55 protein-coding genes and 1 pseudogene (1 of these 56 cut by a window edge) are annotated in these 55,756 nt (G+C 69.1%); 23 read left to right on the top strand and 33 right to left on the bottom strand.

Translation table 11 applies throughout. The annotated features are described in order from the left end of the window. Positions 1–58: 58 nt before the first annotated feature. Complete coding sequence (gene fbaA / locus ACZ7SW_RS01325) at positions 59–1,090, bottom strand: class II fructose-bisphosphate aldolase (RefSeq protein ID WP_470228445.1); 1,032 nt, start codon at positions 1,088–1,090, stop codon at positions 59–61. Between the two features lie 104 nt (positions 1,091–1,194). Further along, positions 1,195–2,016 (bottom strand): LLM class F420-dependent oxidoreductase, encoded by an 822-nt coding sequence (locus tag ACZ7SW_RS01330; protein ID WP_470228446.1) that lies wholly within the window; start codon positions 2,014–2,016, stop codon positions 1,195–1,197. A 62-nt stretch (positions 2,017–2,078) separates the two neighbouring features. Here ACZ7SW_RS01330 and ACZ7SW_RS01335 point away from each other — a divergent pair, with 62 nt between their 5' ends. From ACZ7SW_RS01335 to ACZ7SW_RS01345, 3 genes are all read left to right on the top strand, one after another. Further along, positions 2,079–2,993: an aldo/keto reductase gene (locus ACZ7SW_RS01335; RefSeq protein WP_470228447.1), complete on the top strand. Its 915-nt coding sequence runs from the start codon at positions 2,079–2,081 to the stop codon at positions 2,991–2,993. Between the two features lie 81 nt (positions 2,994–3,074). Then, positions 3,075–3,965, top strand: coding sequence for an SDR family oxidoreductase (locus tag ACZ7SW_RS01340; protein ID WP_470228448.1), 891 nt, complete (start codon positions 3,075–3,077; stop codon positions 3,963–3,965). A gap of 8 nt (positions 3,966–3,973) precedes the next feature. After that, the gene (locus tag ACZ7SW_RS01345) at positions 3,974–4,447 is read left to right on the top strand and encodes a pyridoxamine 5'-phosphate oxidase family protein (RefSeq protein WP_470228449.1); all 474 of its coding nucleotides are present in this window, start codon (positions 3,974–3,976) and stop codon (positions 4,445–4,447) included. Here the strand turns inward: ACZ7SW_RS01345 and ACZ7SW_RS01350 are convergent. Beyond that, complete coding sequence (locus ACZ7SW_RS01350; protein ID WP_470228450.1) at positions 4,444–5,493, bottom strand: zinc-binding dehydrogenase; 1,050 nt, start codon at positions 5,491–5,493, stop codon at positions 4,444–4,446. The genes ACZ7SW_RS01345 and ACZ7SW_RS01350 overlap by 4 nt on opposite strands. Before the next feature lie 68 nt (positions 5,494–5,561). Here ACZ7SW_RS01350 and ACZ7SW_RS01355 point away from each other — a divergent pair, with 68 nt between their 5' ends. From ACZ7SW_RS01355 to ACZ7SW_RS01370, 4 genes are all read left to right on the top strand, one after another. Further along, on the top strand, positions 5,562–6,329 hold the full coding sequence (locus tag ACZ7SW_RS01355; protein ID WP_470228451.1) for a helix-turn-helix transcriptional regulator: 768 nt from the start codon (positions 5,562–5,564) through the stop codon (positions 6,327–6,329). A gap of 75 nt (positions 6,330–6,404) precedes the next feature. Beyond that, positions 6,405–7,874, top strand: a complete 1,470-nt coding sequence (locus tag ACZ7SW_RS01360; protein WP_470228452.1) for a flavin-containing monooxygenase — start codon at positions 6,405–6,407, stop codon at positions 7,872–7,874. Beyond that, positions 7,871–8,731: a metal-dependent hydrolase gene (locus ACZ7SW_RS01365; RefSeq protein ID WP_470228453.1), complete on the top strand. Its 861-nt coding sequence runs from the start codon at positions 7,871–7,873 to the stop codon at positions 8,729–8,731. Before ACZ7SW_RS01360 ends, ACZ7SW_RS01365 begins: the two co-directional genes overlap by 4 nt. Continuing rightward, on the top strand, positions 8,728–9,726 hold the full coding sequence (locus tag ACZ7SW_RS01370; RefSeq protein ID WP_470228454.1) for a PDR/VanB family oxidoreductase: 999 nt from the start codon (positions 8,728–8,730) through the stop codon (positions 9,724–9,726). The genes ACZ7SW_RS01365 and ACZ7SW_RS01370 overlap by 4 nt, the downstream gene beginning before the upstream one ends. Here ACZ7SW_RS01370 and ACZ7SW_RS01375 read toward each other — a convergent pair. Beyond that, entirely contained in the window at positions 9,723–10,007 is a 285-nt protein-coding gene (locus tag ACZ7SW_RS01375) for a YciI family protein (RefSeq protein ID WP_470228455.1), read from the bottom strand. The genes ACZ7SW_RS01370 and ACZ7SW_RS01375 overlap by 4 nt on opposite strands. A gap of 195 nt (positions 10,008–10,202) precedes the next feature. On the opposite strand from ACZ7SW_RS01375, the gene ACZ7SW_RS01380 reads away from it, so the two are divergent. The 4 genes from ACZ7SW_RS01380 to ACZ7SW_RS01395 all read left to right on the top strand — a co-directional run bounded on the left by ACZ7SW_RS01380 (position 10,203) and on the right by ACZ7SW_RS01395 (position 13,482). Further along, on the top strand, positions 10,203–10,778 hold the full coding sequence (locus tag ACZ7SW_RS01380) for a SigE family RNA polymerase sigma factor (protein WP_378303647.1): 576 nt from the start codon (positions 10,203–10,205) through the stop codon (positions 10,776–10,778). A 52-nt stretch (positions 10,779–10,830) separates the two neighbouring features. Beyond that, positions 10,831–12,021, top strand: a complete 1,191-nt coding sequence (gene nagA, locus ACZ7SW_RS01385) for an N-acetylglucosamine-6-phosphate deacetylase (RefSeq protein WP_470228456.1) — start codon at positions 10,831–10,833, stop codon at positions 12,019–12,021. Positions 12,022–12,053: 32 nt separating this feature from the next. Continuing rightward, positions 12,054–12,647 carry a hypothetical protein gene (locus ACZ7SW_RS01390; RefSeq protein WP_470228457.1) on the top strand — a complete coding sequence of 198 codons (594 nt, stop codon included), beginning with the start codon at positions 12,054–12,056 and terminating at the stop codon, positions 12,645–12,647. Between the two features lie 130 nt (positions 12,648–12,777). Next, on the top strand, positions 12,778–13,482 hold the full coding sequence (locus ACZ7SW_RS01395) for a DedA family protein (RefSeq protein WP_470228458.1): 705 nt from the start codon (positions 12,778–12,780) through the stop codon (positions 13,480–13,482). A 63-nt stretch (positions 13,483–13,545) separates the two neighbouring features. Here ACZ7SW_RS01395 and ACZ7SW_RS01400 read toward each other — a convergent pair whose 3' ends face one another. The 3 genes from ACZ7SW_RS01400 to ACZ7SW_RS01410 form a co-directional block, all read right to left on the bottom strand. Continuing rightward, positions 13,546–14,940 (bottom strand): FAD-binding oxidoreductase, encoded by a 1,395-nt coding sequence (locus ACZ7SW_RS01400; protein WP_470228459.1) that lies wholly within the window; start codon positions 14,938–14,940, stop codon positions 13,546–13,548. A 50-nt stretch (positions 14,941–14,990) separates the two neighbouring features. Next, the gene (locus ACZ7SW_RS01405) at positions 14,991–15,587 is read right to left on the bottom strand and encodes a class I SAM-dependent methyltransferase (protein WP_470228460.1); all 597 of its coding nucleotides are present in this window, start codon (positions 15,585–15,587) and stop codon (positions 14,991–14,993) included. Between the two features lie 76 nt (positions 15,588–15,663). Further along, positions 15,664–16,545, bottom strand: a complete 882-nt coding sequence (locus ACZ7SW_RS01410) for an SDR family oxidoreductase (protein ID WP_470228461.1) — start codon at positions 16,543–16,545, stop codon at positions 15,664–15,666. Positions 16,546–16,632: 87 nt separating this feature from the next. On the opposite strand from ACZ7SW_RS01410, the gene ACZ7SW_RS01415 reads away from it, so the two are divergent. Then, positions 16,633–17,211, top strand: coding sequence for a TetR/AcrR family transcriptional regulator (locus ACZ7SW_RS01415; RefSeq protein WP_470228462.1), 579 nt, complete (start codon positions 16,633–16,635; stop codon positions 17,209–17,211). Between the two features lie 1,031 nt (positions 17,212–18,242). Here ACZ7SW_RS01415 and ACZ7SW_RS01420 read toward each other — a convergent pair. After that, entirely contained in the window at positions 18,243–19,757 is a 1,515-nt protein-coding gene (locus tag ACZ7SW_RS01420) for an MFS transporter (protein WP_470228463.1), read from the bottom strand. 89 nt (positions 19,758–19,846) lie between these two features. Between ACZ7SW_RS01420 and ACZ7SW_RS01425 the strand changes: the two genes are divergently transcribed. After that, a complete protein-coding gene (locus ACZ7SW_RS01425; RefSeq protein ID WP_470228464.1) occupies positions 19,847–20,419 on the top strand; it encodes a TetR/AcrR family transcriptional regulator in 573 nt (190 codons plus the stop codon). A 183-nt stretch (positions 20,420–20,602) separates the two neighbouring features. On the opposite strand, the gene ACZ7SW_RS01430 is transcribed toward ACZ7SW_RS01425, so the two are convergent. After that, positions 20,603–21,028: a PPOX class F420-dependent oxidoreductase gene (locus ACZ7SW_RS01430; RefSeq protein WP_470228465.1), complete on the bottom strand. Its 426-nt coding sequence runs from the start codon at positions 21,026–21,028 to the stop codon at positions 20,603–20,605. Positions 21,029–21,279: 251 nt separating this feature from the next. Between ACZ7SW_RS01430 and ACZ7SW_RS01435 the strand changes: the two genes are divergently transcribed. The 4 genes from ACZ7SW_RS01435 (at position 21,280) to ACZ7SW_RS01450 (ending at position 26,083) form a co-directional block, all read left to right on the top strand. Next, positions 21,280–21,807, top strand: a complete 528-nt coding sequence (locus ACZ7SW_RS01435; protein ID WP_470228466.1) for a MarR family winged helix-turn-helix transcriptional regulator — start codon at positions 21,280–21,282, stop codon at positions 21,805–21,807. Continuing rightward, entirely contained in the window at positions 21,804–24,419 is a 2,616-nt protein-coding gene (locus ACZ7SW_RS01440; protein WP_470228467.1) for an MFS transporter, read from the top strand. The genes ACZ7SW_RS01435 and ACZ7SW_RS01440 overlap by 4 nt, the downstream gene beginning before the upstream one ends. Continuing rightward, positions 24,416–25,240: a YceI family protein gene (locus ACZ7SW_RS01445; RefSeq protein WP_354740776.1), complete on the top strand. Its 825-nt coding sequence runs from the start codon at positions 24,416–24,418 to the stop codon at positions 25,238–25,240. Before ACZ7SW_RS01440 ends, ACZ7SW_RS01445 begins: the two co-directional genes overlap by 4 nt. Positions 25,241–25,405: 165 nt before the next feature. Further along, the gene (locus ACZ7SW_RS01450; RefSeq protein WP_470228468.1) at positions 25,406–26,083 is read left to right on the top strand and encodes a DedA family protein; all 678 of its coding nucleotides are present in this window, start codon (positions 25,406–25,408) and stop codon (positions 26,081–26,083) included. Positions 26,084–26,087: 4 nt separating this feature from the next. Here the strand turns inward: ACZ7SW_RS01450 and ACZ7SW_RS01455 are convergent, their stop codons facing one another. From ACZ7SW_RS01455 to ACZ7SW_RS01490, 8 genes are all read right to left on the bottom strand, one after another. After that, entirely contained in the window at positions 26,088–26,498 is a 411-nt protein-coding gene (locus ACZ7SW_RS01455; RefSeq protein ID WP_101436894.1) for a VOC family protein, read from the bottom strand. Between the two features lie 132 nt (positions 26,499–26,630). Beyond that, a complete protein-coding gene (locus ACZ7SW_RS01460) occupies positions 26,631–27,374 on the bottom strand; it encodes an SDR family oxidoreductase (protein ID WP_470228469.1) in 744 nt (247 codons plus the stop codon). 10 nt (positions 27,375–27,384) lie between these two features. Beyond that, positions 27,385–27,906: a hypothetical protein gene (locus tag ACZ7SW_RS01465; protein WP_470228470.1), complete on the bottom strand. Its 522-nt coding sequence runs from the start codon at positions 27,904–27,906 to the stop codon at positions 27,385–27,387. A 7-nt stretch (positions 27,907–27,913) separates the two neighbouring features. Then, the gene (locus ACZ7SW_RS01470; RefSeq protein WP_116201184.1) at positions 27,914–28,549 is read right to left on the bottom strand and encodes a nucleoside/nucleotide kinase family protein; all 636 of its coding nucleotides are present in this window, start codon (positions 28,547–28,549) and stop codon (positions 27,914–27,916) included. Then, entirely contained in the window at positions 28,546–29,409 is an 864-nt protein-coding gene (locus ACZ7SW_RS01475) for a PfkB family carbohydrate kinase (protein WP_470229219.1), read from the bottom strand. Before ACZ7SW_RS01475 ends, ACZ7SW_RS01470 begins: the two co-directional genes overlap by 4 nt. A gap of 7 nt (positions 29,410–29,416) precedes the next feature. Beyond that, positions 29,417–30,238 carry an ATP-binding cassette domain-containing protein gene (locus ACZ7SW_RS01480; RefSeq protein ID WP_470228471.1) on the bottom strand — a complete coding sequence of 274 codons (822 nt, stop codon included), beginning with the start codon at positions 30,236–30,238 and terminating at the stop codon, positions 29,417–29,419. Continuing rightward, positions 30,235–31,224, bottom strand: a complete 990-nt coding sequence (locus ACZ7SW_RS01485; RefSeq protein WP_470228472.1) for an ABC transporter permease — start codon at positions 31,222–31,224, stop codon at positions 30,235–30,237. Before ACZ7SW_RS01485 ends, ACZ7SW_RS01480 begins: the two co-directional genes overlap by 4 nt. Then, positions 31,221–32,240 (bottom strand): substrate-binding domain-containing protein, encoded by a 1,020-nt coding sequence (locus ACZ7SW_RS01490; RefSeq protein WP_470228473.1) that lies wholly within the window; start codon positions 32,238–32,240, stop codon positions 31,221–31,223. The genes ACZ7SW_RS01485 and ACZ7SW_RS01490 overlap by 4 nt, the downstream gene beginning before the upstream one ends. 130 nt (positions 32,241–32,370) lie before the next feature. Here ACZ7SW_RS01490 and ACZ7SW_RS01495 point away from each other — a divergent pair, with 130 nt between their 5' ends. Beyond that, positions 32,371–33,390, top strand: a complete 1,020-nt coding sequence (locus ACZ7SW_RS01495) for a LacI family DNA-binding transcriptional regulator (RefSeq protein WP_452073657.1) — start codon at positions 32,371–32,373, stop codon at positions 33,388–33,390. A gap of 147 nt (positions 33,391–33,537) precedes the next feature. Continuing rightward, positions 33,538–34,404, top strand: coding sequence for a LacI family DNA-binding transcriptional regulator (locus tag ACZ7SW_RS01500; RefSeq protein ID WP_470228474.1), 867 nt, complete (start codon positions 33,538–33,540; stop codon positions 34,402–34,404). Positions 34,405–34,407: 3 nt separating this feature from the next. Here the strand turns inward: ACZ7SW_RS01500 and ACZ7SW_RS01505 are convergent, their stop codons facing one another. From ACZ7SW_RS01505 to ACZ7SW_RS01560, 12 genes are all read right to left on the bottom strand, one after another. Further along, the gene (locus tag ACZ7SW_RS01505; protein WP_470229220.1) at positions 34,408–35,364 is read right to left on the bottom strand and encodes a glycoside hydrolase family 76 protein; all 957 of its coding nucleotides are present in this window, start codon (positions 35,362–35,364) and stop codon (positions 34,408–34,410) included. Between the two features lie 640 nt (positions 35,365–36,004). Continuing rightward, positions 36,005–36,664 (bottom strand): TrmH family RNA methyltransferase, encoded by a 660-nt coding sequence (locus ACZ7SW_RS01510; protein ID WP_470228475.1) that lies wholly within the window; start codon positions 36,662–36,664, stop codon positions 36,005–36,007. 16 nt (positions 36,665–36,680) lie between these two features. Further along, positions 36,681–37,079, bottom strand: coding sequence for a DUF2784 domain-containing protein (locus ACZ7SW_RS01515; protein WP_470228476.1), 399 nt, complete (start codon positions 37,077–37,079; stop codon positions 36,681–36,683). A gap of 300 nt (positions 37,080–37,379) precedes the next feature. After that, positions 37,380–37,637, bottom strand: a complete 258-nt coding sequence (locus ACZ7SW_RS01520) for a hypothetical protein (protein WP_470228477.1) — start codon at positions 37,635–37,637, stop codon at positions 37,380–37,382. A gap of 48 nt (positions 37,638–37,685) precedes the next feature. Beyond that, positions 37,686–37,988, bottom strand: coding sequence for a hypothetical protein (locus ACZ7SW_RS01525; RefSeq protein ID WP_470228478.1), 303 nt, complete (start codon positions 37,986–37,988; stop codon positions 37,686–37,688). Further along, positions 37,985–38,347: an Asp23/Gls24 family envelope stress response protein gene (locus tag ACZ7SW_RS01530; protein ID WP_470228479.1), complete on the bottom strand. Its 363-nt coding sequence runs from the start codon at positions 38,345–38,347 to the stop codon at positions 37,985–37,987. Before ACZ7SW_RS01530 ends, ACZ7SW_RS01525 begins: the two co-directional genes overlap by 4 nt. Continuing rightward, on the bottom strand, positions 38,344–38,901 hold the full coding sequence (locus ACZ7SW_RS01535) for an Asp23/Gls24 family envelope stress response protein (RefSeq protein WP_470228480.1): 558 nt from the start codon (positions 38,899–38,901) through the stop codon (positions 38,344–38,346). Before ACZ7SW_RS01535 ends, ACZ7SW_RS01530 begins: the two co-directional genes overlap by 4 nt. After that, positions 38,892–39,446 carry an RNA polymerase sigma factor gene (locus ACZ7SW_RS01540; RefSeq protein ID WP_470228481.1) on the bottom strand — a complete coding sequence of 185 codons (555 nt, stop codon included), beginning with the start codon at positions 39,444–39,446 and terminating at the stop codon, positions 38,892–38,894. Before ACZ7SW_RS01540 ends, ACZ7SW_RS01535 begins: the two co-directional genes overlap by 10 nt. Before the next feature lie 92 nt (positions 39,447–39,538). Then, positions 39,539–40,102, bottom strand: coding sequence for an orotate phosphoribosyltransferase (gene pyrE, locus ACZ7SW_RS01545; protein ID WP_470228482.1), 564 nt, complete (start codon positions 40,100–40,102; stop codon positions 39,539–39,541). A gap of 40 nt (positions 40,103–40,142) precedes the next feature. Continuing rightward, positions 40,143–42,581 carry an ABC transporter permease gene (locus ACZ7SW_RS01550; protein WP_470228483.1) on the bottom strand — a complete coding sequence of 813 codons (2,439 nt, stop codon included), beginning with the start codon at positions 42,579–42,581 and terminating at the stop codon, positions 40,143–40,145. After that, a complete protein-coding gene (locus ACZ7SW_RS01555; protein ID WP_470228484.1) occupies positions 42,581–43,327 on the bottom strand; it encodes an ABC transporter ATP-binding protein in 747 nt (248 codons plus the stop codon). The genes ACZ7SW_RS01550 and ACZ7SW_RS01555 overlap by 1 nt, the downstream gene beginning before the upstream one ends. Before the next feature lie 78 nt (positions 43,328–43,405). Next, the gene (locus tag ACZ7SW_RS01560; RefSeq protein WP_470228485.1) at positions 43,406–44,173 is read right to left on the bottom strand and encodes an SDR family NAD(P)-dependent oxidoreductase; all 768 of its coding nucleotides are present in this window, start codon (positions 44,171–44,173) and stop codon (positions 43,406–43,408) included. Positions 44,174–44,234: 61 nt separating this feature from the next. Between ACZ7SW_RS01560 and ACZ7SW_RS01565 the strand changes: the two genes are divergently transcribed. Further along, positions 44,235–45,104 carry a hypothetical protein gene (locus tag ACZ7SW_RS01565; RefSeq protein WP_470228486.1) on the top strand — a complete coding sequence of 290 codons (870 nt, stop codon included), beginning with the start codon at positions 44,235–44,237 and terminating at the stop codon, positions 45,102–45,104. 240 nt (positions 45,105–45,344) lie between these two features. Next, entirely contained in the window at positions 45,345–48,542 is a 3,198-nt protein-coding gene (locus tag ACZ7SW_RS01570) for an arabinosyltransferase domain-containing protein (protein WP_470228487.1), read from the top strand. A gap of 198 nt (positions 48,543–48,740) precedes the next feature. Here the strand turns inward: ACZ7SW_RS01570 and ACZ7SW_RS01575 are convergent, their stop codons facing one another. Beyond that, on the bottom strand, positions 48,741–49,880 hold the full coding sequence (locus ACZ7SW_RS01575) for a glycoside hydrolase family 88/105 protein (RefSeq protein ID WP_470228488.1): 1,140 nt from the start codon (positions 49,878–49,880) through the stop codon (positions 48,741–48,743). Positions 49,881–50,161: 281 nt separating this feature from the next. On the opposite strand from ACZ7SW_RS01575, the pseudogene ACZ7SW_RS01580 reads away from it, so the two are divergent. After that, positions 50,162–50,851: pseudogene (locus ACZ7SW_RS01580) on the top strand (hypothetical protein); the annotation flags it as partial. A 283-nt stretch (positions 50,852–51,134) separates the two neighbouring features. After that, complete coding sequence (locus tag ACZ7SW_RS01585; protein ID WP_470228489.1) at positions 51,135–51,611, top strand: hypothetical protein; 477 nt, start codon at positions 51,135–51,137, stop codon at positions 51,609–51,611. A gap of 46 nt (positions 51,612–51,657) precedes the next feature. On the opposite strand, the gene clpB is transcribed toward ACZ7SW_RS01585, so the two are convergent. The 3 genes from clpB to ACZ7SW_RS01600 all read right to left on the bottom strand — a co-directional run. Then, complete coding sequence (clpB, locus tag ACZ7SW_RS01590) at positions 51,658–54,252, bottom strand: ATP-dependent chaperone ClpB (RefSeq protein WP_470228490.1); 2,595 nt, start codon at positions 54,250–54,252, stop codon at positions 51,658–51,660. Positions 54,253–54,345: 93 nt separating this feature from the next. Continuing rightward, a complete protein-coding gene (locus ACZ7SW_RS01595) occupies positions 54,346–55,533 on the bottom strand; it encodes an MFS transporter (protein WP_470228491.1) in 1,188 nt (395 codons plus the stop codon). Positions 55,534–55,671: 138 nt separating this feature from the next. After that, on the bottom strand, positions 55,672–55,756 hold the 3' portion of the coding sequence (locus ACZ7SW_RS01600) for an MFS transporter (RefSeq protein ID WP_470229221.1). The gene runs 2,036 nt beyond the window's last position; only the last 85 of its 2,121 coding nucleotides appear in the window; its start codon lies beyond the right edge, outside the window — the gene reads right to left on this strand; its stop codon occupies positions 55,672–55,674.

Consider the following 55,756-nt stretch of genomic DNA (forward strand, 5'->3'; position numbering starts at 1 on the left):
AAGCAGGGAGGCCGCCCCGACCAAAAGATCGAGACGGCCTCCTCACCAGAAAACCCCGTCAGCCCAGCTTCTGGCCGGCCGAGCCCAGCGCCTGCGAAGCCTCGACCACCCGGGTCGCCATGCCCGCTTCGGCGGCCTTCAGGTAGCTGCGCGGGTCGTAGACCTTCTTGTTCCCGACCTCGCCGTCGATCTTCAGCACACCGTCGTAGTTCTTGAAGAAGTGGTCCGCGATCGGGCGGGTGAACGCGTACTGCGTGTCGGTGTCCACGTTCATCTTCACCACGCCGTAGGACACCGCCTCGCGGATTTCCTCCGGCAGGGAGCCCGAGCCGCCGTGGAAGACCAGTTCGAAGGGCTTCGAGCCGGCGTCCAGGCCGAGCTTCTTCGCCGCTGCTTCCTGGCCGCCCTTGAGGACGTCCGGGCGGAGCTTCACGTTGCCCGGCTTGTACACGCCGTGCACGTTGCCGAACGTCGCGGCCAGCAGGTAGCGGCCCTTCTCGCCGGCGCCGAGCGCGTCGATCGTCTTCAGGAAGTCGCCCTCGGCGGTGTACAGCTTTTCGTTGATCTCCGCCTCGACGCCGTCTTCCTCGCCGCCGACGACGCCGATCTCGACCTCGAGGATGATGTTCGCCGCCGCGGCCTTGGCGAGCAGTTCCTGCGCGATCTCCAGGTTCTCGTCCAGGTCGATCGCCGAACCGTCCCACATGTGGGACTGGAACAGCGGCAGCCCGCCGGCGCGGACGCGTTCGGCGGAGATCTCGATCAGCGGGCGGACGAAGCCGTCCAGCTTGTCCTTCGGGCAGTGGTCGGTGTGCAGCGCGACGTTGACGTCGTACTTCGCCGCGACCACCTGAGCGAACTCGGCCAGCGCGGTCGCGCCGACAACCATGTCCTTCACCTTCTGCCCGGACGCGAACTCCGCGCCGCCGGTGGAGAACTGGATGATCCCGTCGCTCTCCGCCTCGGCGAACCCGCGGATCGCGGCGTTCACGGTTTCCGACGAGGTCACGTTGATGGCCGGGTAGGCGAACTCGTTCGCCTTCGCCCGGTCGAGCATCTCCGCGTACACCTCGGGGGTGGCGATGGGCATCGGTTCCTCCTCGAGACGACTGGCTTCTACAGCGGCATCGTACGAGGTGGACCGGCCGCGCCGACCGGTCCTACCTCACACGAGACGAAACCGACTGGAGCGATTCAGAGCAGCTCCGCCGCGATTGCCCGGTAGGCAGGGAACGGATCGTCGTCCAGCGACTGCACGCTGATGTGCTCCGCCCCCGCGTCGAGGTGCGCCTGCAGGCCCTTGGCCAGCGCTTTCCCGTCGCCGTGGACGGCGAGCGCGTCGATCAGGCGGTCGCTGCCCTGCCCGGCGATGTCCTCCTCGGAGAACCCGTACTTACGCAGGTTCGCGGTGTAGTTGGACAGGCCGAGATAGAACTGCACGGTCTTGCGACCGGTCTCCCGCGCTCGCTCCGGATCGGTGTCGAAGACGACCTTCTGCTCGGGTGCGAGCACGGCGGCGGACCCGAGGATTTCCCGTGCGGCCCGGGTGTGCTCCGGAGTGGTCAGATACGGGTGCGCGGCGGCGGTGCGGTCGCGAGCGAGTTCGAGCACCTTCGGGCCGAGCGCGGCCAGCGCGCGCGACTCCTTGGGCACCCCGGCCGCGTCGAGCGCGTCCAGGTACTCGACCAGCGCCGCGTACGGCTTCTTGTACTCCTGCGTGTGCTCGCGGTGGCCCGCGCCGACGCCGAGCAGGAACCGTCCGGGGTACTTGCCCTCGATGCGGTGGAACGCCCGCGCGACGTCCTCGGGCGCGTCGGCCCAGATGTTGACGATTCCGGTGGCGACCTTGATCCGCTCGGTCGCGGCCAGCAGTTCGTCGACGATCGCCAGGTCGCCGCCGGGGGAACCGCCGAGCCAGATCGTGCCGTAGCCCAGTTTCTCCACCTCGGCGGCGAACTCGCCGTCCACCGCGGTCGACATCCGCCATACGCCTAGCTTGCCCAGTTCGATAGCCATGTCCCGCCCAACGCGCGAGAACCCGGTTTTCCTCCCGTCCCGGCCGGATTAGGTTCGAAAGCATGACCAAGCTCGGCTCCACGGAACTGGACATCCACGGCCTCAACCTCGGCTGCAACGTCTTCGGCCACACAGCGGACGAACCCACGTCATTCGCTGTTCTCGACGCGTACACCGCGGCCGGCGGCAACTTCCTCGACACAGCCAACACCTATGGCGGCGGGGGCGGTTCCGAAACGATCATCGGCGACTGGCTCGCCAAGCGCGGCCGCCGCGACGACGTCGTGATCGCCACCAAGGTCGGCGCGGGGGAGCAGCGGCCCGGCCTCGCCGCGAAGAACATCGCCGAAGCGGTCGAGGAATCGTTGCGCCGCCTGCGAACCGACCACATCGACCTGTACTACGCGCACAAGGACGATCTCGACACCCCACTGGAAGAAACCCTCGCCGCGTTCGACCAGCTCGTGCGCGACGGCAAGGTCCGCTACATCGCGGCGTCCAACTACGAACCGGACCGGCTCGCAGCCGCACTGTCCATTTCGGACCAGAACAACCTCGCCCGATACGTTGCCCTGCAACCGCATTACAACCTGGTCGAGCGCGATTACGAGCGTGAGCTGGCCCCGCTCGTCGCCCGCGAGAATCTGGTGACGCTCCCGTATTTCGGGCTGGCCATGGGATTCCTCACCGGCAAGTACCGCTCGAAGGACGAGCCGGGCGACTCGCCGCGAGCCCCGCGCGCGCTGAAATACCTCGACGCCCGGGGCGAACGAGTGCTCGCCGCGCTGGACGAAGTGGCTGCCGCGCATCACGCGTCGGTCGCCAGCGTCGCGCTCGCGTGGCTCCGTCAGCAGCCGACCGTCGCCGCGCCGATCGCCAGCGCGCGCACCCCGGAGCAGCTCGTTGACCTGCTGGCTTCAGTCGAGCTGACCCTGACCGACGCCGAACTCACCGCTTTGGGCGAAGCGTCGAACTGATACTTACCGAACAGTAGCTTACTGCGGGTAGGTTGTTGTACGGTGCCCTCCGGACAGGCAAAACCGGCTCAGGAGGGCACCGTGGCTCAGAAGCAGGTCGACGGCAAGGTCGTGCTCATCACCGGAGCCGCTCGCGGGATCGGAGCCGGCCTGGCCGAGCGGCTCGCCGCGCGCGGGGCGAAGGTCGCGCTCGTCGGGCTCGAAGCCGCCGAGCAGGAGGCGGTCGCCAAGCGGATCGGGCCGAGCGCGAAGTCCTGGGAAGCCGACGTGACCAGCTGGGACGACCTCGAGCGCGTCACCGAGGGCGTGGTCGAGCACTTCGGCGGCATCGACATCGTCATCGCCAACGCGGGCATCGCGACCGCCGGATTCGTGCGCTCGGTGGACCGCGCCGCGTTCGAGCGGGTGATCGAGGTCGATCTGCTCGGCGTCTGGCGCACGTTCCGCGTCACGCTCCCGCACGTCATCGAACGCCGCGGCTACCTGCTCGGCATCTCCTCGCTCGCCGCGATCACGCACGCGCCCGGCATGGCGAACTACGCCGCCGCGAAGGCGGGCGTCGAGGCGTTCTGCAACAGCCTCCGCGCGGAGGTCGCGCACCTCGGCGTGAAGGTCGGCGTCGCGCACCCGACCTGGATCCGCACCGACCTGGTCGAAAGCGCCGACGCGCACCCGGTCTTCGGCAAACTGCGTTCCGGGATGCCGGGCCTGCTCGGCAAGACCTACCCGCTGGACGTCGCGCTCGACGACCTGGAGGCCGGGATTCTGCGCCGCGCCAGGACGATCCACGTGCCACGCTGGGTCGGCGGCCTGAAGCTGCTGCGCTCGTTCCTGCCCCCGATCGTCGAACTGGGCGCGCGGACCCGCGTGCCGGCAGCGGACCGGGCCGCGCTGAAGGACGTCGAGGAGCGCGGTGCGTTCGAGTCGTCGGTCAACGGCCACGGCGGGCGCGCGGCCACGAAGCGCAGCTGAGGAGCGCCATGTCCCGTCGCGACCAGATCCGGATGACTCCGGACGAGGCGCAGGCCTACCTGGCCGAGCAGAAGGTCATCAACGTGGCCTCGGTCGGCCCGAACGGCAGGCCGCACCTCACCGCCCTCTGGTACTACCCGCACGAGGGCGGGGTCGCGACGTGGACGTATGGCACCTCTCAGAAGGCGAAGAACCTGCGACGGCTGCCCGAAGCGACCGTGCTGATCGAAAGCGGCGATGCGTACGACCAGCTGCGCGGGCTTTCCTTCGAGGCCGACGTCGAGTTCGTCGAGGACACCGACCAGGTCACGGCGATGGGGATCGCGCTGATGATGCGCTACTCCGGGGCCGAGCCGGGCGCGCCGGTGCCCGACGAGCTGCGGACCTTCATCGAACGGCAGGCGCCGAAGCGGGTCGGGCTGATCCTGCGTCCGACGAAGATCGCGAGCTGGGACCACTCGAAACTCGGCGGCACCTACTAAGGAACGAGCACCACGAAGCTCAGTCCTGAAGTATGTTCCGCCAGGTCAAGCGCGGTTTCCGGGTCGTCGAGGCTCGCCTTCAACAACTCCACCGCGGAGAGGTCCAGTACGCCCGAGCGGACCATGTTCCACACCCTCGTCACCGTCTCGTCGTCGCTCATCCAGGAACCGCGCAGGGTGAGCCTGCGGTGCATGAAGTCGCCGTACGGAATGGTGAGGTCCTGGCGTACGCCGCCGACGAGCACCAGGGTGCCGCGCACGCGCAGGCTGTCGTAGGCGGCCATCGTCGCGTCCGCCGTGGGCGTGGCGCCGAGAGTGTCGAGGGCGATGTCGACCGGTCCGATCGCCGCCGCGTCCGCCGCGCGATCACCGGTCAGCTGGTGGGTGCGCACGCGCGGGCCGAGTTCGGCCAGCCGGTCGAGCGCCACCTTGTTGCGGCCCACCGCGGTCACCGTCGCCGCGCCTTCGGCCAGCGCCAGCAGCACCGCCGCGCCGCCCATCTGACCGGTCGCGCCGATCACCGCGACGTCGCGTCCGGCCAGCGGACCCGCCGAGCGCAGTCCCGCAGCGGCAACGCAGAGCCAGGGCAAAAACGCCAGCCGCGCCGGGTCCGGGTAATTCTCCGCACCGGGCAGTTTGACCATCGTTTCCTTGGCGCACAATGCTTTCTCCGCGAAGGTGCCATCCCGCCACACCTCGCGCAGGCGGTTCGTGCGCTCGTTGCCGCCGGAACCGCCAAGGCCGACCCAGCCGACCAGGATCTCGTCGCCGTCGCCCGCGTTGAGCAGCGCCGTGTCCAGCACGAGGTCACCCGGCGCGACATGGAAGACGTCCGGCGCGACGTCAGTCACGCGGCCGATGCACGAGGGGCCGAGGATCAGCGGGGTCAGCAGGCCGCCGCGACCGCCCGTCACGACCGCTTTCGTGTAAGCCGGGAGGTGCGCGGCGAGCACCTCCACGATCACGCCGCCGCCCTGGAGAACGGGTTCCGGGACCTCGGAGAGGCGCAGGTCGTCGTCTTGTGAAGCAACAGTCCAAGCTCGCATGGGACAAGCCTCGCGCGGCGTTAAGCTGGTATCCAGAATCGCGTTATTCTGGTACTGGAGGTTCTAGGGTGAGCGTCGAACTGGGCACCTTCCTGCGCAGCCGCCGCGAGCGGATCGCCCCGGCCGACGCGGGCCTGCCGGTCACCGGACGCCGCCGCACGCCCGGATTGCGCCGCGAGGAGCTGGCCCTGCTGGCCGGGATCAGTGCCACCTGGCTCACCTATCTCGAGCAGGGCCGCGACGTCCGCCCGTCCGACCAGGTGCTCGACGCTCTCGCCCGCGCACTGCGGCTGACCAGCGCCGAACAGGACCACCTGCGCCGCCTCGCCGACGGCGGAAAGACCCCCGAGGACGCGCCCGAAGAGGCTGCGCCCGAGGTCGCGGGCGTCCCGGCGATGCTGGGCGACAACCCCGCGTACGTCACCGGAATCTGTTACGACCTGCTCGCGTACAACGACGCCGCCGCGGAGCTGTTCCGGAACATCGAGCCGGGCGCCAACGTCGTCCGCTGGATGTTCACCGAGCCCGCCGCCCGCGAGGTCCTGGTCGACTGGGAGCAGGAGGCGCGCAACATCCTGGCCCGGCTGCGGGCGATCACCGGGCGGCATCCCGAGCACCCGCGCGTGACCCGGCTCGTGGCCGAACTGACCGAGGCGAGTCCCGAGGTGCGCGAGTGGTGGCCGCACTACGAAATCCAGTTCAGCCACGCAGGTCACAAGCGCTTTCGACACCCCCGGCTTGGCGTGGTCACCGCGACGCACGCCGCGTTCCACGTGGCCGAGCGGCCGGAGCAGACGCTGGTGGTCTACCGGCTGCCGAGTGGTACTGACGAGTAGGAAGTACTTTTAAGTAACTGTTACCTGAGGTAACATCAACGCTGCCAGACCCCCAGCGCAGCGGAGGCCGACAAGATGACCGAGCGGTTCAAGGTCGTGATCGTGGGCACCGGGTTTTCCGGGCTCGGCCAGGCGATCCAGCTCGAAAAAGCGGGCATCCGGGATTACGTGATCCTGGAGAAGGCCGACGAGGTCGGCGGAACCTGGCGGGACAACTCGTACCCGGGCTGCGCGTGCGACGTGCAGTCGCACATGTACTCGTTCTCCTACGCGCAGAACCCGGACTGGAGCCGGTCGTTCTCGCCGCAGCCGGAGATCTTCGACTATCTCAAGGGCGTGGCCGACAAGTACCGGCTTCGCGAGAAGATCCGGTTCGGCGTCGAGATCACCGGCGCGAACTGGGACGAGGGCGAACGCCGCTGGACGGTGGAGACCAAGGGCGGCACCGAGTTTTCCGCGCAGTTCCTCGTCGCCGGCGTTGGCGGGCTGCACATCCCGCAGATCCCGAAACTGCCGGGGATCTCCAAGTTCAAGGGCCAGACCTGGCATTCGGCACAGTGGAACCACGAGTTCGACCTGGCGGGCAAGCGGGTCGCGGTGGTCGGCACCGGCGCGAGCGCGGTGCAGTTCGTGCCGAAGATCGCGCCCGAGGTCGGCGAACTGACGCTGTTCCAGCGCACGCCGCCGTGGATCATGCCGAAGCCCGACCACGCGATGCCGGGCTGGGCCAGGCAGTTGTTCAAGCGCGTGCCGGGCACGCAACGGCTGTACCGCAACGCGTTGTACTGGATGCTCGAATCCCGTGCGATCGGGTTCAACGGGCATCCGAAACTCATGCAGGCCGCCGAGATTCTCGCGCGCAGGCACATCGCGAAGGGCATCAAAAACCCAGCGCTGCGCCGGAAAGTCACGCCCGACTACACGATGGGCTGCAAACGCGTCCTGCTGTCGAATGACTATTTCCCGGCACTGGACCGGCCGAACGTCGACGTCGTCACCGACGGTATCGCCGAGGTGCGCGCGCACAGCATCGTCGACACCGCCGGGGTCGAGCACGAGGTCGACGCGATCATCTACGGCACCGGCTTCAAGGTGACCGACGCGCTGGAATACCTCGACATCACCGGCATCGGCGGCCGCGATCTGGCGAAAACCTGGGCCACCGAAGGGATCCAGACACACAAGGGCATCACCGTGTCCGGGTTCCCGAACCTCTTCTTCCTGCTCGGCCCGAACACCGCGCTCGGCCACAACTCCGTGGTGTTCATGATCGAATCGCAGTCCCGCTACGTGGTCGACGCGATCCGGCTGGCCGATTCCCGCGGCGCGGCGGCGCTGGACGTGCGGCCGTCGGTGCAGGACGAGTTCCAGGAACAGATCCAGGACAAGCTCGTCAAGGGCGTGTGGACCCAGGGCGGCTGCAAGAGCTGGTACCTCGACGCGAAGGGCGTCAACCGGACGATCTGGCCGGGCTTCACCTGGCGCTACTGGCTGGAGACCCGCCGCGTCGAGCCGAGCGACTACGAACTGAGCGGCCGGTCATGAGTGCCGACCACGAACAGATCGTGCTCCACGCGCGCGACGTGGAGTTCGACTGGTCGAAGCTGCCGATGCACTGGATTCCCGGGCAGCCGCAAGCCACGCACAGCATCAACGTGCTGCATCTGGCGCTGCCCGAAGGCGAACGCTGGTTCGTCGAGGTGTTCAAGCAGGCCGTCCCGCTGATCCGCGACGAGCGGCTCAAGGAGGACGTGCTCGGGTTCATCGGCCAGGAAGCGATGCACGCGCAGGCGCACGACGGCGCGGCCGAACACCTGGAATCTGCCGGGGTTTCCGTACGGCCCTACATCGCGCAGATGGAGTGGATGTTCCGGCGGCTGCTCGGCGACCGGCCCGGAGCGAGCCGGGAGTGGCTGATCGAACGGCTCGCGCTGGTCGCGGCGATCGAGCACTACACCGCGTTTCTCGGCCAGTGGATCCTCGACGCGAAGGACCTCGACGCGGCCGGCGCCGACGAGACGATGCTGGATCTCCTTCGCTGGCACGGCGCCGAGGAGGTCGAGCACCGGTCGGTGGCCTACGACCTGTTCTGCCATCTCGACGGCCGCTACGGTCGGCGAGTGCGTTCGATGATCGTGGTGACGCCGGTACTGGCGTGGGTTTTCCTTCGGGGTACGCGATTCCTGATGAAGAACGACCCGACGCGCCCCGGCCGTGCGAACTGGCGGGCCTACCGCCGCGCCGCCCGCCTCGGGTTGCTGCCGGGACCGCGCGAACTGCTGCGCGAGATCCGGCCGTATTTCCGGAAGTCCTATCACCCCACCGAAACCGGCGACACCGAGCAGGCGGTGGCGTACTTGGCGAGTTCGCCCGCGGCCAAGGCCGCCGACGCTCCGCGATGACCGCACCGCAGTTCCCGCCCCGGCTCGACGGCAGCGGCAGGCGCGACCGGCTGATGTCCACTTTGGTCGCGGTCGGCGCGGCTTACCGGCGGCTGGCGGAGATTTCCGGCCGACGGCGTCCGCCGGTACGGGAGGTCGACCGTCGGCTGCCGTTGGTCGTCGAAGCCGTGCGCACCGAGGCCGACGGCGTGGTGAGCCTGCGCCTCGTACGACCCGATTCGACGCCGCTGCCCGAGTGGCGGCCAGGCGCGCATATCGACCTGATACTGCCTTCGGGAATGGTGCGGCAGTACTCGCTGTGCGGCTCGCCTTCCGACCTGTCGCACTACCGGATTGCCGTGCGGCGCATCGGTTCCGCGTCCGCCGAGGTGCACGCGCTCACCGCCGGAACTCGCGTCACGGTGCGCGGGCCGCGTAACGCTTTCCCATTCGTCACCGCGCCCGCGTATCACTTCATCGCGGGCGGAATCGGGATCACGCCGATCCTGCCGATGGTGCATCGCGCGGAGGCGAGCGGCGCGGACTGGCGACTGGTCTACACCGGCCGCGACCGGGAGTCGATGCCGTTCCTCGACGAACTCCCCGCCGAGCGGGTGCGGATCCGGCCGGACAAGGAGTTCGGCATCCCGGCGTCCGGCGCGGAGCTGCTGGAGGAGATGCCCGCCGATGCCTCGGTGTACTGCTGCGGCCCGGTGCCGATGATCACCGGCGTCCGCGTCGACCTGGCCCGCACAAGTACCGCCGCGGTCTACTTCGAACGGTTCTCGCCGCCGCCGATCGTGGACGGCGAACCGTTCCGCGTGGTCCTGCGCCGCAGCGGGCTGACCCTCGACGTGCCTGCCGACCGCTCCACGCTCGACGTCGTCCGCGAGGTGCTGCCCGACGTGCCGTACTCGTGTCGCCAGGGCTTCTGCGGCACCTGTGAGGTAGCGGCCGAAGACGGCGGGCGCGTGCGGATCTGCGTCGACCGCGGGCCCGCCGTCCTGGAGCTTTAGCCCTGCTCAGGGACCCAATCGCCGAGCACCGGCTTGAACTCGCGGACGGTGCGCTCGGCCACCACGCCCTCGAGCGCGTACGGGTCGTTGTCGATCAGCTCGGCCAGCGCCGCCTCGTCCTCGGCCTGCCACAGCACCAGGCCGCCGGAGTTGTCGGCGAGCGGCCCGGCCACCGCGACCCGGCCCGCCGCGACGTGCTCTTTCAGGTAGTCCCGGTGCCGCGGCCGGACGTCGGCCAGCTTCTCCTGGACGTAACGGATTTCGACGAGGTACCAGGCCATGCGCTTACTCCCGGGGTGAGCACGACAGTGACGCCGCAGACGCTACCGGTGACCGCCGGGCGGACGCACCATGCGAGCGGTGGCAGCGAAAGGCCAACCCGATAGGCTAGGCGCGGGCGGAACCTGTGTGCACGCTGTGTCTATCGCGCACCAACGGGCCTGCTGAGCGGACACGTCGAGGACAGGCGGGGATACATGCTGGAGGGGAACGCGGAACGCAGCGTCGAGGCGACCCTCGGCCACCTGCGGACCATGGACGGACCGGTCCCGGCGCAGCCGCCGGCCGCCCCGTTGAACCTGGAAGACCTCTACCGGCAGCACCGGATGCGGCTCGTACGGCTCGCCATCCTGCTGGTCGACGAACCGGCCACGGCCGAGGACGTCGTGCAGGAGGCTTTCACCGGGCTGCACCGCAACTGGGGCAGGCTGCGCGACGCCGCGGCGGCGGTCGGCTACCTGCGCACCGCGGTGGTCAACGGCTCGCGCAGCGTGCTGCGGCGGCGCAAGACCGCGCGCGAGTACGTGCCCCCGCACGCGGTGAACGCCAGGTCCGCGGAAAGTCTCGCGATGCTCTCCAGCGAGCATCAGGCCGTGGTCAACGCGCTGTCGAAGCTTCCCCCGCGCCAGCGCGAGGTGCTCGTGCTGCGCTACTACGGAGGGCTGAGCGAAGCGGAGATTTCGGAAGCCGCGGGCATTTCGAAAGGCACCGTGAAGTCAACCGCCAGCCGTGCGCTAGAGGCGTTGCAGAAGGCAATGCAGCCGCCCCAGTGACCTGGGCGGACCAATCTCGCGCTGGTCGGCCCTCTCTGGTCCAGACCAATATATGCTGGACCGCGTGAAGCACCCCGGAGACTTCGTCATCACGGGCGGCCGCGTCGTGGCCCCGGACCGCGTACTCGACGACGGCTGGCTCGCCGTGTCCGGCGGACAGATCGCCGCGGTAGGCACCGGAACGCCCCCGAGCAGCCCGGACGCCGCGACGGTGGACGTCGCCGGGGCGCTGGTCGTACCCGGTTTCATCGACACCCATTGCCACGGCGGCGGCGGTGCCTCGTTCTCGACGCTCGACCCGGACGAGATCCGCACCGCCGTCCGCGCGCACCGGCGGCACGGCACCACGACCATGCTCGCGAGCCTGGTCTCCGACCCGGTCGACCTGCTCACCGAGCAGATCGCCGCGCTGCGCGAACTCGTGCAGGAGGGCGACCTCGCGGGCATCCACCTGGAGGGCCCGTTCATCTCGCGCGCCCGCTGCGGCGCGCACGATCCGGACACCCTGCGTGAACCGGACACCGGCACCGTCGAGAAGCTGCTGCGCGCCGGCCACGGCTCCATCCGGATGGTCACGCTCGCGCCGGAGCTGAACGGCGGCGTCAAGGCGGTCCGGCAGCTCGCCGAATCGGGCGTGATCGCCGCGATCGGCCACACCGACGGGGTCGCTGACCAGCTGGTTCCGGCCATCGACGCCGGTGCGACGGTCGCCACCCACCTGTTCAACGGCATGCGCCCGCTGCACCACCGCGAGCCGGGCCCGGTCGGCGTGCTGCTCGACGACGAGCGCGTGACGGTCGAATTGATCTGCGACCTGGTCCACCTGCACCCGACGGTCGTGCGGCTGGCCGCGCAGCACGCGGGCCGCGGCCGGACGGTGCTGATCACCGACGCCATGTCGGCCACCGACGCCGCCGACGGCCGCTACACCCTCGGCAGGCTGGAGGTCGACGTCCACGACGGCGTCGCCACCCTGGACAACGGTTCTCTCGCCGGAAGCACGCTGACCATGGACAACGCCTTCCGCAACCTGGTGAAGGGTGCGAAACTCGACGTACTGGACGCCGTCCGGGCGACGTCGGCGCGACCGGCCGAATTGCTCGGCATCGCCGACCGCACCGGCGCACTGCGCCCCGGCCTCACCGCGGACGCCGTGATCCTGGACGACGACCTGCGCCCGTCCCGGGTACTGCACCGGGGCGAGTGGGTGGCCGAGGCGGGCCGGGCTACCTTGAGTACGTGACGAGCTAGCACTTCGACAGGCGGACGGAGCGGATGAGCGAGCCGAAAGACCCGGAACGGTTACTGGCCGACGCGCTGCGTGCACAAGCCGTCTTCGCTCCGCACGTCGTGGCGAACCCGGTCGAAGAGCAGGCGGACGCCGGCTCCGGGACCGGCTCGCAGGGCGCGGTCCAGCCCGGCGCTTCCGGCACGGGCTCGTTCAGCGCGGCCGGCGGGCCCGGGATTTCCGGACCGGGCGTCTCCGGAACCGGCTCCTTCGGGGCCTCTCCCGCCGCTGGCACCGGCTCGTTCGGGGCCGCTCCGGCTTCCGGAACCGGCTCGTTCGGGGCCTCGGCCCAGACCGGCGCTCCGGCGCAGACCGGCCCGACCACCGAGCTTCCGCCCAACTACGGACTGTTGTCCGGTGCGGGCGCCGACTCGCTCGCCCGCGAACGCGCCGCCCTCGACGACCACACCTCGCCCGGCACGACCGGCTCGATCCCGCCGGTCGGGGCCGACGACGCGACGGTCCGCCGTCCCGTCCAGGCGGCGCAGAGCGGCCCCCTGCCCGCGCACTGGGTCCTGTTGCTGGCCGTGCTGCTGGGACTGGCCGCCGGGTCCGTCATCGGCCTGCTGACGCTGATCTGAGCCCCGGTCTGCCCGGACGGCCACTCCGGCAGGCACTCCCGGGCCGAGTTCTTAACCCCGATCCCACACCGATGACCTGCGATTCCTTGCCCGATGAGGCCACCGTGAGTCACCCTGTACCGTTTTCGGTGTGATTCTCGCCCAGAACACAGTGACCACCATGTCCCTGCTGCCGTCGTGGCTGGACCCGCAGCATCTGCTGAACGGGCTGACGGCGCCCGTGATCGCCGTGCTGTGCTTGATCATCTTCATCGAGAGCAGCGTCTTCCCGGTGCTGCCCGGCGACTCGCTGCTGTTCACCGCGGGCCTGTTCATCGCGAACGGCACGCTGAAGGCACCGCTGTGGCTGGTGTGCGTGCTGGTCACGGTCGCCGCGCTGCTGGGCAACGTCGTGGGGTACTACCTCGGCTACTTCGCCGGGCCGAAGCTGTTCAGCAGGCCGGACTCGAAGTTCTTCAAGCAGGAGTACGTCGACAAGACGCACGGCTTCCTGGAGAAGCACGGGCCGAAGGCAGTCGTGCTGGCCCGGTTCGTGCCGTTCGTGCGGACGTTCATCACCTGGATCGCCGGCATCGGCCGGATGGACCCGAAGCGCTACTTCACCTACACGGTCATCGGCGGCATCCTCTGGGCCGCGGGCATCACCGTGCTGGGGTCGCTGCTGGGCAACATCGGCTTCATCCGGGACAACGTCGACGCGATCTTCGTCCTCATCGTGCTGGTGTCGGTGGTGCCGATCGCCATCGAGTACCTGAAGAGCCGCCGCGAGAAGAAGGCCCGCCTGGCCGACGATTCGGCCGACGTCACGCAGCAGATCCCGCGCGTGCGCGACTGACTTTCCGTTTTTCAGCCGAAGCGGCGTCCGGACTTTTCCGGACGCCGCTTCGTCGTACCGGGGTCAGTCGGTCATCGAGAACATCGAACCCGGGTTGAAGAGGTTCTCCGGGTCGAGGGCCTGTTTGATCTGCCGGTGCACGCGAATCCCGACCGGGCCGATCTCGCGGGCGAGCCATTCGCGCTTGATCTTGCCGACGCCGTGCTCGCCGGTCACCGTGCCGCCGAGCGACAGGCCGACCTCGAGGATCTCGTCGAACGCCTGCTGGGCGCGCGCGAACTCGTCCTCGGAATCGGGCGCGTACACGATGGTCGGGTGCATGTTCCCGTCCCCGGCGTGGCCGACGACGGCGATCTTGAGCCCGACCTTCTCGCTGATCCGTTCGCAGCCGCGGATCAGTTCGGCGATCCGGGTGCGGGGCACGCTGACGTCGTCGGTGAGCCAGACGCCGTAGGTCTCCAGCGCGGTCAGCACGACGCGGCGGGCCTGCAGCAGCATCTTGCCCTCTTCGAGGTCGTCCGTGGCGTAGACGAGATCGGCACCGCAATCGGTGCAGATCTGTTCGAGCAAAGCCAGCTCGCGCCGGGCGGCCTCGCCTCCGGCATCGGACTGGCCGAGCAGCAGCGCCTGACAGTCCGAGCCCGCGCCGAGGTCGGTGTTGAGGTAGGTCTCGGAAGCCTTGATCGACGCCGCGTCCATGATCTCCAGCAGCGACGGCACCAGCCCCTCGCGCACCGCCCGCGCGACCGCTTCGCCGGCCGCCTCGGTGGTGTTGAACCCGGCGACAAAAGTGGCCGGGGCCTGCGGAAGCGGCCGCAGCGAGACGGTCGCCTGGGTGATGACGCCGAGCGTGCCCTCGCTGCCGATGAACAACTTGGTGAGGTCGTACCCGGCGACGCCCTTCACCGTGCGGCGGCCGGTTTTCAGCAGCGATCCGTCGGCGAGCACGACTTCGAGGCCGAGCACCGAATCGGTGGTCACGCCGTATTTCACGCAGCACAGGCCACCGGCGTTGGTGGAGAGGTTTCCGCCGATGGTGCACCAGTCGTAGCTGGACGGGTCAGGCGGATAGAACAGGCCGTGCTTTTCGACGGCGGACCGGAAGTCGAGGTTGACGACACCCGGCTGCACGACGGCGAGCCGGTTGCCCGCGTCGACCTCGACGATCTCGTTCAGTTTCATCAGCGAAAGCACGACACAGCCGTCGATCGCGTTGGCCGCGCCGGAAAGCCCGCTGCCCGCCCCGCGCGGCACGATGGGGACTCTCGCTTCAGCACAGGCACGGACAGTCGCCTGCACTCCCGCGGTATCCGCCGGAAGCACTACCGCCAACGGTTTTCCCGAGGGAGCGAGCGGCATCATGTCGCGCGCGTAGGCGTCGGTGACGTCAGCGTCGGTGAGCACCGCGGCCGGGCCGAGGTCGTCCCGAAGCCGCTGGAGGAGGGCGTCGTTGCTCATCCCCGCATGGTAAACCGGGATGTTCGCAGTGCGGAATATTAATTCCGATATTAGCTGGTCCGCTGGGCGCGCAGCACGACGTCGCGGGTGTGCGCCGTGCCCGGCGGGGCAGGGGACACCCGCGGCCGGCTCTCGTTGACCAGGACGGTCCACTCCTCGCCGAGAGCCCGCACGATGTCGTCGGGTTGGCAGTAGCCAGAGTGCTCCGGTCCCAGGTCGCGCGGATCGTGACTGCCGAAGAGAAAAGTCCCGCCGGGCGCGACCGCGTCGAGCAGCTTCCGCAACACCCCGTCGTCGTGGCGGAGCGGGAAGTACTGAACGCTGACCAGGTCGAACGCCCTCGCCGGAACCGGACTCGCGGCCAGATCCGAACGCACCCAAGCGATCCCGGCGTTGGCGGCGGCCGCCCGCTGCAACGCGGTGCGCGAGATGTCGAGCGCCGTCACCTGCCAGCCGCGCGCGGCCAGCCACCGCGCGTCGCCGCCTTCGCCGCACCCGACGTCCAACGCCTGCCCCGGCGCAAGCCCCTCGACCTCGGTGACGAGCACGCCGTTGGGCTCGCCGCTGAACACCTGCTCCCGGCTGCGGTAGAGGTCTTCCCAGAACTGCGCGTCGTGTGGTGCTTCGGATTCCCCGGACGGAGCCATTTTCGTTACCACCTCCGCCGTTCACGATTCTCCTGACCGCGCCGGACGACAAGGTTCTTTGCCGGAAGCGCAAAACTCAGTTCCGGATGTTCTCCAGGTCTGACAGCAGACCCGGGTGTTTCGGCGCCCAGCCGAGCGCTTGCTGGGTGTGTGCGCTGGAGGAAGGCTGATCAGTCGCGAATATCGGACCGAGCGGGCCGTACGTGTCCTCCGGCACCGATTCGACGGGGAGCCCCAGCCGCCGTCCGATCACTGCCGCGATGTCAGCGACCTGAACGGCTTCGTCGGCGACAGCGTGCCAGGCCGTACCGGGTTCCGCCTTTTCCAAAGCGAGCCGGAAGAGAACCGCCGCGTCGAGCGCGTGCACCGCCGGCCAGCGCTGCGTGCCGTCGCCTGGATAACCGGACACTCCCGTTTGCCGGGCGATGTTGGTCAACAGCCCGGCGAACCCGCCTTCGCCGTTGTTGTGCACCGTGCGCGGCAGGCGCACCGCGGACGTCCGGACCCCGCGATCCGCGAACCCCAAAACCTCGGCGACCGTGCGCCCCCGCCCGCCGACCGGCCCGTCGGTCGAAACCGGATCAGCCTCAGTCGACGCGCGGCCCGGCACATACGGAGTCCCCGAAACCGCGACCAACGGCCGGTCGCTTCCGACGAGCGCCTCAGCCTGCACCTTGAGCGCCGCCGTTTCCTCGGCGACCGCGTTCGCGAGGGCTTCGGCGCTGCTGAACGCATTGGCGAAGGCGAGGTGGATCACCCCGTCGGCTTTGCCCGCGGTCTCGCGAATGACGTCCAGATCAGCCAGCGCGCCCCGCACCGGCTCGGCACCGGCTTTCCCGGCCGCCGCGACGGAGGCGGCGGACCGAGCGAGCGCGAGAACGGAATGGCCGCTGTTCAGCAGTTCGGCGACGACAGCGGAGCCGACCAAACCGGTCGCGCCGGTAACGAACACGCGCATGGATCTCTCCCTACAGTGATGGGACTCTTGTCCCGTCACACGCTACCAGAGTGACGGGACAAAGGTCTCATCGCCTAGGATGACTTCATGGCCCGATGGGAACCCGGAGCGCGCGAACGGCTGGTCGTAGCGGCCGTCGACCTGTTCGCCGAACAGGGCTACGACGCCACGACGGTCGCGCAGATCGCTGAGCGCGCCGGAGTCACCAAGAGCACGTTCTTCCGGCATTTCCCGGACAAGCGAGAGCTGCTGGTGGCCGGGCAGGAAACGCTGAGCAGACTGCTCGCGGAGGGAATCGCCGACGCCCCCGCCGACGCCACCCCACTGGAAGCAGTCGCGGGAGGCCTGCGCCGCGCCGCGACCGCGATGGGCCCGATGAACCGGGAACTCGCCCCTCGGCTGAAGGCCGCCGTCGCGGCCAGCACGGAGCTGCAGGAGCGGGATGCGCTGAAGAGCGTCGGCCTCGCTGCCGCGATGACCGCCGCCCTGACCGCCCGAGGCCTGCCCGAGGCGACGGCGGCGCTCGCGAGCGAGCTGGGGGTGCTGGCGTTTAAGCGGGGCTATTTCGAGTGGTCGGAGAGCGATCGCGGGGATGACGCTGATCCGGCGGAGTATCTGGTGGCCGCACTGGACGAACTTCGAGCGGCGAGCGCTTCGCTGGGCTGAACCGGCGGGATCCCCTTAGACCGGACGGTATTCCGCCAGCTGGGGGCGCTGGCTTTCCAGGGGTTATTCCGAGCGGCCCGGGACCGCCTATGGAGACGACGCGGTGGCGGAGCTTCGAGCCCCCCTCACTGGGCTGGCCAAGGCGAGCCCACTTCGACCCAGCAGCTGCCCCCGGCATGCCGCGAATCGGACGGCACCCGCACGGCCAAACCTCGGACCGCGAGCACCTCGCTGGCCCGACCGGACAGACAGCCGGATCCACCCCGCCCCAAGCGGCCACTCCCGGACGCCTCGGCACCGCACCCGTACCGGCCGAACGGCGGCGGACAGCCGCCTGGCATCAAGCAACGCCGTTGCCCAGCAAAGCGCTGAACGAGCTTCGGGCGGCGACCGCCTCGCCGAGCGAACCGGCGGCCATTTCCGCACGCCTCGGGACATCCGCACTGGCCAAGCGGCGGGCGCTTCGCTAAGCCGACCAGGCGGGAGCCGAACCTGCTCGCCCCAGCAGCCACCCCCGCACCTCGGCCGAAACAGCATCCGCGCCGGACCAATCTCGGACGGCGAGCGCTTCGCCGAGCAACCAGCGACCATTCCCGCACACCTCGGGACAGATGGCCACCACACCGGCCGAGCGGCGGGCACCTCGCTCGACCGCCCCGGCAGGAGCCGAACCCACCCACCTCAGCAGCCACACCCACCCACCGCGGGCAAGACGGCACCCACACCGGCAGAGCAGCGGGCACCTTGCTCGGCCGACCCGGCAGGAGCCGAACCCACCCCGTCCCAGCGGCCCTTTCCGCACGCCTCGGGACATCCGCACTGGCCAAGCGGCGGGCGCTTCGCTGGGCCGACCCGGCATGAACCGAACCCACCCACCTCAGCAGCACTCCCACACACCGCGGGCAGACGGCACCCGCACTGGCCAAACCGGCGGACAGCCGTCCGGTCGCGAGGATTTCCCTTGCCCCGCAAACGGAACTGCGCCGCCCGTCAGGCAGGCGGAGATCGTCCGCCTGCCTGACGGGACCGAATCACGCGGACATCGCGGGCTCCTCCGGCTGAGTTTCCTGCGGGCGGTTTCGCCTGCGGCCCAACAGGAAGTACGCCTGCAGTGCCGTGTACACGAGGATCGCGGCACCGACCCACGCGCTCGTGTGCAACGCCGTCACGAAGGACTCTCGGGCGGTGCTCAGCAGCTCCGCACCTTCGGCGGCGGGCAGGCCGTGCGCGGTGGCTACCGCGCCGCCCAGGGTGTCGTGGGCCGTTGCGGGTGCGGTGGCGGGCAGGCCTGACTGGTAGACCGCCGTGGCGAGGCTGCCCAGCAGGGCGGTGCCCAGTGCGCCGCCCAGTTCGTAGCCCGTTTCCGAGATCGCCGACGCGGCACCGGCGCGGTTGACCGGGGCGGCGGAGATCACGAGGTCGTTCGTCAGGGTTTCGGACAACGCCACCCCGCCGCCGACCAGAACGAACGCCACCACGACCGCGGCCAGTCCGGCGTCGGCTCCGATGGTCGTCAGCACCAGGAAGCCGGCCGCGCCGAGCAGCAGGCCGAGGCTGACCAGGACCGGCACCCGGACCCGGCGGGCGAGCCAGGCGGCCGCCAAGGCGCCGACGACACCCGCGACCGTCGCGGGCAGCATCCACAAGGCGGCGATCAGCGGGGTCAGCCCGAGCACCAGCTGCAGGTACTGCGGCAGCAGGAACAGCAGCCCGACCAGGGCGAACACGCCGAGCAGGTTCGTGATCACCGAACCGGCGAACTTGCGGTTGGCGAACAGTCCGAGGTCCAGCATCGGCTGGTCAAGCCGCCGCTGCCGGCGCACGAACGCCACGCCCAGCGCGAGCCCGACCACCATCGCGGCACCGGCCGACCAGGTGATCCCCGACGTCGCGGCGATCTTCACGCCGTACACGACCGGCAGCATCGTGCCCAGCGACAGCAGCGCCGACCACGGGTCGAACCGGCCCGGGTTCGGGTCGCGGAACTCCGGCAGCAGCAACGGGCCCGCGACGAGCAGCAGCACCATCACCGGCACGTTGATCAGGAAGACCGAACCCCACCAGAAGTGCTCGAGCAGCCAGCCGCCGACGACCGGGCCGACCGCCATGCCGCCGGAGAACGCCGCGCTCCAGATCGCGACCGCGGTGCGCCGCGTACGGTCCTCGGTGAAGATGCTGCGGATCAGCGACAGCGTGGACGGCATCAGCGTCGCACCGCCGACGCCCAGCAGCGCTCGCGCGACGATCAGCATCAGCGGCGACGTGGCGAACGCCGCCAGCACCGAGGCCGCGCCGAACGCCACCCCGCCGATGAGCAGCAGTTTCCGCCTGCCGATCCGGTCGCCCAGCGTCCCCATGAAGACCAGCAATCCGGCCAGGACGAACGAGTAGACGTCGACGATCCACAGCTGTTCCGCGCCCGTGGGCCCGAGATCCTCGCTGAGGTAGGGCAGGGCAAAACCCAGAACTGTCGCATCCACGCTGATCAAGAGGACCGGCAGCACCAAGACTGCCAAAGCCCACCACTGGCCTCCGCGCCGCACCATGGCGCACTCTTCCTTTCTTATACCGTCCAGACGGTACAGTTTCGTTCCTGAGGTAGAAGGTAAACCGTCTGGACGGTATAGTCAAGGCGATGGCTAAACCTTCAGCACGTGAACGCATCCTCGGCTCGTACGAGGTCATCCTCGCCGACCGCGGCCCGGCCGAGATCACTCTCGACGCCGTCGCGGCGCACGCCGGGGTGTCCAAAGGCGGCCTGCTCTACCACTTCGGTTCGAAGGACGCCCTGCGCGACGGCCTGCTCGAACGCCTGGAGCGGCTGACCGACGAGGACCTAGAACGCGCGCGCAACGCACCGGAAGGCGTGGTCCGGCACTACCTGCGCTCGTCGATCACCGACGTCACGCGTGACCTGGCGCTGCACCGCACGACGATGGCCGCGCTCCGGCTGGTGCTCAACGACCCGATCGCGGCGGAGGTGTCGCGCCGCTGCACCGAGCGCACCCGCGAGCTGATGCTGGAGCACGTCGAAGACCCAGTGGCGGCCGAGCTGGTGATGCTGGTCGGCGAGGGCCTCTACATGCGCGCGGCACTGGGCGAAGAGGTGACCGACAGCCTGCTGGAGCAGATCGAGGAAATCGCGGATCGGATCGAGGCCGGGACTCCGGCCAAGGCCGCGCTCGCGGCGGGACGCCAGAAGGACTGAGGCCTGGGCACGGCGGCACTCGCGGCGGGGCACCGGAAAAACGACGAGAAGACAGCCCTGCCGAACCGACGCGAGCCCCCTCGCCGCCAGAACCAGCGCGAGGCCCGCGCGCCGCCGACCCGGCACAGGGCCAGTTCCGAACACCGAAGCAGCCCAAGCAAAACCCCCGCCGTGGAGAAAACCTCAGCGGACCAGCCCGTAAACCCGCTCGATCTCCACCGTCAGCACCAGCCGCTGATCCGCCACCATCGCCGCCCGGTATTCCGCCCAGTCGGGATGCTCGCCCGCGACCTTGCGATACAGCGCGATCAACGCCTCCACCGCCTCGTCGTCCGGCGACGAGGCCACCGGCGACAGCACCGCCCGCCCCTCGGCCACGGCGTACGACCACCCGTTCGACGACGCCACGTGGTAGCTCACCCGCGGATCCCGCCGCATGTTCTTCGTCTTCGCCCGCGTGTCCGTGATCGACACCTGCAACTGGCGGGCGTCGCGGTCGAAGTGATGCGTCACCGTCGACAGCTGGGGACGACCGTCCCGCTTCAGGGTCGCCAAGACCCCCTGCTTGCTCGCCGCGATGAGGTCGTAGAGCGCTGTGTCGTCAGTCATACCCCTACAAGGCCCGGCGAGAAGGATCTGTTCCCGCCCCGAAACCCCGAGCGACCAGCGGCGTCCGCATACCGGGAGAAACCGGACGATACCCCTCCGGTTGAAATCTGCTTGCATGCGGCAACTAAAGTGTCATGTGACACAACCACGGGCCGGCCGCTTGCGAAATACGCCGTACGGGCACACTCTTGCTTGAGGCAACTAGTTGCAGTCGCCAACCAATGGTTTGCTCCACCCCAAGGAAGACCCACATGGCACCTGAGAACTCCGCCGTCAGGCCCGAGGCCGACCTCGACCTTGCCGACCAGCTCGGACACGAGCTGGTCCGGTTCATGCGCTTGATCACCAAGGCGAAGTCACAGGTCGCCAAACACGGGCCGGACGGGATCGAAAGGGCCGCGTACGCGATCCTTTTCTGCCTCGTCCACGAAGGCCCGCAACGCACCAGCAAGCTGGCCGAGTTCCTGCACTCCGAGATCTCCACGATCAGCAGGCAGTCCAGCTCGCTCGTGCAGCACGGACTCGTCGAACGGCAGGCCGACCCCGAGGACGGCCGCGCCTGCTTGCTCGCCCCGACCGCCGAAGGCCTGCGCGTCTTCGACGAAAACCGCAAGCACCGCGCCCGGTGGCTGGCCGACGTGCTCGACGACTGGAGCCAGGAGGAGCGCGAGACGCTCAACAAGCTTCTCACGCGGCTCAACACAGGTATCGAAAAGAACAATCCGTCGCTGTCCGAAATCACGGCGGCGGGACAGGCCAAGGGGGCCTCGAACGCATGACCACCGTTGAAAAGCAACCTCAGTCGCGAGGGGGAGCGCCCGCCGAAGACGGCGAGAGCGGTCCGCGGCTGACTCACCGCCAAATCGTCACGATCATCAGCGGCCTGATGTGCGGCATGTTCCTCGCCGCGCTCGACCAGACGATCGTGGGCACTTCCATCGTCCGGATCGCCAACGACCTGCACGGCTTCGACCTGCAGGCGTGGGCGACCACGGCCTACCTGATCACGTCGACGATCGCCACGCCGATCTACGGCAAGCTTTCCGACATCTACGGCCGCAAGCCGTTCTACCTCGCCGCGATCGCGATCTTCGTCGTCGGTTCGGCGGCGGCGTCGTTCTCGACGTCGATGTACGAACTGGCCGCGTTCCGCGCGGTGCAGGGTCTCGGCGCCGGCGGTCTGATGTCGCTGGCCATGACCATCATCGGCGACGTGGTCCCGCCGCGGGAACGCGCTCGCTACCAGGGGTACTTCCTCGCCGTGTTCGGCACTTCGACCGTGCTCGGCCCGGTGCTCGGCGGCTTCTTCGCCGGCTTCGACAGCCTCGGCGGCCTGCACGGCTGGCGCTGGGTCTTCCTGATCAACGTGCCGATCGGCATCGTCGCGATGTTCGTCGTCGCGAAGGTCCTGAACGTCCCGCACAACCGCCACGACCACAAGATCGACTGGTGGGGCGCGCTCACCATGGTCATCGCCGTGGTCCCGTTCCTGATCGTCGCCGAACAGGGCCAGAAGTGGGGCTGGGGCGACCAGAAGTCGATCTGGATGTACATCATCGGCGGCGTCGGCGTCGTGCTGTTCATCGTCGTCGAGAAACTGATGAAGGACGCCGCGCTGATCCCGTTGCGGCTGTTCAAGAACTCGACCTTCACCGTGGCCATCATCGGCGGCGTGATCGTCGGCGTGGCGATGTTCGGCGCGATCACGATGATCCCGCAGTACCTGCAGGTCGTGCAGGGCTACACGCCGACCGAATCGGGTCTGCTGATGCTGCCGCTGATGGTCGGCATCATGTCCAGCTCGATCATCTCCGGCAAGATCACCTCGAAGACCGGGCGCTACAAGATCTTCCCGGTCGTCGGCACGATCCTGATCGCCGCGGGCGCGTTCTTTTTCGCCATGGTCAAGTACGACACCCCGATCTGGCACCCGCTGGTGGCCGCGCTCATCATCGGCCTCGGCCTCGGCCAGTGCATGCAGACGCTGATCATCGCGGTGCAGAACGCGGGCCCGCGCAAGGACATGGGCGTGTCGACCGCGTCGGCCACGTTCTTCCGCCAGATCGGCGGTACCGCTGGGGTCGCGGTCTTCCTGACGATTCTGTTCAACGTGCTGCCAGGCAACATCACCAAGGCGTTCGGCGGCCACATGCCTCCGGGCGCGGGCGGCCAGATCGGCGACCTGTCGAGCAACACGAGCGTCATCCAGAACCTGCCGGAAGCGGTGCGCACGCCGATCCTGATCGGCTTCACCGAGTCCATCACCACGGTGTTCTGGGTGGCAGGCGGCGTCGCGCTGCTGGCCACGCTGGTGCTGCTGTTCATGAAGGAGATCCCGCTGGCGGGCATGAACCCGGCGGCGGCCGCGGTCGAAGGCGGCGAGGCGCTGCTGGAAGGCCTGGACGAGCCGGTCCCGGCCGCGGAAGAGACCGCGGAGCTGAAGACGGGTTCGCTGTTCGAGGAGGCCCCGAAGGAGCCGGTGCTCGTGGGAGCGGGCGGCAAGCACGCCCTGACCAACGGCCACGGCGACGCGCAGGCGGTGGCTGACGCCCGGCCGATGCCGATCACCAACTCGCTGGCCGACGCGGAACTGGGCATGACCACCGGCGGGGTCCCGGTCACCGGCCACGTGCGCCGCCAGGACGGCAGCCACGTGAGCGCGGCCGCGCTGACCCTGATCGACCAGCAGGGCCGTCAGGTGGCGCGGGCGACCGGCAACGGCGACGGCAGCTACTCGATCCCGACCCAGGGTCCGGGAACGTACGTGCTGATCGTGTCCGCTCCGGGACACCAGCCGCAGGCATCCAGCGTGGTGGTCGGCGGCCACCCGGCGAACCTGGACGTGACGCTCACCGGATCCGGCGAGCTGACCGGCGTGGTCCGTTCGATCGGCACCGCGACCCCGCTGGCCAACGCGACGGTCACGCTGACCGACTCGCGCGGCGAGGTCAACGGCGCGTTCATCACCGCCGAGGACGGCGTCTACACCTTCAGCGGCGTCGGCGCCGGGCAGTACACGCTGGTCGCGAGCGGCCCGCACTACCGCCCGGTCGCGGTCACGCTGACGGTGCCGGACAGCGGCGTGCTTCGCCACGACGTCGAACTCGCCGGCGCGGTGCTGCTCCAGGGCGTCGCGCGCACCGAGGGCGACCGGATCGTGCCGGACGCGCGGATCACCGTGCTCGACGCGAACGGCAACGTCGCGGCGGTGGCCCGCACCGACAGCGAGGGCCGGTACGTGGTCAGCGACCTGCCGATCGGCTCGTACACGGTCGTGGCGAGCGGTTACCCGCCCGCCACCAGCCAGGTGACGCTGAACGATGGCGAGGCGCAGCACGACGTGCGGCTGAGCTACGACCAGGCGCTCGACGAGCTGGTCGACCGGTCATGAGCGGGGGCCTGCGCGCACAGCTGCGCTCGAACGGCGGATGGCCGGTCGAGAACGCGGTGCTCACGGTCACCGACCTCAACGGTCGCCAGGTCGCGCGGCAGGTCACGGACGCGAAGGGGGCAGTGGTCACCGATCCGCTGCCCCCGGGCGTCTACACCGCCGTGATCACCGCGCCGGGGTACACGCCGCTGGCCCGCACCGTGCAGATCGGCTCCGACGGGGCCGGGCTGCTCGGCGACATCGCGCTCGTGCCGGTTTCCGGCGCGGTCGAGCTGCCGCCGGAGGGTCCGTGGACGATCGACCCGATGCACTCGTCGGTGGTCGCCACCGCGCGGCACATGGGCATCGCGAGCATCAAGGTGCGGTTCCCGGACGTGGCCGGGCGGATCGAGGTCGCCCGGCCGGTGGAGCGGTCGACGGTGCACGCCGAGATCAAGGCGGGCAGCATCGAAAGCGGCATCAAGATGCGGGACGACCACCTGCGTTCGGCCGAATTCCTCGACGTCGACGCGTATCCGCTGATCACGTTCGAAAGCACCGGGCTTTCCCAGCTCGGCACGGACAACTGGGCGCTGCGCGGCGTGCTCACGCTGCACGGCGAACGCCGCGACGTCACGCTCGACCTGCGCTACACCGGGCACGGCCCGGACCCGTGGGGCGGCGTGCGTGCCGCGTTCCACGCCGAAACGCAATTGCACCGCAACGATTTCGCGATCAACTACAGCGCGATGGTGCGGGCGGGCGTGGCGGCGATCGGCACGACGGTCAAGGTGGAGCTGGACATCGAGGCGGTGCAGGGCGAGTCCCTGCCGCAGTTCTAGAGAAAACCGCGACAGGCCGCCCGGGAACTGTTCCGGGCGGCCTGTTCGTTGTCCTGGGCGAAAAGGGTGAACAGTCTGGTTACCCCAGGAATACCCAAAGTCACCGAATGCGGAGGATTCGATGGTTGCGTACTGCAGCCGGGCCCAGCCACGTAGGCTCTTCGCGTGAACCTCGACGCCGCCCAGCCCGCGCACGCCGCGGGAATCGGCCTGAGCTGGCTGGACACCGCCGGCCCGGTGCTCGTCTGGGTCATCGTGCTGTCGTTCGTGCTCATCGAATGCGCGCTCATCATCGGGCTCTTCCTGCCCGGCGATTCGCTGCTGTTCGGCGCGGGCGTGGTGCTCGCCCAGCACGGATCGGACCTCAACGCGTGGCTGCTGTCCGCGGCCGCGTTGCTCACCGCCGTGGTCGGCAACCAGATCGGCTACTACATCGGCCGCGGCGCGGGGACCACGCTGATCGCCCGGCGCGGCGGGCGGATGCTCAACCGGCACAACCTCGAACGCGCGCAAGCTTTCCTGGACCGCAAGGGATTCTTCGCGATCGTCGCGGCCAGGTGGATCCCGTGGATCCGCACGCTGGCCCCGCTCATCGCCGGCGCCGCGCGGATGGATTCGCGCCGGTTCCTGCTCGCCACCACTGTCGGCGGGCTGTTGTGGGTGCCGACGCTGGTGCTGCTCGGCTACTACGGCGCGGGTCTGCTCGACGCCATCCCGTGGGTCAAGACCGTCGCACTGTGGGTGAGCATCGCGTTCTTCGTGTTCGGCACCGCCTACGGCGTGCTGCGCTACCGCCAGGAAATGCGGCGTCCGGTCGACGAACCCGACGACGCGCACGCCTGAGCGCTCAGGCCGGGTCGGACCAGACTTCCAGCTGGATGCCGTCCGGATCGCGGAACACGATCACCGCCGAACCTTCGAAGGTCTGCGATTCCGTCGCGGGCAAGTAGGACACGCCGTACTCCCGCAGGCGGTCCTCCCATTCGGCGACCTCGGCGCGGGACGACACCGAGAACGCGACGTGGTCCAGACCAGTGCGTCTTTCGTCGAACGCGGGTCTCTCGGTATCCGGATGCTGGACCAGCACCACGGAGAAACCGTCTCCCGCCGAACGCAGAACTACTTTGCGCACCCCGGTTTCCGGGTCTTCGCGCCGATGGCTTTCCTCGAGGTCGAGCACCCGGACGTACCAGGGAACACTTCGGTCCACATCGGTCACGGTGAGCGCCAGATGGTGCACAGACGTGAGCTTGGGCATGACTTTCGCGGCCGTCCTTTCAACCCCTCGTTCCAGACTCGCACACCGGTACGACCGCCACGGGCGAGTTCACCGAGTTCCGGGGTCAATCGTGATCTGCCCGTCTCCGGGCGTCTCACTGTCCGAGATCGATCAGCGACCGCCGCCGACCTCGAGCACCGAGCCCACCGTGAAGGACGCCTCCGGGGACAGCAGCCACAACACGGCCGTCGCGATCTCTTCCGGCTGGCCCGCGCGTCCGAGCGGGATGCCCGCGCTCAGCCGGTCGAGCCGGTCCGGCATCCCCGCGGCGGCGTGCAATCCGGTCTCGACCAGGCCGGGGGACACCGCGTTGACCCGGATTCCCTCGTCGGCGACTTCCCGCGCGAGGCCGAGGCTGAGCGTGTTGACCGCCGCTTTGGACGCCGCGTAATGCACCCATTCACCCGCTGACCCGTTCCGCGACGCCGTGGACGAGACGTTCACGATCGCTCCGCCAGACCCGCCGTAGCGCGTCGACAGCTGCCGCACCGCCTCGCGGCAGCACAGGAAAACACCGGTGACGTTGATGTCCAGCACGCGGCGCACGATCTCGACGCTCTGCTCGTCGAGCCTGCCCGGAGTGTTGCCGGTGATGCCCGCGTTGTTCACCAGGCCGACCAGCGGGCCCAGCTCGGCCGCCGCCGAAAAAAGGTCGCTGACCTGCTGTTCGTCGGACACGTCGGCGCGGTGCGCAAGCGCTTGCGCACCGTGGGAACGCACCCGCTCGGCGACCTCCTCGGCCGGGGCCGGGTCACCGGAGTAGTTCACCACCACGTCGTAACCGCGGGTCGCGGCCAGTTCGCAGATCGCCGCGCCGATGCCCCGGCTTCCGCCGGTGACGACCAAAACCCCCACAGGTCACTCCTTATGAACGAGGTTTGAGCGGCTCGACGAACTGGGCGTCGAGCCAGCGCATCTGTGCCATCCACATCCACCACGTCGCGTCGTCCGGACAGTGCTGCCCGTCAACCGCCTCGCCGCGCAGCCACGCCCCCAGCAGCGCGGTGATCGCCGTGCACACGTCGAGCAGCGCGCGGCCCCACCACCATTGGTGCATCGGCGTGTGCAGTTCGAGGACGCCGCCGTGCTCCGGCAGCACCGACAACGCCCAGTCCAGCCGGGTCCGGACGTCGGCGAGCACCTGCGGTTCGAGCTGCGGTTCGCTGGTGGTCTCCTGCATCCGCTCGACCAGCAGCGCCAGCCTCGGGTCCGCGGCGGGTTCCGCTGGCTCGGTCAGCCGACGGTCGACCAGCGCCCGCAGCCCGTTCAGGTGCGTGCGCACGAGCGGGACGTACGGCGGGTACAACACGGCGATCCGGGCGTCACCGGCGCGATCCCAGGTGACCGCGCCGGCGTAGGGATCCGTCGTCGCCGGATCGTCGAACATCACCTGTTCAGAGGGCGAAATTCGTCAGCGGCAGGTTCTCGAGCACCAGGTCGGCCCGGTCGCGGGTGTTCGCGATCAGGTCCGCGTTGCGCTGGTCGGAGCCGAGCGCGCGCTGCCGGGCCTCGACCAGCGAACGGCCGTAGCGCCGGTGCCGGGAGACCAGCCGCTCGATCCGCTCCGGCTCGTCCGGGGCGAGGAACCACGCCTCGGTGAGGTACTGCCGCACGCCGCTCCACGGGTCGTCCGGAAGCAGCAGGTAGTTGCCCTCGGTGATGACCAGCTGCACCTCGGGCGCGACCGGGACCGCGCCGGCGATCGGCTCCTCGATCTCGCGACGGAACTCCGGCGCGTACACCGTCTCGCGGCCTTCGGCGAGCCGGCGGATCAGCTGCACGTAGCCAGCCGCGTCGAAGGTGTCCGGCGCGCCCTTGCGGTCGGTGCGGCCGAGCCGCTGCAGTTCGACCTGGGCCAGGTGGAAGCCGTCCATCCCGACGACCGCGGCCCGCGAGCCGAGCGCGTTCGCGATCGCCCAGGCCAGCGTGGTCTTGCCGGAGGCGGGCGCGCCGATGATGCCGAGCACGTGCCGCTCCCGCGGTTTGGCCAGCTTTTCGGCCCGCGCCAGGAGGTCCTCGAACGCCGTCATCGCACTCCTTCTCCTCTGCTCTTCGCCAGTTCCCCGACCGGCCCGGTCCACGAGCGCGGACCCACGTGCCGGACACGTTCCGCGGCCACCGCGTTCGCGTAGCCGATCCAGTCAGGGACCGCGTTGTCCCGTGCCGCCACCGCGTACGCGAGCGCACCGTGCCACACGTCTCCGGCCCCCAGGGTGTCCCGCGCTTCGACGAGCGGCACGGGGACCTGTCCAGAGTCTTCCGTAGTGCTCCAGGCGACCGGCTCCGGGCCCGCCGTCGTGATCGTCACTGACACTCCGCGTTCGGCCAAACTCGGTGCGGGAGCACGGAACCGCGCGGAACAGGCTGCCACGTGGACCAGTGGCAGCAACTGGTCCAGTACCGGTTTCCAGCTGCCCGCGTCGAGGATTACCGGTATCTCGCGGACGCGGGCTTCCTGGGCGACAGCAAGCGCTAGCTCGGGGTGGTGCCCGTCGACGAGGACGGCGGCTACGCGCTCGAAAATCGGGGCGAGGTCAGGCAGTTCCAGCGGTTCGTCGGCGGCGTTGCGGGAGACGACGGTGCGTTCGCCGTCGCCGTCCCGCACCACGACCGCGCTGACCGGCGGTGCCTGGGCACGCGCTGGGGCGAGGTCGACCAGGTCCACGCCGCAGGCTTCGAGGTCCGCGCGGGCGAGCGCGGCCAGCGGGTGGGTACCGAGAGCCGTCACGAGGGTCGCTTCCGCACCGAGCGCCGCGACGGTCACCGCGGCGTTCGTCGCGGGCCCACCGGCCGCGACATCCACCTGCAGCGACTGCACTTTCTCGCTCGGCTCGGGAAATTCCGCGACCCGTTGTACGACATCGACGGTGCACAAACCCGCCAGCAGCACTCGCACGTCAGGTCAACCCGGCGTGCGTGGTGGACGCGACCTCGACGACCTCGCCGTTGTCGTCAAGCTTCAACGCACCCGTGAGCAGGCCGACGACCTGGTTCATGCTGTGCGTCTTCGGCGACACGACCGCGACCCGCTTGCCAAGCCGGTGCACGTGGATCCGGTCGGCGATTTCGAAGACGTGCGGCATGTTGTGGCTGATCAGCACCACCGGCAGGCCGCGGTCGCGGATCCGGCCGATCAGCTCCAGCACCTTCGCGGATTCCGCGACGCCCAACGCGGCCGTCGGCTCGTCCATGATCACCGCTTTGGTGCCGAACGCCGCCGCGCGCGCCACCGCGACGCCTTGCCGCTGCCCGCCGGAAAGCGTTTCCACCAGCTGCGAAATGGATTTGACCTTGATCCCGAGGTCGTCCAGGATCCGCTGCGCCTCGGTGCGCATGGTCGCGGTGTCGAGCTTGCGCAACCCGATGCCGAACGGGCCCTTCAGCCGCTTTTCCCGGCCGAGGAACATGTTCGACGCGATGTCCAGCGCCGGCGCGACCGCCAGATCCTGGTACACCGTCTCGATTCCGTAGTGCCGGGCGTCCAAAGGGGACTTGAAGTGGACCGTCTTGCCGTCCACTTTGATCTCCCCGGCGTCCGGCACCACCGCGCCGGACAACGCCTTGATGAGACTGGACTTTCCGGCCCCGTTGTCGCCGACCACGGCGAGCACTTCGCCGGGGTAGAGGTCGAAATCGGCGCCGTCGATGGCGGTGACCCGGCCGTAGCGCTTCACCAGGCCGCGCGCGGAAAGGGTCGGCTGCTGCTGCGTAGTGGTCATGACTGCTGCTGCCTCCGTGCGATCCGGTCCACGACCACCGCGGCGATCAGCAACGCGCCGGTCGCCAGGTCCTGGTAGTTGCCGTCCACGCCCATCTGCGTCAGCCCCGAGCGCAGCACGGCGACGACCAGCGCGCCGAACAGCGTGCCCAGCACCGAACCGCGACCGCCGAACAGGCTTGTGCCGCCCAGCACCACCGCGGTGATCGAGTCGAGGTTGCCGAGCTGGAACTGGTTCGGGTCGGCGTTCGGCGTGCGGCCCAGCGCCTGCCACGCGGCGATGCCGAAGCACAGACCGGCGACCAGGTAGACCGACAGCACGGTGCGGTTGACCTTGATCCCGGACAGCCGCGCGGACTCCGGCGCGTTGCCGACGGCGTAAACGTGCTTGCCCCACGCGGTTTTCGTGAGCGCGTACCAGACGGCGAGGAACATGAGCAGCGCGAGCGTCATGCCGTAGGTGATCGGGATGCCGCCGAAGAGGTACCGCTTCGTGCCGAGCCAGGTGAGCAGCCCGTCGGACACCGGGACCGCCTGGCCGCCCGCGATCAGCTTCGCCACCGCGGTCAGGCCGGTGAACGTGCCGAGCGTGATGATGAAGGCGGGCAACTTGATCCGCGTCGCCAGGGTGCCGATGAACAGGCCGACGACGACGGTCAGCACGACCCCGGCCAGCAGCGCGAAGAAAACGTTCGTGACCGCCGCCAGTTTCGCCATCACCAGCGTCGCCACGACCATCGACGACGCGTTGGAGAGGTCGATACCCGCGATCAGGATGATCAGCGTCTGGCCGAGCGCGAGCGTGCCGACCACCAGTGACTGCTGGACCACTGTGGACAGATTGTCGAGGTCGAAAAAGGTGTCCGTGGCAAAGGAAAACACCACGATCGCCACGACCAGCGCCAGCGCCGGGCCGACCGCCGGGGCACGCAGGAAGAACTCGCCGAGCGTCTCGCGCTCGCGGTTGTTGACCGTCGCGCTCGTCATTTCCCGCCTCCCCAGCAGTTCTGCAGACCCCAGGCGGTGTCTTTGCTCGGCACACCCGGCATCGGGTGGTCGGTGATCGCGGTCGAGCCAGTGTTCACGAACCCGCTCGGCTTCTTCCCGGTCTTCGCGTAGTCGACCGCCGCGAGTACGCCCTGCTCGGCCATCTTCCGCGGGAACTGCATCACGGTGACGGCGAACTGGCCGGCCTTGACGTTCTGCACGCCTTCGCAACCGCCGTCGATCGAGCCGACGGTGAGCTGGCCGTTGAGCCCACGTGCCTTCAGCGCCGCGTACGCACCGCGGCCCATCGGCTCGTTCATCGTGTACACCGCGTTGATGTCGGTGGTGCGCTGCAGGAGGTTCTCCATGCCCTGCTGGGCGAGGCTCTGGTCGCCGTTGGCGGCGGTGTGCCCCTTGATCTCCGGCGCGCCGTCCTTGAGCCCGATGCCCTTGAGGAACCCGCCGTGCCGCTGGGTGTCGACCGAACTTCCCGCGGTGCCGTCGACCATCAGGAGCTTCGGGCCGGTGCCCTTCAGCGCCGCCTTGACGTACGCGCCCTGCTGCTCGCCTGCCGCGAAGTTGTCGGTGGCGAAGGTGGCGTCGACCGCGTCCGGCGGTTCGGTGGCGGTGTCGAGGGCGATCACCAGGATGCCGGCGTCGCGGGCGTCCTTGATGGCCTTGAGCACGCCGGTCGAAGAACTCGGGGTGATCAGGATGGTGTTGACGCCCTGCTGCATCAGGTTCTCGATGGCGCGTACCTGACCGTCGTTGTCGCCGTCGAACTGCCCGGCGAGCGCGCTGAAGTCAGCGCCGTTGGCCTTGGCCGCGGCAGCTGCGGCATTGCGCAGTTCGACGAAGTACGGGTTGGTGTCGGTCTTCGTGACGAGGCCGACCTTGGCCTTGCCGCTCCCGCCGGTTTTGGAGCTGCCGCCCCAGTGGCGTTCGACGGTGCACCCGGCGGTGGAGACCGCGACAGCGGCCGCCAAAGCGAGTGCGGTGAGACTCCGGTGTCTCATGGAGATGCCCTCCGAATCGAGGTGCGAGCTTGCCGATGGACGGGAAGGTAGACAGACTCGGGGGCTGACGCAAGCGTTTGCGCAAACGCTTGCCGACGCTTCTGGTTGAGCTCTCTTGGTGAGGACAGACATGCCGCGACCCCGCTCCGCCCGCCCGACCCAGCGCGACATCGCCGAAATGGCGGGCGTGTCGATCACGACGGTGTCCCACGTCGTCAACGGCACGCGGGCGGTGGCCGAGGAGACGAAAGCCGCGGTGCTGCGGGCGATCGAGACCACCGGGTACACCGGCGACGCGATCGCGCGTTCGCTGGTCACCGGGGGTACGCGGTCCATTGGGATGGCGATCTCGCTGGTCGCGAACCCGTACTTCGCGGCGCTGATGCACGCGATCGAGCGAGAGGCGTCGGCAAACGGATACACCGTGCTGCTGGCGGACACGCACGACACCGCGGGCACCGAACGGGACGTGGTGCGCGCGCTGCGGTCGCGGCGGGTCGACGGCCTGCTGATCACCCCCGCGCCCGGCGACGGGTCGGTGCTCGGCGAACTGGTGTCGCTCGACGTGCCGACCGTGCTGATGGACCGGCTCACCACCCGGACCGACATCGACCAGGTCGGCGCGGAGAACATCCAGGCGACCTCGGCGCTGACCGCGCATCTGGCGTCGCTGGGCCATCGCCGGATCGGGATGATCTCCGGCGCGCCTGGCCTCACGACAAGCGACGAACGCGTCCTGGGCTACCGGCTCGGCCTCGGCCGGTCCGGGTTGAGCTGGTCGCCTGATTTGGTCGCGTGCGGACAGTCCTCACGCGACGGTGGCGGCCTGGCGTTGAGCACCCTGCTGGCGCTGCCGGACCCGCCGACCGCACTGGTGGTCGCGAACGACAGCATGATGGTCGGCGTCCTGCACGAGGCGCGGCGACGAGGTCTGCGGATCGGCCAGGACCTGCCCGTGGTGGTTTACGACGACGTCGAATGGGCCGATCTCGTGGACCCGCCGCTGACGACCATGGCCCAGCCGATCGACGAGATCGGCCGCCGCGCGGTGCAGCTGCTGCTGGCTCGACTGGCGGATCCCGGACGGCCCGCCGAAACTGTGCGGTTGCCGCCGACGTTGCGGCACCGGGCTTCCTGCGGGTGCGCGTAGCCCCCGGTCTTGACTGCCCGGCGTAACCAAGCACGTGCTTCGTTCACTCACCTCAGTGATTCTCGGGACCCGATCGTCTCGGACCCTCTCTTAGGTGGCCCAACAGTGGCTACTGTTGGGTAGGTACCGACGACGAGGGCCGGGAAAATGACCGTTCTGGCGCCGGAGGTCTCCCACTGGGACCTGCCGGTCACCCATCGGTTCGGGGTGGCATTGGGGAGGCACGCCAGCCCGTACCACGACCAGCTGCTGCGTGCCATCCGCGGCGCTGCCGCGCGGGCGGGTTGCGACCTGCTGCTGGCCGACACCAGCGACTGTCCGCGCGAGGAAGCCGAAGTGCTGCGCGCACTGCAGGCGGATCGGGTCGACGGCGTGCTGCTGGTGCCAGCCCCCGGCGACGAGGCTGTCGTGAACGGGCTCGTGCGGACCGGCGTGCCCACCGTGCTGGTCGACCGGATCGCCGGGCGCAACGACGTCGACCAGGTCGGTTCGGAGAACTTCCAGGCCATGTCCGCGCTGGTCGAGCACCTGGCCGCGCGACGGCACCGGCGGATCGCGCTGATCACCGGGACCGAGGGGACCACCGTCACCGAAGAACGTGCGCTGGGTTACCGGCTTGGCCTAGGCCGTGCGGGCCTGCGCTACCACCCAGAACTGGTCGCCTCCGGCCTATCCACCGCCGGCGGCGCGGCTCGGGCCGCGGCCAAACTCCTGGACGGCTGGCCTTCGCCGACTGCTCTGGTCGTCGCTGGCGAAGCGATGCTGATCGGCGTGCAGTGGGAAGCGCACCGGCGCGGAATCCGGATCGGGTCGGAGCTGGCAGTCGTCGGTTACGGCGATATGGACTGGGCGCGCACGGTTTCCCCCGGCGTGACGACGATGGCGCAACCGATCTCGGAAATCGGCCGCCGGGCGGTGCAGTTGCTGCTGGCGCGCTGCCGGGAGCCGGAACGCCGGCCGGAGTCCGTCCGTCTCGCGCCGCGTTTCCTGCACCGCGCTTCGTGCGGCTGCTGAGGTTCAGAGGGTCGCCGCCGCTTCCAGCAACATCCATCCTCCAATTTGGACAGACAAGTCCTTTTCTGCCTTTCCTGGCGGGTTCGGCGCTGGCCTAGCCCACTCGGCGCTGAACAACGGTCCGGTTTTCTCTTGTGCTGCACCGTTCCAGCAGGCTTCCGCCGACTTCTGGACTAGCTGCTTTGCCGTCTCTGCTTCTGTTCGCGGCAGCTTCTTCGCCGCGAGTGCTAGGTAGCGAGCCAAAATCGCGGAGAAGAGCCCGCCGTCGCCACCCTCCGAACCGGGGAGGATGCCGCCGGGCGCTACGTGCTTTTCCACCGCTCGGATGGTGCGCACCGCTTCGTCCCAACATTCCTGCTCAAGGCATGCGCCGAGGTAAACCCCTTGGCAGTACGAGAAAATATGCTTGACTAGTTCGCCGGTGTCCGCCCGTATCCCATCCCAGACGAGGCCGGTTTCGGGGTCTACCAACGTGTCGGTGAGCCATCGCGTCATCGCGCGGGCGCGGTCTTGATCACCCACACGAGCGTGAAAGATAGCAGCCGGGCCGTTTGCCGGGGTATTCTTGAAGGAGTCGCCCCGCCGCCACCAGATTCCCCCGCCAAGGTCTTCTGTCCAGCCTTCGTGCAGCCGTTTGTCGATGGCCTCGATCGCTTCGTCCACTGCAGATTTGTCCACTGTGGATAGTTCGAGTCGGCGTACTCGTTGCAACGCGAGCCCTAGCCAGGCGATGTCGTCGTAGTAGTCGTTGACCCAGGACCCGAAGTTGCGCCGGTGCACCGTCGTGACGAACCGCCCGATCAGCCGCGCCCGGTCGTCGGTTGGTTCACGCAGCTGCGCGTCGACGAGGCTGTCCAGGAGATGGGCCTGCCACCAGTAGTTCCAGTGCCAGTGGAACCGCTGCCCCAAGGTAGGCGGCCAACCACTGCGGCCGAGGGTGGTGCCGGGGAGAGCCCACAGCCGGCGGAGGTGCCTGGCACAGACGGCATGTTCGGCTGCTGCGGCTCGCTCGGCCGCTGCAGTTCGCTCGGTTGCCGCCGTTCGCTCAGCTGCCGCCGCACGCTCGGCCGCCGCAGTACGCTCGCCCGCCGCAGCGCGTTCGGCTCCCGCAGCAGCACGCTCGGCCGCCGCAGTTTGCTCCGCCGCAGCTCGCTCTGCAGGATCTGTTGTGCGGCTGGCAGGGACTGCCGCGCCGTTCGCGGGGTTGGCCGCGCTTGCGGCAGCGTCAGTCGCATCGTCGCGCGCAGGATCGGCGGGCTCGGGCGGATCGGCTGTCATAGGCCGATTCTGCCTGCGCTGCGGACAACGCGCCTCTCCGCGACATTTGCCGACCGCCGAACAACCCGGGGAGATCCGCGCCTCCGCCGAACCGTCTGACCAGCCACCGCCCGTTGCCAGCCACCGCCCGTTGCCAACCATTGCCGCGCCGACCACTCAAGCCCGGCAGCCGGAATGGAGCGCTCCGCCAGCATGCGCCCGGACTGCTTGGCGCGAGTTCAGGCTAACCGCGAGGCCAGAGCCAAGCCTGGGTTCTCATGCGTGCTTATCCCGGCTCGAACCGGCATGAACACTCACGGCTAACCCGTCCGCGAGGCGGGAGTCACCAGGCTTTGGAAAGGTCCGCGTGCTGCCGAACCCACGCGTGCATCACGATCCCCGCCGCGACGCCCGCGTTGATGGATCTCGTCGTGCCGAACTGGGCGATGGATACCACTTTCGCTGAGTCCGTCTGGGCGGCTTCGGACAGGCCGGGGCCTTCCTGTCCGAACAGCAGCAGGCACTTGCGCGGCAGCTCGGCGGTTTCCACCGGCTCGGCGCCGGGAGTGTTGTCGACGGCCACCACCGTCAAAGCCTCGGCGGTGGCGAATTCCAGCAGACTCGCGACGTCCTCGTGGTGGCGGAGGTGCTGATAGCGGTCCGTCACCATCGCGCCTCGGCGGTTCCAGCGGCGGCGGCCGACGATGTGCACCTCCGCGGCGGCGAAGGCGTTCGCGGTACGGACGACCGTGCCGATGTTGTGGTCGTGCTGGAAGTTCTCGATCGCGACGTGGAACGGGTGCCGTCGGGTGTCCACATCGGACACGATCGCTTCGCGGCGCCAGTAGCGGTAGGCGTCGACCACGTTGCGGCGGTCGCCGTTGGTCAGGAGTTCGGGGTCGTAGCGCGGGTCGGTTGGCCAGGTGCCCGGCCACGGACCGACGCCGACCTCCTCGCGGTTCACCCACTCGGTGGGGCCCGCTTCGGGTTGTTCCGTCGTCACGAAGGACGATTCTCGCTCAGCCGAGGCTGACGCCGTGCGCCGGACTGTCGTCGTGGCGGTGTCGCCAGCGCAGATACGCCCCGAGATACGAGATGACCAGCACCGCCAGCGCCACGACGACCACCACCGGCAGCAGCGAGCGCGGGAGCACCGTCCCGTAGAGGTAATACGCGTTGAACCCGCCGGGCAGGTCTCCGAGACCCTGCTGATGCCGGAAGAAATCCTCCAGTGCGGTGAGCGGGCACGGAATCGGCGTGACATTGACCAGCACGCCCCACACCGCGAAGAAAATGTGCCCGAAAATCACTTTCGGCCACCGCCAGGCAAGGAATCCGCCGAAACCGATGAAGAGCAGGGCGAGGATGTGCACCGCCACGGTGACATCGGCCAGCACGTGCGCGACCGTCGTGTCCACCTTCGCCCCCTTCCAGTGCACCTACCAGCGACGCTACTCCGATTACCTGCCCAGGGAGCGGGAAATCGGGGGACCTCGTGTGATGTTCGACCCACCGGAGCAACGAGTTCACCCGGCAGGTAACGGAGGGATCACTCCGGGTAGGAGAGCTGGCCCAACCCCCACCACGAGCGACCCGACGTAGGGAAAATGACTCCGTTCCGGGCACTCCGAGAGAGCGCGAATCGGCGGAGAAAGCGGGCGAAAACGCGGTTGACAAACGCGGAAGAAGGACGGGGCCGCGGGAAGCTCAGGGAACGGTTAGCCGGTGCCACCGGAGCCCGGCCAGAGGGTGACCGAGTTGAGCTTGAGGTCGTCGGGAAGCAGGCTCGTGCCGTCCGCCGTCGTCCAGACGACCTCGGAGTCCGGATAAAGGGTTACCTCGAAGGTCACGTCAGCGGGGTGCGCGAACTCGATCGAGAGCACGTCATCAACGCTGAGAATGACCTCGTCGCCATAGGGCTCGACATTCCAGCTGCGGGGCTTCTCGTCCTTGTTGGTGACCTGGATCCGAATCACGCGCCCCCCTGGCTCGAAGACCACGATACCGGGCCAGGCAGGCAGCGTTCAGCCAGTGAACGCCGCCCCGTCGATGTCCGTCACCACCAAGCGGATCCGCGCTTCCGCCCACTCCGTGCCCTCGAGCAGCTCGCGCACCCGCGTCTCGGCGGCCGACAGCAAGGGCGGCAGCGGCAATCGCAGCGCCACCACCCGCACCTCCACTGACTCCGAGGTCAGATCCACCGAACCACCAGCGGGATCGGTCGGCAGCCAGCTGATCTCCGCGGCCACGCTCGTCGCGGGACGAAGGCCCTCGACAGCGGACAGGGCGTCGGCGAGTCTCCCGGCCAGCGAACGCGGATCGGTCACTGCCGCCCCACTTCGATGTCCAAAATGGACACTCGGACGGCGTCCACTGAACGACCGGTCTGGGCTATGACTTCCCGGGACACCGCCAGCTGCACAGCGCGGCCCACGGCGGCGGCTTGGTCCGCCCCCGAGATGATGACGTCGACCTCGACGGTCAGGCGGTCCTCGTGGACGCGGACCCGGACGCCGTCCGCCGGAGCCGGTTCCAGGCCCTTCCACCGCTGCCGGGCGGCGCGGGTCCAGGCGGTCGCCAAACCGCGCAGGCCGGGTTCCAAGCGCACGACTCCGGCGGTTTCGGCGGCCGCCCGGGCGGCGACACTCGCGATCACCGGAGCGGCGATCACGTATTCGGCGGTCATTCCCCGTCCTCGTACACGTCTTCCACCAGTAGATCCAGGCTTACCAACGAAATACCCACTCGCGAGGTCGCGGCGGCCGACACCAGTTCTCGTACGCGGGCCAACGTGTCAGCGCCGCTGGTGTTCCCCAGGCGCGTCGTGAGGGTGAGTTCGACCTCGACCTGCGCCGCGCCAGAGGGATCGACGCCGACCTTTCGCACCCGTACGCGGCGAGCGCGGACATTGCCAGCCGAGTCGGCGGCGTAGCGGAGCACGACCGCGACGGCTTGCTCGCTCACTTCGACGGCACCCGGTTCCGCCGCTGGCAGGTCCAGCATCTGACCGCGACGCACCTCGGCGCGGACGGCCGACATGATCCGTCCTACCAGGTCCGGCGGGGTCGGGTCGGGCTCCTCGATCAGCTCCCGCGTCGCCGCGCGCAGGGCCAGCAGGCTTTCCCGCGCGGTACGGCAGTGGACGCAGTCGTGCTGGTGCTCGTCGACCTCGTCCAGGTTCTCCCAGACCGTCTCCAGTTCCCGGCCGCACGGCAATCCGTAGTCCTGGTTCACCTCCATGGCTTCATCACCTCCGCCAGCTGCGCACGGGCCCGGGCGATCCGGCCCCGGACCGCGGTGGGGTTCGCGCCGACGATCTCGCTGATCTCGTCGTACGACCGTCCGTGCACCTCGCGCAACAGCCAGCACGCGCGCTGCTGCGGCGTCAGTGTCTGAAGCGCGTCGTCGAGCGCCGCGAGCTGGCCGCTGACCTGCGCCGCGTGCTCGGGCTGAGTGTCGCGGCGCGGCGATTCGGCCAGGTCGAGGTCGACGTCGGCCTGCGGGCGGCGCGCCCGGATCACGTTGAGGCAGCGGTTGGTCGTTCCGCGGTACAGCCAGCCGACGAACGCCTTGTCGTCGTTCAACTGCGCCAGCTTCCGCCACGCGCCGAGGAACGCTTCTTGCACAACGTCCTCGGCGTCGCCGCGGTGGCGCAGCATTTTCAGGGCGAGCCGAAACATCGGGCCCTGATAACGCAGCACGAGCTGTTCGTACGCGCGCACGTCGCCGTCTCGCGCACGGCCGACGAGGGTGGCGTCGTCGAGCGGGACACTGGTCGTGGTCACGGCACCCCCTTCCGTCAGGGGGACACCGCGGAGCGGGCATTCGTCACGCACGCATTGTGAGTGACAGTGCTCACTCTCGCTCGGTTGAAGCCTCAGTTGAGCCCGAGGTCGTCCTTGCCCAGCAGGTACCGGTACTCGAGGCCGGCCTTCTCGATGGCCTCCCGCGCGCCGGTGTCGCGGTCGACGACCGTCGCGACGCCGACCACGGTGGCCCCGCCTTCGCGCAGCGCCTCGACCGCGGTGAGCACGCTGCCGCCGGTGGTGGAGGTGTCCTCGACGGCCAGCACCCGCTGCCCGCGCACCTCCACGCCCTCGATCCGGCGCTGCATCCCGTGTTCCTTGATCGCCTTGCGGACCACGAACGCGTCGAGCACGACGCCCTCGGCCGCGGCGGAGTGCAGCATCGCCAGCGCCACCGGGTCCGCGCCGAGGGTGAGCCCGCCCACCGCGACGTAGTCCCAGTCAGCGGTGAGCTGCCGCAGGAGCTTGCCGATCAGCGGGGCGGCCGCGTGCTGCAGCGTCGCCCGCCGGAGGTCGACGTAGTAGTCGGCTTCCTTGCCCGAGGCCAAGGTGACCTTGCCGTGCACGACGGCCAGTTCGCCGACCAGCCTGGCCAGTTCGAGCTTCGCAGTTTGATCCAACCCGGGGTACGCCACGGCCGAGAGTCTTACACACGCCACCGACAACTTCCGCGCGTCACTCCCCGGTCGCGACGGCTGTCACCGGACGCGTCCGGGTCGCCACCCAAGCCGGCAGGACAGCGGCGACCAAGGCGAGCGCGATCGCGGTCGCGATGATCACCAGGTAGATCGACAGCGGCCCGTCCGGCAGCACCCGTCCGGTCGCCACGAGGCAGAACGGCACGATCGCGCCCGCCGACACCACGGTGCCCAGCAGGATTCCGATCGCCGCGATCAGGCCGCCTTCGCCCGCGGCCATCCGCAGCACCTGGCCGCGGGTGAAACCGCCGAGCCGCTGCAGGCCGAATTCCCGCCGCCGGCCCGAAGTGGCCATGACCAAGGTATTCACCACGGAGATCACCGTGTAGCCGACGATCATGCCGACCAGCAGGTAGTTCACCCACGCGCCGGTCTCGTCGCTCTTGGCGCTCGCGGCGGCCAGCGTGCTCCGGTCGCCGACGGACACCGGGAGACCGGCGGTCGCGGCGGTCAGGCTCTGGGTCAGCCGGGCCTGGTCGACGCCGGGGGCGGCGCGGACGAGCACCTGCCGGGGGAGACCGGCGGCGGTGTGCGCGGCGAGCAGGTCGGCGGGCAGGAGAAGCTGTTCGGCACCGTCTCGCTGACGCACGATCGCGACGACGCGAAGGGTCCGGTCGGTCCCGTCGCCGAGACGGAGCGTGACGGAATCGCCGACGGATCGGGAGACTTCGGCGGCGTCGGGCAACGCGACCGTGTCGCCTTTGAGGTCGGCGAGATCGCCTTGCACGACCGTGGCCGCGTTGGTCGTCGCGTCGGTGAGACCGAGCGCCGGGTAGCCCTTCTTGGTCTGGTTCTCGTCGAACGGCGCGGTGATGAACGCGCGGCTGGTGACGTACGACGAGACCGCCGCGACGCCGTCCGCGTGCCGGACGCGGTCGAGAGCCTCGGGAGAAATTCCGGTGGGGCCCGCGACGACCGCGTCGGCGCGGAGGTCTTCGGCGAAGGCCTGCGCGGAAGCGGCGGTGGTCGTGGTCTGCAGGTAGATGTTGGCGGTCGCGATGCCGACGGCGAGCATGATCGGCGTGACCGCGCCGGCCACCCGGGTGGCCGCGTTGCGCGTGTTCGCGATCGCCAGCCAGCCGGTGACGCCGCTGAACAGGCGCATCGGGCCCTGCAACAGGATCGCGGTCAGCTTCGTGACGCCCGGGCTGATCATCGCGACGCCGATCGCCCACAGCATCACCGCCGGACCCGCGGTGCTCGCCGCGATGGGTCCCGTCATCACCGCGAGCGTGACGATGCCCAGCGCGGTACCGCCGCCGAAGCACAGGATGGCCACGATCAGCCGCAGCGGAGTCAGCCAGCGGCGCGGGACGGACGCCTCCGCGAGCGCTTCGGTCGGCCGGATGCGGCCGACCCGGAATCCGGCTACCAGCGCGGAAATCCCGACGGCGAGCAGCGTCGCACCCGCCGCGATGAGCATCGGGATCCAGCCCTGATGGAACTGCACGGCGGGCGAGATGAACCCGCCCGACGTGAATTGCCCGAACAGCCACCGGCCGAAAACCGGACCCAGCGCGGCCGCGACTCCGGTGGCGAGCACGCCGATGACCAGTGCCTCGCCGAGAACCATGCGACGCAACTGCCGCGGCGTCGTGCCGATCGCGCGCAGCAGAGCCAATTCCCGCTGCCGCTGCCGTACCGACAGCATCAGCGTGCTCGCGATGACGAACACCGCGACCGAAATGGACAGTCCGCCCGCGACGCCGGAGAGCGGGATCAACCGACCGCCGCTCGCCTGCGCCTCCGGGAATTCGGCGAGTCCGCGCTCATCCCCAGTCAGCACGGAAACACCTGAACCGAGCCGCAAAGCCGCCGGATTGTCAGTGACGACACCGAAATAGTCGACCTCGCCGGGGTGCCCGGAGAACTGGTCGGCGACCGCGTCGGCGAAGAAGACGTCCGCCCGGTCGCTGGTCCGAGCGACGCGGTAGTGGCGAATCGCCCCCTGCACGGCGAGGTCGACGGTCGTTCCGGCCGACACTCCGCTAGCGGCGGGCAGCACCACTTCGTCGGCCCGCGGCGCGGGGCCGGGAAGCCGAGCCGACTCCCATCCGTGTGCAGTCAGCGGCTGCTTCCCCAGCGATACCGGGAAATTCACCTCACCGACCACAGTGGACACTCCGGGCGTCGCACGGATCTTCTCCGCGAGCGCGCTGTCCAGCCGGACCCGCTCCGAAAGCGCGACCGACTGCGTCTTAGGCTTGTCGGAACGCTTCTGCAGCTCGAAATCCTGTTGTCCGGCAACGACAGCCGACGCCCAGGCCAGCCGGTGCGGCGGCGTCGCGGAGCGGATCCCGGTCTCCATCAGACCGGCGCAGGCGGACACGATCACCGCGCCGAGGAACGCGGCCACGAACGCGGCGACGAACCCGCCAGTGCGGAAACGCAAGGTGCGCAAGGCAAGACTGAACATCAGAAGCCACCCACCGGCATCCGGTCGGCCCAGGCGCCGAGGTGGGTCATGCGTTCCGCGACCGCCGTCGCGGTCGGCCGGTGCAGCTCGCCGGCCACGCGACCGTCGGCGAGGAAGACAACCCGGTCGGCATAGGAGGCCGCGACAGGATCGTGCGTCACCATCACGACGGTCAGCCCGCCGCGCACCGATTCCGACAGCAGGCCAAGGATTTCGCCCGCGGTACGGGTGTCGAGCGCGCCGGTCGGCTCGTCGGCGAACAGCACCGCCGGACGGCTGACCAGCGCGCGAGCGATCGCCACCCGCTGCTGCTGGCCGCCGGAAAGCTGACCCGGCAGGTGCTTGCGCCGGTCGCTCAGCCCGACGTGCCCGAGCATCTCGGCGACGCGGCCGCGGTCCGCGCGGCGCCCGGCCAGCCGCAGCGGCAGCACGACGTTCTGCTCGACAGTCAGCGCGGGCAGCAGGTTGAACGCCTGGAAGACGAACCCGATCTTGTCCCGGCGCAGCTTCGTCAGCTGGGTTTCGGAGAGTTTGCCCAGTTCCTGATCGTCGAGCAGCACCGAACCGCTGGTCGGCCGGTCGAGTCCGGCCGCGCAGTGCAGGAACGTGCTCTTGCCCGAGCCCGACGGGCCCATCACCGCGGTGAAGCCGCCGCGCGGGAACGACAGGCTCACCCCGTCCAGTGCCGTGACCCGGCCGTATTCCTTGCGGACGGATTCGAGCCGCACCGCTTCCCCAGTCGCCATGGGGAAAACGCTATCGGCCTACGGGGGAAAACACCCTGGGGCAAGCTCTCCGGGACGGGGTGGGGCTGGCCCTACCCCTCAGGTGCGGCGACGGTTGCCGAACCCGCCGGCGAGCTTGCGCAGCACCGGCCTCGGCAGCAGTCCGCCGATCCCGACCAGAGCCTTGTACTGCAGGCTCGGCACCGAAATCACCTTGCCGCGGCGCAGGTCAGCGAGGGCCTCGTCGACGACCTGGGCCACGTCGAGCCAGAGGGCTTTCGGCCCCTCCCGCCGCAGACCGGCGCGCTCGTGGAACTCGGTGTAGGTGAAGCCGGGGCACAGCGCCATCATCCGCACGCCCTTCGGCAGCGACATCGCGATGCCCTCGGTGAACGACGTGACCCAGTTCTTGCTGGCGGTATACGTCGAGCCGCGCCCAGAAAAGAACCCAGCGACACTGCTGACATTAATTACCGCACCTTGCTCGCGCTCGACCATGCCCGGCAGCGCCGCCCGGGTCAGCTGCAGCACGGCGGTCACGTTCACGTCGAGCTGGCGCTGCAGATCCTCGGCCGGGATCTCCCAGAACTCGCCGCTCAGCCCGAAACCGGCGTTGTTGACCAGCAGGTCGACCGGCTGGGTTTCGAGCAGTTCCGCGACCCGCTCGCGGCCGTCCACTTCGGACAGATCGGCGGACAGCACGGCGACCTCGACGCCGTGCCGCGCGCGCAGCTGCTCGGCCAGCGCGTTCAGCCGTTCCTCATCCCTCGCGACCAGGACGAGGTCGTGTTTCTCGGCGGCGAGCCGGCGCGCGAATTCCGCACCGATGCCCGCGGTGGCTCCGGTGATGACAGATGTGGTGGTCATGTGGGTGAAGCTACCCGTTTTTCAGCTGCGTTCGCCCTGGTGGCGCAGTATGGTCCGGCGCATGGGCAAGCACACCAAGCGGACGCCCGGATATCTGCCCCGGATGGCCGCCGGTGCGGCGCCCCTCGCTCTGTTGCTCGCCGGCCCGGCTGCGGCGCTGGCGGACACCCCGCGCGGGGAACTGCCGCTCGACCTTCACCAGCACAGTTCCTCCAGTGACCTTCAAGGCACCCGTGACGAGACGATCGCCACGCACGACCTGCCGGTGTCCGCCGCGTCGAACCTGCACCAGACGCTCGACCCGAACGCCGCGGGCCAGTCCCAGACCCACGACCTGCGTCTCGGCGAGCCGGGCCGCGCGCTCACCGGCAACGACCTCGGCGTGCACCACACGCGGCCCTTCGACGGGGCGCACGTAGCCGGTCTGGACCAGTCGATGCGGCACGGCGTCCAGCTGCCCCACGGCGTCGACGCGCTCTCCAGCAGCAAGACCGGCGCCGAGACCGGGCTGGCCGGCCGGTTCTCCGGCGATCTGATGAGCGGCACCCGCGTCGAACGCACCTCCGCGGACGCCGTCGACCTCGGCCCGGCGGGCTCGGTGGTCGCGAACTCGGACGAAAGCGTGCTCGGCCAGTTCACCGGCAAGCTCGACGTGACGCGGCTGGAGTCGACCGAGCGGCACAGTGTGTCCGGCGACCTCGGCCCGGTTCACACGCTGGCCGCGACAAGCCAGTCGACCGCCGAGCGCACGGACCGGTTCCACGGGGAACTGTCGGCCGCGGACATCGCGGCGGCGCGGGCGAGCACCTCTTCTACCCTGGGTGTTCCGGTTACCCGGAGCCAGCACGTGGGCGCCGAGGTGCTGGGAAATCCGGTCATCGACAACGGATGGACAGTTTCCGGGCCGCCGTTCACTTTCTCGCCCGGCTGAGTTCATCGACTCGCCGAGTCCGCTTTCGGCAACCGAGTCCGGACCGTTTCCGGATCGTGAAACCGGCCCGCGGACTCGTGGCCCTGACCTGCTCGATGTCACCCGTTCGCCGTAAGCAAGGCCGGGTTTCCTTTACCCACCGTGGTTATTTTCGGCGGGAATCCCGTCTCGACCAGGTGGGGCCGCCCCCGGGAGAGTCCCCAGCGGGAGGCCCGCATCCGCTTGGATAGCCTGCGGGGCGTGGTCGACCTCGAATCCGTTGCCGCCGAATCGGCGTCTCCGACAGCTATCGGCAAGAGCCAAGCCGGGCGTCGGGCGCGGTTGCTCGCTGCGGTTTTCGGAATCGCCGGCGCGATCCTCGCGATCGCGGTCCCGTTCCTGCCCGTCACGCTCGAACAAACCACCCTCGACTGGCCGACCGCCCAGGGCACCAGAGCCGTGACCGCCCCGCTGACCGCGCAGGCGCCGATCTCGCTCGACGCGAAGGTCCCGTGCACGACCGCGCGGGCGCTCGACGCGCGCACCGACGGCAGCGCCGTGCTGTTCAGCACCAACCCGCCGAACTCCGGCATCGGCGTCGTCACCGGGATGGCCCTGCAGGTCGGAAACGGCCAGCTCACGCTCTCCTCACAGGGCCAGCAGCTCGGCTCGGCCCCGGTCGGCGAGGGCGATTGCACGATCACCGTGCACACCGACGCGAAGCGCACCACGGCGTCCGTCGGCGGGGACCGGATCGCCGACGTCACCGACGACCACCGACCGCAGGTCACCGGTTTCTACTCGGACCTCACCAACTCAGACGACACGCACGGCCTCTCGGTCTCCGCGCAGGTCGACAACCGCTGGGCCAGCACCGCGACCGGCATCAAGCTGGCCGCCATCGTGCTGTCGGTGCTCTGCTTCATCGGCGCGGTGCTCGCGCTGTACCGCCTGGACCGGCTCTCCGGCCGACGCGCGCCCCGGCTGGCCGCGCGCGGCTGGTGGAAGCTGAAATTCCTCGACATAGCCGTGCTCGGCACGCTCGTCGTCTGGTGGCTGATCGGCGCGATGACCGCCGACGACGGCTACTTCACGACCATGGCGCGCGTCCGCGGCGACGCCGGCTACATCGGCGAGTACTACCGATGGTTCGCCGCGCCGGACGCGCCGATGGCGTGGTTCGTCGATGTCTACGCGGCGATGGCCAAGGTCAGTTCGCTCACGCCGTGGATGCGGCTGCCGTCGCTGTTGATGGGTGTCGCCTGCTGGATGCTGATCAGCCGCGGCGTGCTGCCGCGGCTCGGCAGGCAGGTGCGGATCAGCAGTGCGGCCGGTTGGGCGGCGGGCGCGGTCTTCCTCGCCTTCTGGCTGCCCTACGACAACGGCCTGCGCCCGGAAAACCTGGTCGCGCTGCTGTCGCTGATCTCGATCTGCTGTGTCGAACGCGCGGTGGCGACCCGGCGGCTGGGCCCGGCGGCGATCGGGCTGACCGTCGCGGCGCTGTGTGTCTCGGTCAACCCGCACGGGCTGATGGCCGTGCTGCCGTTCGTGGTCGGGCTGAAGCCGCTGGCGAAGATCGTGCTGCGGCACGCCCGCCAGTTCGGCTGGGTGCCGGTGCTCGCGCCGATCGCCGCCGCCGGGCTGGTGATCCTCGCACTGATCTTCTGCGACCAGACCCTGCGCGGCGCACTGGAATCGGTGCGGCTGCGGTCCTCGCTCGGGCCGACCGGTTCCTGGTACGACGAGCTCGACCGGTACTCGATGCTGTTCAGCAACGGCCCGGACGGCTCCATGACGCGCCGGTTCCCGGTGCTGTTGATCTTCCTGTGCCTGGCGACCTGCGCGGTCGTGCTGCTGCGGCGCGGGAACATCCGCGGCGCCGCGCTCGGTCCGAGCCGTCGGCTGCTCGGCATCAGCGCACTGTCCTTTGTGGTCTTGGCAGTGGCTCCGACCAAGCACACGCACCACTTCGGCATGCTGGTCGCGGTCGGCGGTCCGCTCGCCGCGCTCACCGCGTTGTCGACGAGTACGACCGTGTTGCTGTCGCGCCGCAACCGCGCGGCGTTCTTCGCCGGGCTGATGGTGATCGTCGCGCTGGCCTCCACCGGGCCGAACGCCTGGTGGTACGTCTCGGCCTGGGGCGTGCCGTGGTTCGACCTGCCTCCGCAGGTATTCGGCATCAAGCTGAGCACGATGGCGCTCGTGGCGGCGGCGGTCGCGCTGGCGATCGCGGCGATCGAGCACATGAAGCACAACGAGCACGAACCGTTCGTCCCGCCCGCGCCGGTGGCGAAGTCCGACCTGGAAAACCGCGGCCGGGCGCTGCGGCTCGGGCTCGCGCCGCTGTCGACGGTGTGCGCGATTCTGGTGCTGTTCGAGATCGGCAGCATCGCGAAGGGCATCCAAAAGCGCTGGGACACCTACAACATGGGGGCCGACAACATCCGCCAGCTGGCCGGGCAAAGCTGCGGACTGTCCGACTACATCAAGGTCGAGCGCGACCCGAAGGCCGGACTGCTGGAAGCCGAGCCGCAACAGCCGCAGAACGCCGCACCCGGCTGGGCAGTGCCCGCCGGCGCCGATCGCGGGACCACCCCGAAGGACTGGCTGACCAGCATCCAGAAGGGCTTCGTCACCAACGGCGGACTGCCGACCGAGAACGCCGACAGCTGGAACCCGCCGTACCAGTTCGGCAAGGGCAACGCACCGATCTGGGGCAGCTACCACAAGTCCGGCGACGGTGCGGGCGACCTGCGCACCCAGTGGTACTCGATCCCGGAACGGGCCCGCGACGGCTCGGTGCCGATCGTGGTCGCCCTCGCGGGCAAGGCCGACGACCCGAACTCGCTGACCGCCGAATTCGGCAAGAACACCCCCGCCGGGTTCCAGGTGCTCAGCCGCGAGCAACTCGACGCGAAGAAGAAGGACACCAACTGGCGCGACGCGCGGGTCAGCGTCCCCGAGGGCGCCGACCAGGTGCGAATCGTGGCGAAGGGCCGCGGCCTCGGCAGCGACGGCTGGGTCGCGTTCAGCGCACCGCGGGCACCGAAGATCGCGAAAATGACCGAGGTCGTCGGGCAGGACCCGGTGTTCCTGGAATGGGCCGCCGCCGCGCAGCACCCGTGCCTGCGCCCGTCGTCGATCCACAACGGAATCGCCGAGGTGCCGAAATACCGGATCAGCGCGGGCGACGATCTGCGCACAGTCGGCAAGTACTGGTCCTCACCGGCGGGCGGCGGGTCGTTCGTGTGGATGAACGTGGCCACCCAGATGCAGGCGCTGCCGACGTATTTGGAAGGCGACGTCGACCGGGACTGGGGCACGTTGTACGAGGTGACCCCCGAGGTCTCGAACGCGCTTCCGGCTTCAGCAGCACTGCATCAGCAGTCGGTGACGCACTCCGGAATCTGGTCGCCAGGCCCCCTAGCCAAACCCGCCAACCCAACCGGCGAGTCATAAGTCCGTGAGGGGAACCCTGACGGACGCAGATTCCCCCAGGGTTCCCCTCACGGACTTATAACCGGCACCAGCGCACCCAACGAAACCAAGCAGCCAGCCCCCACCCCGCACCCCGATACGAAGCCTCCCAGCACAATCAGCTTCGGGGTGCCCCGCGCACGATCGAGGCGCAATGTCGCCGCCAGGCGACGAGCAGTGCTACCGAACAAACTGCTCATTCATGATCAAAAACGCCCCCAACCCATGGAAGTCATTCGTCAACCGCTTCCGCCCAAAGTAAAACTCCAGATCCCCAACATTCGTCCCCTCGCAAATATCGGCAAGATTCGTCAGCCCATCCGCCCCAACAGACACCTTCTGCAACACTCCCGCATACCCGCGCTGCGCGACCGAGGCATAAGAACCAGGCAGATACCCCCGCTCAACCCCCCGGGAAACGGTAAACGCATACATCGACGACGCGGACGTCTCCAGCCAGTTCCCGGCGTCCCCGCCGTGATCGACCACCTGATACCACCGGCCGCTCCGCGGATCCTGGAACCGGCGATACCCCTCCGCGAGGAACTGGACGATCCCGACCAGCTCCGCCCGTCGCGGATGGTCGGCGGGCAGCACCTCGAGGATGTCGATCGCCGCCATCCCGAACCAGCCGATCGCGCGGGCCCAGTGGAAGCTGGAGTGCTTGCCGGGGCCGGTCGCCCACGGCTGGGTGCCGCTTTCGTCGTAGGCGTGGTAGATCAGGCCCTTCGCGGGCTCCTTGAGGTGTCCGAAGTAGACGGAGAGGTTCTTGGCGGCTTCCTCGTAGCAGTACGCCGGATCATTGAAAACCTTGCCGTACAACGCGAGGAACGGCTGCGCCATGTACACCCCGTCGCCCCACAGCTGGTGCTGACGGCTGACCGCGTGCCACATGCCGCCGTCGCTCGTGCGCGGGTAGGTCTCGAAGCGTTTGCGCAGCTGGTCGGCGGCTTTGCGGTACTTGGCGTTGCCGGTTTCGTTGTACAGCAACGGAAGCATCTGACAGGCGCGCATCGAGTCGAGGCTGCTGAAGCTGTTGGAGATGCCGTCGTCGGTGATGAACCGGTCGTACCAGGCGACGATGTAGTCGAGGTGTTGGCGTTGCCTGGTGCGCCGGTAGAAGAGGTACTGGCCGTAGAAGTAGAGGCCGAGCGGGTAGCTCCAGCCGCCGATGGACGCCGGGGTGTAGCGCTTCATGGTGGAGTCGATGACGGCGCGGGACCAGTCGCGCGCGGTGCTCGCCGCCGCGGCCCCGGGGAGCGCGAGCGTTCCGAGCGCCGCCGCGGCCCCGGTGAGTACCGATCTTCTCGAGAGGGACATGCGGTGTCCTTCCTGCTGTCGGCGGCGGCGGGAAAGAGGTGTCGAACGACCTCTACTCGCCGGTGGAGCGGTCCGGCAAGGAGCTTGTCCGAGATGTCCGCCGCGATCGCTGGATAGGCGCAGCGGGCCGTCCGGTCAGCGGGAACCCGTCCGCAATGGACACCCGAGCCAGGCGATTAGCCGATATGTCGACGCGACCTGGACGGTTCCGGCCAAACGGGGCGCGCCGACACGGTGCCGCCGCCCGGGTAGGAGGGCTCGGCAGCGATACCCTGACCGGCGTGGGTATCTCGGCGTGGATCTGGTTCGTCATCGCCGCCGTCGCGCTGGTGGCGGGGCTCGGCCTGCTCTTCGCGGACCGGGCCAGGGAAGGCTCGCGCAACCGTGAGCGGCAGCGCTGGGCCCAGTTGCGCGGGTGGCAGTTCGTGGAAGAGGACGAACGGCTGCCCCGGCAGTGGTCGGGGGGCGCGATCGGCTACTTCGGCGCGGACGCGGCGGTGAACGTCGTCGCGGGCTCCACCTTCACCTCCGACGGCCGCCGTCCGGTGTTCATCTTCGACATCGAGTCCCAGGGCCAGGTGCCCGCGGTGGTCGTGGCCGTGCGCTGCAACAAGACGCACCGGGTGCCGGTCGAGATGTGGCTGTCGAGCGTGCCGTTCCAGCGCGAGAACATGCCGGAGATGCTCGGCCCGATCGGCCAGCGCTACGCCTTCGCGGACGACTCGGAGGGCGCGCGCCAGGTCATCACCCAGGACCTGGTCGACGCGGCCGACCAGCTGGGCGGCGACGTCGGCGTGGCTTGGCTGGAGAACGAGTGGGTGCTGGCGAGCGTGGTGCCGGGGGCCGGACCGTCGCGGCTTGAGCGGTTGCTGCGGGACCTGGGCGAGATCGCCGACATCGTGGATCCGTTCGACGAGGATTACGACTCGAACCGCACTTGGACGCCTTCCGCGGGCACTCCGGTCGCGCCGCCGACCAGCGCTCCGTCACCGGCGGACACCCAGGCGACACGACCGGTCGACACCCGGTCGGTGGAGACGACGGCTCCTTCTCCGGCGGACACGCGGATGACGGAGCGGCAGCCTTCGCCGCCCGCGCCGCGGACCCCGCCGGGCAGGGGCGAGGTTCCGCCGCCTCGGCCGGTGGAATCGGAGCGCGGCGAAGACGCCACCTCCTGAGACACGGGAACCGCCCGGTCGCGCTTCAGCGATCGGGCGGTTTTTTGTTTGACCGGTGTTCTGCCAGGGTGACGCGGTGCTGCTGAGATGGATCCGCGAGGTCGCGGACGAGCCGTTGCTCGTCGACCCGGCCGCGAGAAACCTCGAGGACCGGGAGAACACCTGGTCGCTCTCGATGCCGGACGAGGAACCCGGTCCGGTATCGGCTGAAGCGATCGTTGCCGCGTTCGAGGAGTGCGCCTCGATCCTGCGCGGGCGGATCCTTTCGCTGGATTACGAGGGGCCCGTGACGTTCTATGTCTGGCACGACCGGCAAGCCGGGCAGCTGAGATGCTCGACCACCTCGCGGCCGAGCGATGAATTGCCCTTCGGGGCGCGGGTCGAGCGCGACGTCCCCTTGGCCGCCATCGCCGAGGAGTTTCTCAACGACGAAACTCCGGGCTTGGTGCCGTGGGACGACCTTCGCCCGGTACGGGATGGCCACGCCGTGGAAGCGCGACAAGACGACTTCGTAGTCCGAGTCTGGACCGCCGACCTCGGCAAGATGCAGTGAAGGCCTCCCCGCGGAAACTCCGCAAGGAGGCCTTCACCAACCGCTATCAGACCCTCGACACCTTCAGCGTGTCACCGGTCTCCAGCTCCGGCAGGTCCACCCGCACGGTGTCCCCGTCCCGGACCTCTCCGGACAGCAGCTGCTTCGCCAGCTGGTCCCCGATCGCCGACTGCACCAACCGCCGCAACGGACGCGCCCCGTAGATCGGGTCGAAGCCGTTCAAAGCCAGCCATTCCCGGGCACCGTCGGTGACCTCCAGGTGCAACCGCCGCTGAGCGAGGCGCTTCGCGAGCCGCGCGACCTGGATGTCCACAATGGACGTCAGCTGCTCGGTGCCGAGCGCGTGGAACACCACGATGTCGTCCAACCGGTTCAGGAACTCCGGCTTGAACTGCCGTTGTACGACCTCCATCACCGCGTCGCGGCGTTGGCGTTCGTCGAGCGACGGGTCGGCGATCGCTTGCGAGCCGAGGTTCGACGTCAGGATCAGGATGGTGTTGCGGAAGTCCACCGTCCGGCCCTGGCCGTCGGTCAGCCTGCCGTCGTCGAGGACCTGCAGGAGCACGTCGAACACGTCCGGGTGCGCCTTTTCGACCTCGTCCAGCAGCACCACCGTGTACGGGCGGCGCCGGACGGCCTCGGTCAACTGGCCGCCCTGGTCGTAGCCGACGTAACCCGGGGGAGCACCGACCAGGCGGGCCACCGAGTGCTTCTCGGAGTACTCGCTCATGTCGATGCGCTGCATCGCGCGCTCGTCGTCGAACAGGAACTCCGCCAGCGCCTTCGCCAGCTCGGTCTTGCCGACACCGGTCGGGCCGAGGAACAGGAACGAGCCGGTCGGCCGGTCCGGGTCGGCAACTCCTGCCCGTGCCCGGCGCACCGCGTCGGAGACGACCTGGACTGCCTGGTCCTGGCCGATGACGCGGCGGTTCAGCTCCTCCTCCATCCGGAGCAGCTTGCCCGTCTCGCCTTCCAGCAGACGCCCGGCGGGGATGCCGGTCCACGCGCTGACCACGTCGGCGACGTCGTCCGCGCCCACCTCTTCCTTCAGCATGACGTTCTGCTTGCTGGCCTCGTTCGCGGCCATCGCGGCCTCGAACTCCTTCTCCAGCACCGGAATCCGGCCATAACGCAGCTCGGCGGCTTTGCCCAGGTCGCCGTCGCGCTCGGCGCGTTCCGATTCGCCGCGCAGTTGCTCCAGTTGCTCCTTCAGCTCACGGACGGTCTCGATCGAGCCCTTCTCGTTCTGCCAACGGGCGGTCAGCGCGGTGAGTTCCTCGCGCTTCTCGGCCAGTTCGGCACGAAGAGCGGTCAGCCGTTCGAGAGAAGCCGCGTCGTCCTCTTTGGACAGCGCCATCTCCTCGATCTCCATGCGCCGCACGGCCCGCTCGACCTCGTCGATCTCCACCGGACGCGAGTCGATCTCCATGCGGATCTTCGACGCGGCCTCGTCAACGAGGTCGATCGCCTTGTCCGGCAGGAACCGCGCGGTGATGTAGCGGTCCGACAGCGTCGCGGCGGCGACCAGCGCGGCGTCCGTGATCCGGACCCCGTGGTGCACCTCGTACCGCTCCTTCAGCCCGCGCAGGATCGCGATGGTGTCCTCCGGCGACGGCTCGCCGACCAGAACCTGCTGGAAACGGCGCTCCAGCGCCGGGTCCTTCTCGATGTGCTGGCGGTACTCGTCGAGCGTGGTCGCGCCGACCATCCGCAACTCGCCGCGGGCGAGCATCGGCTTGATCATGTTGCCCGCGTCCATCGCGCCCTCGCCGGTCGCGCCCGCGCCGACGATGGTGTGCAGCTCGTCGATGAACGTGATGACCTCGCCCGCGGAGTCGGTGATCTCCTTCAGGACTGCCTTCAACCGCTCTTCGAACTCGCCGCGGAACTTCGCGCCGGCCACCATCGACCCGAGGTCGAGTGCGACAACTCGCTTGCCGCGCAACGATTCCGGCACGTCGCCCGCGACGATCCGCTGGGCGAGCCCCTCGACGATCGCCGTCTTGCCGACGCCCGGTTCGCCGATCAGCACCGGGTTGTTCTTGGTACGCCGGGAAAGCACCTGCACCACGCGGCGGATCTCGGTGTCCCGCCCGATGACCGGGTCGAGTTCGCCCGCGCGGGCGCGCTCGGTCAGGTCGACGCCGTATTTCTCCAGCGCCTTGAACGTGCTTTCGGGATCCGCGCTGGTGATCCGGGCCGACCCGCGCACCTTCGCGAACGCCTCGCGCAGCGCGTCCGGCGTGGCACCGTGCCGCTTGAGCAGGTCCGCGACCTGGGCGCCTTCAGTGGCGAGCCCGACGAGCAGATGCTCGGTCGACACGTACTCGTCACCCAGTTCGGTGGCGAGCTTCTGCGCCTGCGTGAGCGACTTGACCGCGGGCGTGTCGAACTGCGGCGTCGACACGGTCGCGCCGGTCGCCGACGGCAGCCCGTTGATGATCGGCTCGAGCTCCTTGTGCACGGTCTCCGGGTCCGCCCCGACCGCGGTCAGCAGCGGCGCGGTGGTCCCGTCACCCTGCGCCAGCAGGGCGCCCAGCAAATGGGCGGCCGACACGTGCGGGTTGCCGGCCACGGTGGCCGCCTGCGCCGCGGACGAGATCGCCTGCTGGGTCTTCGTGGTCGGGTTGAAAGCGTCCATCCCTCACCTCATGCGTTCGTGGAAATACCTGGTGACAGGCCCGACCAAGGCCCATCGACAGGTATAACGTCAGCAAAGTTGAGTCTGTTCCGCTCAACTCTGAATTGGTGCCACCGCGGCCGCGGGCAGCCTCGGTCCCAGCCTGCCGAGCCCGAGCGCCGCGAGGCAAGCGCAACCCCCGACCAGAACCCAGGGTAACCATGCCGCCACGGAAAACAACGACACGATCGCAGGAGCCAGTACCTGAGCCACAGTGAACGCGTATTGGAACGCGGCGAGGTAACGGCCCTTGGCTTCGGGCGGCGCGGCGGCCTCGGCGAGCGCGCCGGAGCGCGGGCCGAACACCAGGTCACCGGCGGCGAACACGAGCGTGGCGGCCAGCAGATAGGGCACCTGCCAGCTACGCGGCACCAGCAGCACGCCGACGCTCGTCAGGCACCACGCCGCGAACAGCGCGGACCCGGCCCGCATCGCGCTGATTCGGCTGAGACCCCGGGTGAGCCGCAGCGCGACCGTGCCACCGGCACTGGTCAGGACGGTCAGCAGGAACAGGATCGCGCCCGGCAGCCAGGTCGGCGCGTGCAGCCGGTCGAGCACGAAGACCGGGGTGCCGATGAGGAAGAAGTCGAGCGACAGCCCGAACAGGCCGCTCAAGAGGATCAACGTCAGGTACGGGCGGTTGCGCAGCACCCCGCTTCTCACGCGGGCCACGGGCGCGAACCGGCGTCCGGGCGGGATGAACATCGCGACGAGGCCCGCCGCGGCCAGGAACGTCAGCACGTCCACAACGAGCGCGACGTTGTAGCCGCTGTCGCCGAACCAGGTCAGCAACGCCGACGACATCAACCCGCCAAGCCCGAATCCGCCCGCGCGCACCATTCCGACTTCGGCGAACGGCCGGTCCTTCGGCACGTCTCCGGCGACTTCGGAGATGAGCGCGAACAGGCAGCTGTAGAACAATTGTTGCCCGGCACCAAGAAGTATGGCGGCCACCACAACGCCGCCGATGCCGTGCGCGAACAAGTACGCGCCGGTTCCGGCAGCCTGCAACAGTTGCGCCGCAAGAACTCCGGCTCTCGGCCCGGCGCGGTCCACCAGCCGACCGGCCAGCGGCGGCATGAGAAGCCCTGCCGTGGTGCCCAAAGTGACTGCCGTGCCCGCTTCGACGAGCGGGATTCCGATCACCCGCGTCACGTAAACCAGTGCGAGCGGAAGGAAAAGTCCGGAACCGAAGTTGTCGATCCCCATAGCCAGCAACATCGCGACCCTGCTTCGCGTCACATATTCGACGCTACCTCCGGGGAAGGGGGACGAGGCAGGGCCGGGAGGGCGCATCGTTTGACGGCAAATGCCACTCCCAGTAGAAAGCTCGTGAGTGTCTGTCCCGGGCAGAACCGGGAAAAACACTCACGAGCCTCTTTAGTCGACGCTGAGTGTTCCTTGGTGCCTAACGAACTCTCGCTCCGCAGCTTCGCTCAGCTCGACATCATGCTGTGCGGCCGCA

The sequence above is a fragment of the Amycolatopsis sp. NPDC114484 genome, from assembly GCF_055633755.1.

What these genes read in the sequence shown, in the direction of transcription:
- fbaA (WP_470228445.1), bottom strand. Translation starts at nt 1,090, where the DNA reads ATGCCCATCGCCACCCCCGAGGTGTACGCGGAGATGCTCGACCGGGCG.
- ACZ7SW_RS01330 (WP_470228446.1), bottom strand. Translation starts at nt 2,016, where the DNA reads ATGGCTATCGAACTGGGCAAGCTAGGCGTATGGCGGATGTCGACCGCG.
- ACZ7SW_RS01335 (WP_470228447.1), top strand. Translation starts at nt 2,079, where the DNA reads ATGACCAAGCTCGGCTCCACGGAACTGGACATCCACGGCCTCAACCTC.
- ACZ7SW_RS01345 (WP_470228449.1), top strand. Translation starts at nt 3,974, where the DNA reads ATGTCCCGTCGCGACCAGATCCGGATGACTCCGGACGAGGCGCAGGCC.
- ACZ7SW_RS01350 (WP_470228450.1), bottom strand. Translation starts at nt 5,493, where the DNA reads ATGCGAGCTTGGACTGTTGCTTCACAAGACGACGACCTGCGCCTCTCC.
- ACZ7SW_RS01360 (WP_470228452.1), top strand. Translation starts at nt 6,405, where the DNA reads ATGACCGAGCGGTTCAAGGTCGTGATCGTGGGCACCGGGTTTTCCGGG.
- ACZ7SW_RS01365 (WP_470228453.1), top strand. Translation starts at nt 7,871, where the DNA reads ATGAGTGCCGACCACGAACAGATCGTGCTCCACGCGCGCGACGTGGAG.
- ACZ7SW_RS01370 (WP_470228454.1), top strand. Translation starts at nt 8,728, where the DNA reads ATGACCGCACCGCAGTTCCCGCCCCGGCTCGACGGCAGCGGCAGGCGC.
- ACZ7SW_RS01375 (WP_470228455.1), bottom strand. Translation starts at nt 10,007, where the DNA reads ATGGCCTGGTACCTCGTCGAAATCCGTTACGTCCAGGAGAAGCTGGCC.
- ACZ7SW_RS01380 (WP_378303647.1), top strand. Translation starts at nt 10,203, where the DNA reads ATGCTGGAGGGGAACGCGGAACGCAGCGTCGAGGCGACCCTCGGCCAC.
- nagA (WP_470228456.1), top strand. Translation starts at nt 10,831, where the DNA reads ATGCTGGACCGCGTGAAGCACCCCGGAGACTTCGTCATCACGGGCGGC.
- ACZ7SW_RS01390 (WP_470228457.1), top strand. Translation starts at nt 12,054, where the DNA reads ATGAGCGAGCCGAAAGACCCGGAACGGTTACTGGCCGACGCGCTGCGT.
- ACZ7SW_RS01400 (WP_470228459.1), bottom strand. Translation starts at nt 14,940, where the DNA reads ATGAGCAACGACGCCCTCCTCCAGCGGCTTCGGGACGACCTCGGCCCG.
- ACZ7SW_RS01405 (WP_470228460.1), bottom strand. Translation starts at nt 15,587, where the DNA reads ATGGCTCCGTCCGGGGAATCCGAAGCACCACACGACGCGCAGTTCTGG.
- ACZ7SW_RS01410 (WP_470228461.1), bottom strand. Translation starts at nt 16,545, where the DNA reads ATGCGCGTGTTCGTTACCGGCGCGACCGGTTTGGTCGGCTCCGCTGTC.
- ACZ7SW_RS01415 (WP_470228462.1), top strand. Translation starts at nt 16,633, where the DNA reads ATGGCCCGATGGGAACCCGGAGCGCGCGAACGGCTGGTCGTAGCGGCC.
- ACZ7SW_RS01420 (WP_470228463.1), bottom strand. Translation starts at nt 19,757, where the DNA reads ATGGTGCGGCGCGGAGGCCAGTGGTGGGCTTTGGCAGTCTTGGTGCTG.
- ACZ7SW_RS01425 (WP_470228464.1), top strand. Translation starts at nt 19,847, where the DNA reads ATGGCTAAACCTTCAGCACGTGAACGCATCCTCGGCTCGTACGAGGTC.
- ACZ7SW_RS01430 (WP_470228465.1), bottom strand. Translation starts at nt 21,028, where the DNA reads ATGACTGACGACACAGCGCTCTACGACCTCATCGCGGCGAGCAAGCAG.
- ACZ7SW_RS01435 (WP_470228466.1), top strand. Translation starts at nt 21,280, where the DNA reads ATGGCACCTGAGAACTCCGCCGTCAGGCCCGAGGCCGACCTCGACCTT.
- ACZ7SW_RS01440 (WP_470228467.1), top strand. Translation starts at nt 21,804, where the DNA reads ATGACCACCGTTGAAAAGCAACCTCAGTCGCGAGGGGGAGCGCCCGCC.
- ACZ7SW_RS01445 (WP_354740776.1), top strand. Translation starts at nt 24,416, where the DNA reads ATGAGCGGGGGCCTGCGCGCACAGCTGCGCTCGAACGGCGGATGGCCG.
- ACZ7SW_RS01455 (WP_101436894.1), bottom strand. Translation starts at nt 26,498, where the DNA reads ATGCCCAAGCTCACGTCTGTGCACCATCTGGCGCTCACCGTGACCGAT.
- ACZ7SW_RS01465 (WP_470228470.1), bottom strand. Translation starts at nt 27,906, where the DNA reads ATGTTCGACGATCCGGCGACGACGGATCCCTACGCCGGCGCGGTCACC.
- ACZ7SW_RS01470 (WP_116201184.1), bottom strand. Translation starts at nt 28,549, where the DNA reads ATGACGGCGTTCGAGGACCTCCTGGCGCGGGCCGAAAAGCTGGCCAAA.
- ACZ7SW_RS01480 (WP_470228471.1), bottom strand. Translation starts at nt 30,238, where the DNA reads ATGACCACTACGCAGCAGCAGCCGACCCTTTCCGCGCGCGGCCTGGTG.
- ACZ7SW_RS01485 (WP_470228472.1), bottom strand. Translation starts at nt 31,224, where the DNA reads ATGACGAGCGCGACGGTCAACAACCGCGAGCGCGAGACGCTCGGCGAG.
- ACZ7SW_RS01490 (WP_470228473.1), bottom strand. Translation starts at nt 32,240, where the DNA reads ATGAGACACCGGAGTCTCACCGCACTCGCTTTGGCGGCCGCTGTCGCG.
- ACZ7SW_RS01495 (WP_452073657.1), top strand. Translation starts at nt 32,371, where the DNA reads ATGCCGCGACCCCGCTCCGCCCGCCCGACCCAGCGCGACATCGCCGAA.
- ACZ7SW_RS01500 (WP_470228474.1), top strand. Translation starts at nt 33,538, where the DNA reads ATGACCGTTCTGGCGCCGGAGGTCTCCCACTGGGACCTGCCGGTCACC.
- ACZ7SW_RS01530 (WP_470228479.1), bottom strand. Translation starts at nt 38,347, where the DNA reads ATGACCGCCGAATACGTGATCGCCGCTCCGGTGATCGCGAGTGTCGCC.
- ACZ7SW_RS01535 (WP_470228480.1), bottom strand. Translation starts at nt 38,901, where the DNA reads ATGGAGGTGAACCAGGACTACGGATTGCCGTGCGGCCGGGAACTGGAG.
- ACZ7SW_RS01550 (WP_470228483.1), bottom strand. Translation starts at nt 42,581, where the DNA reads ATGTTCAGTCTTGCCTTGCGCACCTTGCGTTTCCGCACTGGCGGGTTC.
- ACZ7SW_RS01555 (WP_470228484.1), bottom strand. Translation starts at nt 43,327, where the DNA reads ATGGCGACTGGGGAAGCGGTGCGGCTCGAATCCGTCCGCAAGGAATAC.
- ACZ7SW_RS01560 (WP_470228485.1), bottom strand. Translation starts at nt 44,173, where the DNA reads ATGACCACCACATCTGTCATCACCGGAGCCACCGCGGGCATCGGTGCG.
- ACZ7SW_RS01565 (WP_470228486.1), top strand. Translation starts at nt 44,235, where the DNA reads ATGGGCAAGCACACCAAGCGGACGCCCGGATATCTGCCCCGGATGGCC.
- ACZ7SW_RS01575 (WP_470228488.1), bottom strand. Translation starts at nt 49,880, where the DNA reads ATGTCCCTCTCGAGAAGATCGGTACTCACCGGGGCCGCGGCGGCGCTC.
- clpB (WP_470228490.1), bottom strand. Translation starts at nt 54,252, where the DNA reads ATGGACGCTTTCAACCCGACCACGAAGACCCAGCAGGCGATCTCGTCC.